The following is a 56022-nucleotide window of genomic DNA, read 5'->3' as shown; positions in this document are numbered from 1 at the left end:
TTTGCGATCCGCTGACGATGACCGACGCCGACTGGCGGCGCTGCTTCGCGGTCGATCTCGACGGCGTGTGGAATGGCTGTCGCGCGGTGCTGCCGGGGATGGTCGAGCGCGGCGCGGGCAGCATCGTGAACATCGCGTCGACCCACGCGTTCAAGATCATTCCGGGCTGCTTTCCGTACCCGGTCGCGAAGCATGGCGTGATCGGCCTCACGCGCGCGCTCGGCATCGAGTACGCGCCGTGCAACGTGCGCGTGAACGCGATCGCGCCGGGCTACATCGAGACGCAGCTGACGCACGACTGGTGGAACGAGCAGCCCGATCCGGCCGCCGCGCAGCAGGCGACGCTCGATCTGCAACCGATGAAGCGCATCGGCCGACCGGAGGAGGTGGCGATGACCGCGGTGTTCCTCGCGTCGGACGAGGCGCCGTTCATCAACGCGAGCTGCATCACCGTCGATGGTGGCCGCTCGGCGCTGTATCACGACTGAATTCGCATCGCGAAGAGACGCACAGAACACCGGACGACGCGCTGGCCGCGTGTGTCAGGACCGGTATAAGAAGACGCGGCCGATTACCTTCTCGTTATCAATTAGTCAGGAGACACGCATCATGAAACGTAGAATTTTCCTCACGCTGGCAGCGGCGGCGACGGGTGTGCTCTTCAATGCGCCGGTCGCACAGGCAGCCGATACGGTCAAGATCGGCTTCGTCGTGAAGCAGCCGGAAGAGCCGTGGTTCCAGGACGAATGGAAGTTCGCCGAGATCGCCGCCAAGGACAAGGGCTTCACGCTCGTGAAAATCGGCGCGCCGTCGGGCGAGAAGGTGATGAGCGCAATCGATAACCTCGCCGCGCAGAAGGCGCAGGGCTTCGTGATCTGCACGCCCGACGTCAAGCTCGGGCCAGGTATCGTCGCGAAGGCGAAGGCCGACGGCCTGAAGATGATGACGGTCGACGACCGCCTCGTCGACGGCGCGGGCAAGCCGATCGAAGCGGTGCCGCATATGGGCATCTCGGCGTATAACATCGGCAAGCAGGTCGGCGACGGCATCGCGGCTGAAATCAAGAAGCGCGGCTGGGACATGAAGGACGTCGGCGCGATCGACGTGACCTATGAGCAGCTGCCGACCGCGCATGACCGCACCACCGGCGCGACCGACGCCCTCGTCGCCGCGGGCTTCCCGAAAGCGAACGTGATCACCGCGCCGCAAGCGAAGACCGACACCGAAAACGCTTTCAACGCCGCCAACATCGCGCTGACGAAGAACCCGCAGTTCAAGCACTGGGTCGCTTACGCGCTGAACGACGAAGGCGTGCTCGGCGCGGTGCGCGCGGCGGAAGGCCGTGGCTTCAAGGCCGACAACATGATCGGTATCGGCATCGGCGGCTCGGACTCCGCGCTGAACGAGTTCAAGAAGCCGCAGCCGACGGGCTTCTTCGGCACCGTGATCATCAGCCCGAAGCGCCACGGCGAGGAAACCTCGGAACTGATGTACTCGTGGATCACCCAGGGCAAGGAGCCGCCGCTGCTGACGCTGACGACCGGCATGCTGGCGACGCGCGACAACGTCGGCGAAGTGCGCGAGAAGATGGGCCTCGCGTCGAAGTAATCGCGGGTCTTGCGGTGACATGAAGTACACCGCCGGCGCGCCGCTCTCTCTGCCTGTTGCGGAGGGCGGCGCGCGTACGGTCTACATGAGGGATGAGGAGGCGAAGTGTCAGCGACGCTACGTTTTGACAATATCGGCAAGGTTTTTCCAGGCGTGCGTGCGCTCGACGGTGTGTCCTTCGACGTCAACGTCGGCCAGGTGCACGGCCTGATGGGCGAAAACGGCGCGGGAAAATCGACGCTGCTGAAAATTCTCGGCGGCGAGTATCAGCCCGATTCGGGCCGCATGATGATCGACGGCAACGAGGTGCGCTTTCCGAGCGCGGCCGCGTCGATCGGTGCCGGCATCGCGGTGATTCACCAGGAACTGCAGTACGTGCCCGACCTCACGGTCGCGGAGAACCTGCTGCTCGGCCAACTGCCCAATTCTCTCGGCTGGGTCAACAAGCGCGAGGCGAAGCGCTTCGTGCGCGAGCGGCTCGAGGCGATGGGCGTCGCGCTCGATCCGAACGCGAAACTGCGCAAGCTGTCGATCGCGCAGCGGCAGATGGTCGAAATCTGCAAGGCGCTGATGCGCAACGCGCGTGTGATCGCGCTCGACGAGCCGACCAGCTCGCTGTCGCATCGCGAGACCGAGGTGCTGTTCAAGCTGGTGCGCGATCTGCGTGCCGACAATCGCGCGATGATCTACATCTCGCATCGGATGGACGAGATCTACGAGCTGTGCGACGCGTGCACGATCTTCCGCGACGGCCGCAAGGTCGCGTCGCATCCGACGCTCGAAGGCGTGTCGCGCGACACGATCGTCAGCGAGATGGTCGGGCGCGAAATTTCGGACATCTATAGCTATGCGGCGCGGCCGCTCGGCGAAGTGCGCTTCGCGGCGAAGGCGATCGAAGGCCATCCGCTCGCGCAGCCGGCGAGCTTCGAGGTGCGGCGCGGCGAGATCGTCGGCTTCTTCGGTCTGGTCGGCGCGGGCCGCAGCGAGCTGATGCATCTGGTGTATGGCGCCGAGCATCGCAAGGGCGGCGAGCTCGTGCTCGACGGCAAGCCGATCAAGGTGCGCAGCGCGGGCGAGGCGATCAAACACGGCATCGTGCTGTGCCCCGAGGATCGCAAGGAAGAGGGCATCGTCGCGATGGCGAGCGTCGCGGAGAACATCAACATCAGCTGCCGCCGTCACTATCTGCGTGCGGGCGTGTTTCTCGATCGCAAAAAAGAGGCGCAGACGGCGGACCGTTTCATCAAGCTGCTGAAGATCAAGACGCCGCATCGCCGGCAGAAGATCCGCTTCCTGTCGGGCGGTAATCAGCAGAAGGCGATTCTGTCGCGCTGGCTCGCCGAGCCTGATCTGAAAGTCGTGATTCTCGACGAACCGACGCGCGGCATCGACGTCGGCGCGAAGCACGAGATCTATAACGTGATCTATCAGCTCGCCGAGCGCGGCTGCGCGATCGTGATGATTTCGTCGGAATTGCCGGAAGTGCTCGGCGTATCCGACCGGATCGTCGTGATGCGCCAGGGCCGCATTTCCGGCGAACTCGCGCGCAAGGACGCGACCGAGCAGTCGGTGCTGAGCCTCGCATTGCCGCAGAGCTCGACCGCGCTACCTGGTGAGTCGAACACGAACGCGAACGCAGCCAACCAGAGCGGCTCGCGCGCGGCCTGAACCTTATCCGGACGAGAGTCCGCAACCCGTGGGGACGGGGAGGAGTATTGAACATGCAAGCCAGAGAAAATCTCGCGCAGCAGGCCGCCAAGAGCGCGGCCGACGCGCTGATTCCGCAGCCTACCGACAAGGCCAAGTGGTGGCAGCAGATCACCGAGTACAGCCTGATCGTGATCTTCATCGTGATGTTCGTCACGATGTCGCTGACCGTCGATCATTTCTTCTCGATCGAGAACATGCTCGGCCTCGCGCTGTCGATCTCGCAGATCGGCATGGTCGCGTGCACGATGATGTTCTGTCTCGCGTCGCGCGACTTCGACCTGTCGGTCGGCTCGACCGTCGCGTTCGCCGGCGTGCTGTGCGCGATGGTGCTCAACGCGACCGACAGCACGGTCATCGCGATCATCGCGGCGGTCGCGGCGGGCGCGGTGATCGGCTTCGTCAACGGCGCGGTGATCGCTTATCTGCGCATCAATGCGCTGATCACGACGCTCGCGACGATGGAAATCGTCCGCGGCCTCGGTTTCATCGTGTCGCATGGTCAGGCGGTCGGCGTATCGTCGGATACTTTCATCGCGCTCGGCGGCCTGACGTTCTTCGGCGTGTCGCTGCCGATCTGGGTCACCCTGATCTGCTTCATCGTGTTCGGCGTGATGCTGAACCAGACCGTGTACGGCCGCAATACGCTCGCAATCGGCGGTAATCCGGAAGCGTCGCGCCTCGCCGGTATCAATGTGGAGCGCACTCGCGTCTACATCTTCCTGATCCAGGGCGCCGTCACCGCGCTCGCCGGCGTGATTCTCGCGTCGCGTATCACGTCGGGTCAGCCGAACGCCGCCGAAGGCTTCGAGCTGAACGTGATCTCCGCGTGCGTGCTCGGCGGCGTGTCGCTGCTGGGCGGCCGCGCGACGATCTCGGGCGTCGTGATCGGCGTGCTGATCATGGGCACGGTCGAGAACGTGATGAACCTCTTGAACATCGACGCGTTCTACCAGTACCTGGTGCGCGGCGCGATCCTGCTCGCGGCCGTGTTGCTCGACCAGTTGAAGAACCGCGGCTCGCGCGACTGAGCCGCTTTCACCTCATCCCAAGCTCATTAAGGAATCGAACGATGTCGTCTCCGGCCAATGCAAACGCCAGCCTCTCTGACACCGCGTACGCGCGCTATCCGAGCCTCGTCGACCGTACGGTGCTGATCACGGGCGGCGCGACCGGCATCGGCGCATCGTTCGTCGAGCACTTCGCGGCGCAGGGCGCGCGCGTCGCGTTCTTCGATATCGACGCGAGCGCCGGCGAAGCCCTCGCCGACCAGCTCGGCGATTCGAAGCACAAGCCGCTCTTTCTCCCGTGCGATCTGACCGATGTCGACGCGCTGCAAAAAGCGATCGCCGACGTGAAGGCGGCGCTGGGTCCGATCCAGGTGCTGATCAACAATGCGGCGAACGACAAGCGCCATCAGATCGCCGACGTGACGCGCGAGTCGTTCGACGCCGGCATCGCCGTGAACATCCGCCACCAGTTCTTCGCGGCGCAGGCCGTGATGGAAGACATGAAGGCCGCGCGTAGCGGCTCGATCATCAATCTCGGCTCGATCAGCTGGATGCTGAAGAACGGCGGCTATCCGGTGTACGTGATGTCGAAGTCGGCGGTGCAGGGGCTCACGCGCGGGCTCGCGCGCGACCTCGGCCACTTCAATATCCGCGTCAACACGCTCGTGCCGGGCTGGGTGATGACCGAGAAGCAGCTGCGCCTGTGGCTCGACGACAACGGCCGCCGGCAGATCAAGGAAGGCCAGTGCATCGACGCCGAGCTGATGCCGGCCGACCTCGCGCGCATGGCGCTATTCCTCGCCGCCGACGACAGCCGCATGATCACCGCGCAGGACATCGTCGTCGACGGGGGCTGGGCGTGAGCCGCAGCCCGCGCGTGCAACGGGCCACGCTGCTGCTCGACGCGCAGTGCGAACTCGGCGAAGGCGCGACCTGGTGCGCCCGCAGTGGCCGTTTCTACTGGACCGACATCGAAGGCGCGCGGCTGTGGCGCTACGATCCGGCCGACGGCCGCAGCGATTCGTTCGACATGCCCGAGCGGCTCGCCACCTTCGCGCTGTGCGAAAACCCGCGCTACGTGCTGCTCGGGCTCGCTTCGCATCTGGCGTTTTTCGATCTGCAGACCGGCACTACGCAGCCGATCGTCGAAGTCGAACCCGGCATGAACACGCGCGTGAACGATGGCCGCTGCGATCGGCAAGGGCGCTTCGTGTTCGGCACGAAGGACGAAAGCGGGCAACGGCAGACGGTCGCCGGCTTCTATCGGTTGAATCACGATCTATCGCTCGAACGCTTACCGTTGCCAGCGCCGGCAATTTCGAACAGCATCGCATTCAGTCCCGACGGCGCGACGATGTACTACTGCGATTCGCCGACGCGTGAAATCCGCGCGTGCGACTATCGCGCCGATGGCAGCATCGCGAACGATCGCCTGTTCACGCGTCTAACCGATGCGAACGGCATCCCCGACGGCTCGACCGTCGACAGCGACGGCGGCCTGTGGAACGCGCAGTGGGGCGGCGCGCGCGTGGTGCGCTACGGTCCCGACGGTGTGGAAACCGAGCGCATCGACGTGCCGACCACGCAGCCGAGTTGCGTCGCGATCGGCGGTGCCGCGCTCGGCGAGGCCCCGGGCAGCGCCCGGGGCGAGACGGCGCTCGACACGCTGTACATCACGAGCGCCTACGCCGAACTCGATGCAACGGCGCGCGCGGCCGATACGCTCGCGGGCGACCTGTTCGTCGCGACGCTTTCACGGCGAGGTGTTGCGGAACCGCTGTTCCAGGGCGCGCCTATCTAGCGCAGAATGACGCAGCCCCGGCCGCGCGCCGGGGCCGCGATCCTGAAGGTGAAGCACAAGTCGATGTGGCAGTTTCGGTCCGCGAGCGATACGCCCGCGACCGGCCGGCAACGAATCGGCAGCATGCAGTTCGGACTCGAGGCGAATTGGTCATAAAAAATCGCCCGCAACTCCCGTCAACCCTGACGGCAACGTCCCCACGCCTCTCGATGGAGCCAGATATGACTGTTGCGAATCTCGTTTCAGCCTCATCCCCAACCTCTCAAACGCGACGCTCGCGACTTGCCGCGGCGGCCAATCCCGTGCTGGCGGGCCCGAGCACGTCGGCGGTGGCGCTCGGCGAAGGCAGTGCCGGCGATGTCGCGTGCATTACGCTCGCCAACTCGCAATTGCGTCTCGATGTCGCACCGACGCTCGGCGGCGGCGTGACCCGCTTTGACTGGCGCGACGACGGCGCACTGACGCCGATCTTCCGGCGCTGCAGTCAAGTCGGCGTCGATACGGAACCGAACCAGCTTGCCTGCTATCCGCTGTTGCCGTACTCGAACCGCATCGGCGGCGGTCATTTCAGCGTGGGCGGGCGGCGCGTCGAGGTGCCGCGCAACCGCGCCGAGGAACCCCTGCCGATTCACGGCGACGGCTGGCTCGCGCAATGGCAGGTGCTCGACGCGGGCCGCGAGCACGTGCGCCTCGCGCTCGACCGCAGCGAAGGCAAGCCGTACGCGTTCCGCGCGACGCAAACCTACACGCTCGACGGCCCGACGCTCGTCATCGCGCTCGAAATCGAAAACGCCGGCCGTGAGACGCTGCCGTTCGGGCTCGGCGTGCATCCATTCTTTGTGCGCGACGCGGACACCGAGCTGTCGGCGGCGGCTGGCGGCCTGTGGCTGTCGGGGGACGACTGGCTGCCGGTGCGCCACGTGCCGGCGCCGCCCGCGTGGCAGTTCGGCGTCGCGTATCCGCTGCCGGAGACGATCGTCAATCACGCGTTCACCGGCTGGAGCGGCCAGGCGGCGGTGGTGTGGCCGAAGCGCCGGCTGTCGCTGAACATCGCCGCCGATACCGACTACTACGTGCTGTACACGCCGCCCGGCGAAGACTTCTTCTGCTTCGAGCCGGTCGATCATCCGATCAATGCGATGAACCTGGCCGGCGGCGCGAGCGAAAACGGCATGACGCTGCTCAAGCGCGGCGAGCGGCTGACGCGCACTTTCCGCTTCACCGTCGAGCGGACTGGGCTGCGCTCGATGCCGGGCGGGCGTGGCGCGCGGCGCAGGCAGTAGTTGTCGGCGTAGCCGCCGGGCCGCCGGCAGGGCGGCTGGCGCTGCTACCGCCAATGAGGTGCGGGCCGCGCGCTGACCGCCATCGACGGATGGCGATCGTGGGACGGGTAAAATACGCGCCTCCCCCGAATACAGGCTCGCCGCGAGACTCACCATGTCCAACTTCATCCAGACACTCAACGACGCCTGGCAGCGCACGAACTCGCTGCTGTGCGTTGGGCTCGATCCCGAGCCCAGCAAATTTCCGGGCGCGCTCGCGGGCCGCGCCGATGCGATCTTCGAGTTCTGCCGCACGATCGTCGATGCAACCGCGCCGTACGCGTCGTCGTTCAAGCCGCAGATCGCCTACTTCGCCGCGCATCGCGCGGAAGACCAGCTCGAGCGGCTGATCGCCCACATTCATGCGAACCATCCGGGCCTGCCGGTGATTCTCGACGCCAAGCGCGGCGATATTGGCAGCACCGCCGAGCAGTACGCGCGCGAGGCGTTCGAGCGCTACCAGGCGGACGCGGTGACGGTCAATCCGTACATGGGTTTCGATTCGATCGAACCGTATCTCGAGCACGCGGGCAAGGGCGTGATCGTGTTGTGCCGCACGTCGAACGCGGGCGGCTCGGACTTGCAGTTTCTCGAGACGGGCGGCCGGCCGCTGTACCAGGTCGTCGCTCAACTGGCCGCGCAGAAGTGGAATGCGAGCGGCCAGCTGGGGCTCGTGGTCGGCGCGACGTTTCCGAAGGAAATCGAAGTGGTGCGCGGGATCGTCGGCGACATGCCGCTGTTGATTCCGGGCATCGGCGCGCAAGGCGGCGACGTGCAGGCCACCGTGAGCGCCGGACGCACCGCGAACGGCACCGGCATGCTGATCAACTCTTCGCGCGCGATCATCTACGCGGGCAAGGGCGACGACTTCGCGCAAGCGGCCGCGCAGGCCGCGAAGGACACCCGCGACCGGATCAACGCGTTTCGTTGATTCGGCGGGCGGTCCCGCGCCGGGCCGTGCGGCGCGTCAGCGCGCCGGTCCGAGCCGCTCGATCAACTCCGCATGGCGCGGATGCCGCGCCTTCAGCGCATCGACCTCCGCGAGTTCGAACTCGCTGAATTCGAAACCCGGCGCGACCGTGCAGCCGACCAGCGCGAACGACGCCGGATCGGCGCACTCAGCCGCGAACCACATGCCGGCCGGCACGACGGCCTGATACACCGTGTCGGGATGCGTGAGCGGATTGCCGAGCCGGTGCGTGACGAGTGCACCGCCGGCATCGCTTTCATCGAGCACGTGAACCAGCAGCGGCTCGCCGGCGTAGAAATGCCAGACCTCGTCGGATCGGATCCGATGCCACGCCGAATGCGCGCGATCGCACAGCATGTAATAGATCGCGGTCGACGCCGCACGGGTGTTCTCAGTCTCGCTCGCTTCGCCGGCGCGCAGCACGCGCGCGGCCGAGCGATAAGTCTCCGCGAAAAAGCCGCCTTCAGGATGTGGCTTCAGGTCGAAGCGACGGATCAGGTCATCAGCGATCGCGCGCGAATCCGGCATTGTCCGCCTCTCCAGTAATAGTCAGGCGCCGCTCAATGCTCGCGTTCGTCGAGTAGCGCCAGCAGACCGCGCAGCGCGTGCGCTGCCGCCTGCACGCGGATCTGCTCGCGATCGCCCTTGAAAATCTTCGTTTCCACCGACGTATGCAGCCGGTTGGTCCAGCCGAACGACACCATGCCGACCGGCTTGGTTTCGGTGCCGCCACCGGGCCCCGCGACGCCGGTTATCGACAGCGACACTTGCGCGCGGCTGTTGCGCAGCGCGCCTTCGGCCATCGCTCGCGCGACCGGTTCGCTGACCGCGCCGTGCTTTTCGATCAGGTCGGGCGGCACGCCGATCATTTCACTCTTCGCCTGGTTCGAATACGTGACGAAGCCGCGTTCGAACCAGCCACTGCTGCCGGAGATGTCGGTGATCGCGGTCGCGACCATGCCGCCCGTGCAGGACTCGGCGGTCACGAGCATCAGGCGCTCGTCGCGCAGACGGTTGCTCACGCGGATCGCAAGCTGGTGAACGACGGAATCGGTAGGCATGGCGTCAGTCAATCCGGAAAACGAAGCCGGCCGTGAGGCGCGGCGAACGGCAGGGGCCGGGTGGCGACCAAAAGAGTCGAACGGTGCTCAGATCGCGGTCGGGCAGCGCTCAAACCGACATCCGCCACAGCGCAATCACGAGCAACGTGAAGAACGCGGCGATCAGGTCATCGAACATGATGCCAAAGCCGCCTTTCAGCCGGCGGTCGAAGTAGCCGATCGGCGGCGGCTTCACCATGTCGAAGAAGCGGAAGATCACGAACGCCCACATCTGAGCGGCGAGCGTGGCGGGCGTGACCATCAGCAGCACGAGCCAGAACGCGACGATTTCGTCCCACACGACCGCCGACGGATCCTCGACGCCAAGCCGCTTCGCCGTAAAGCCGCACAGCGCGATGCCGGCGAGAAAGCCGACGCCGATCAGCACGCCCCATTCGATAACGGTCAGATAGCGGCTCAGTGCCGCGAAGGACGCCCAACCGAACAGCGTGCCGATCGTGCCCGGCGCGATGGGCGACAGCCCGCTGCCGAAGCCGAGCGACAGGATGTGGACTGGGTGCGACAGCATGAAGCGCGCGGTCGCGCGGCGTGGCTGAGCGGGCTTCGGCGCGCGCGGTCCTGGTACTTGCGGCGGCTCGCTGCCGAGGAGGTCGTCGGCGGGGCCGAGCGGGGGGTCATTCTGCATGAAAGTGATCGAAACCTTGCAAGGTCAGAGTGAGCGGCGCGCCGGTGGCGTTGCGCCACGCGATGGCCGGGCGGTCGGTGGCCGCCTCCAGTGCGCTTATTGTACCGATGCGAGTGACCGGCACAGCGGCCTTGTGCGCGGCGGCCTCGACCGCGGCGCGCGCGGCGCCGGGCGCGGTGAAGCACAGCTCGTAATCGTCGCCGCCGGCGAGCGTGCAGCGCTGCTGGACCTCGGGCGGCAGGCGGCGCAGCGCGGCCGAGCGCGGCACCGCGTCGACGTCGACGCTCGCACTTACCGACGAGCGCTCGAGGATATGCAGCAGATCGCCGGCGAGTCCGTCCGACAGGTCTAGCGCCGCGTGTGCGACGCCGCGCAGCGCGAGGCCGAGCGCGATGCGCGGCTCGGGGCGTTCGAGTGCCTGGCGGAACGCCGCGGCGTCGTTCCGATCGGCGGCCCATTCGCCGCGCTGCACGCCGAGGCCGGCGCGCGCGTCGCCGAGCGTGCCGGAAATCCAGATGTCGTCGCCGGGTTGCGCGGCATCGCGGCGCAATGCCGTTTGCGGCGGCACGCTGCCGAACACCGTGATGCACAGATTGAGCGGTCCGCCCGTCGTATCGCCGCCGATCAGCTCGCAACCGTAGCGCTCGGCCAGCGCGAACAGGCCTTCGCTGAACCCCGATAGCCAGGCTTCGTCGGCTTGCGGCAGCGAGAAGGCGAGCGTGAACGCCTGCGGCTGCGCGCCCATCGCGGCGAGGTCCGACAGGTTGACCGCGAGCGCCTTGTGACCGAGCGCTTCGGGATCGATATCTGCGAAGAAGTGACGGCCTTCGACCAGCATGTCCGTCGATATCGCGAGCATTTCGCCCGCAGGCGGTGCCAGCAACGCGCAGTCGTCGCCGATGCCGAGTGTGCCGCCTTCGGTAGTAGAGGGCCGCGCGTGGGCGGCGCGGCGGGCGAAGAAGCGGTCGATCAGCGAAAACTCGGAAAGCATGATGGCGTACGATGAGCGGAGAAGGATCGTAGAAATAGCGTAGGTGACCAGGTTTGAGCGTAATGCCCCTTCGCAAGCACCGGACCACCCATGCGACGGGCAACGCGCTTTCACGCTGTTTCAGTCGCGGCAGTTGTACCCGTATTGAAGGAATTGCGTAGGCAATTGGGGCTACAATGCCGTCGAACGTCTATTCTAATCTGCCCTCCGAAGCCCGCCTTATGTCGAATCCCGTCAATACCAAACTCCGCGAAGCAGCCCTCGATTACCACGAGTTTCCGACTCCCGGCAAAATCGCGATCGCCCCGACCAAGCAGATGATCAACCAGCGCGACCTCGCGCTGGCGTATTCGCCTGGCGTCGCATTTGCGTGCGAGGAAATCGTCGAGAGCCCGCTGAACGCCGCGCGCTTCACCGCGCGCAGCAACCTCGTCGGCGTCGTCACGAACGGTACGGCGGTACTGGGTCTGGGCAACATCGGCCCGCTCGCGTCCAAGCCGGTCATGGAAGGCAAGGCCGTCCTGTTCAAGAAGTTCGCCGGCATCGACGTGTTCGATATCGAGATCAACGAGACCGATCCGCACAAGCTGGTCGACGTGATCGCCGCGCTCGAACCGACCTTCGGCGGCATCAACCTCGAAGACATCAAGGCGCCGGACTGCTTCATCGTCGAACGCGAATGCCGCAAGCGCATGAAGATTCCGGTCTTCCATGACGACCAGCACGGCACCGCGATCGTCGTCGCGGCGGCAGTCACCAACGGTCTGAAGGTCGTTGGCAAGGACATCAAGGAAGTCAAGCTGGTTTCCTCGGGCGCGGGCGCGGCGGCGCTCGCCTGTCTGGACCTGCTGGTCGACCTCGGCCTGCCGCTCGAAAACATCACCGTGACCGACCTCGCGGGCGTCGTCTACAAGGGCCGTACCGAACTGATGGACCCGGACAAGGAGCGTTTCGCGCGTGAAACCAGCGCGCGCTCGCTCGCCGAGGTGATCGACGGCGCGGACGTGTTTCTCGGCCTGTCGGCTGGCGGCGTGCTCAAGCAGGACATGGTCAAGAAGATGGCCGCCAAGCCGCTGATCCTCGCGCTCGCGAACCCGACGCCGGAAATCCTGCCGGAACTCGCGCTCGAAGTGCGTCCGGACGCGGTGCTGTGCACGGGCCGCACCGACTACCCGAACCAGGTCAACAACGTGCTGGTGTTCCCGTTCCTGTTCCGCGGCGCGCTGGACGCCGGCGCGACGACGGTCACGCGCGAAATGGAAATCGCCGCCGTCAACGCGATCGCCGAACTGGCGCGCCAGGAGCAGAGCGACATCGTCGCGACCGCGTACGGCATCCAGGATCTGTCGTTCGGACCGGAGTATCTGATTCCGAAGCCGTTCGATCCGCGTCTGATCGTGAAGGTCGCGCCCGCGGTGGCGAAGGCCGCGATGGATTGCGGCGTCGCCGAGCGTCCGATCGAGGATATGGACGCGTACGCGCAGCATCTGCAGCAATTCGTCTACCACAGCGGCACGACCATGAAGCCGATCTTCCAGCTCGCCCGCAGCGTCGAGCCGGAGAAGAAGCGCATCGTGTTCGCGGAAGGCGAAGAGGAACGTGTACTTCGCGCGATCCAGATCGTCGTCGACGAAAAGCTCGCCAAGCCGATCCTGATCGGCCGGCCGGCCGTGATCGAACAGCGGATCGCGCGGTATGGCCTGCGGCTCGTCGCGGGGCAGGATTACACGGTCGTCAACACCGATCACGACGAACGTTACCGTGAGTTCTGGCAGGAATACGCGAAGATGATGTCGCGCAAGGGCATCACCACGCAGATGGCCAAGCTCGAGATGCGCCGCCGCACCACGCTGATCGGCTCGATGATGGTCAGGAAGGGCGAGGCGGACGGCATGATCTGCGGCACGGTCAGCACGACGCACCGCCATATCCATTTCATCGACCAGGTGATTGGCAAGAAGCCGGGCGCGAAGGTGTATGCGGCGATGAATGGGCTGGTGTTGCCGAATCGGCAGATTTTCCTCGTCGATACGCACGTGAATGTCGATCCGACGCCGGAGGAGCTGGCCGAGATCACGATCATGGCGGCCGAGGAAGTGCGTCGTTTCGGTATCGAGCCGAAAGTCGCGCTGGTGTCGCATTCGAACTTCGGTTCGAGCAACGCGCCGAGCGCACAGAAGATGCGCGATACGCTCGAGATCCTGCGTGAACGCGCGCCGGAGCTGCAAATTGACGGCGAAATGCACGGCGATGTCGCGCTCGACTCCAACCTGCGCCGCGAAGTGCTGCCCGATTCGACGCTCGAAGGCGACGCGAACCTGCTGGTGTTGCCGAACATCGATGCGGCCAATATCGCGTACAACCTGCTGAAGACGGCGGCCGGCAACAACATCGCGATTGGCCCGATTCTGCTCGGCGCGGCCAAGCCGGTGCACGTGCTGACGCCGTCGGCGACCGTACGCCGGATCGTCAACATGGCGGCGCTGCTGGTTGCGGACGTCAGCGCAACCCGCTAAGCAAGCATCGTGACCGGGCCGCGACAGGCCCGGCGCCGGTTCTCCAACCGGCGCGCCCTGAAAAAAAAAGGCGTGCCCGCAATGGGCACGCCCTCGGGGCAAGCTGGGGATCGCCACCCCGAAAAATGGCAATGACACAGCCTTTCGGCTGAGTGGTTCCAGGCTTTGACAACCGCGAGCGAGTGCCTCGGCCACCGCTCGCTTGCATCGCTTGCGCTGCGCTCGATCACGGTTGAGCTCAGTTTAGCCTGATCGAGCTAAACATTCTGTCAAAAGTCGTCAAAGCCCCGATTGGCCGGCTTTCCGCGCCGTGAGGCGGGGTGTCGTCCGGCCGTCGAACGTTGATTCCAAAGGCTATTAGCGATACCCTTACGACTTTCATGGTCGTCAAACTCGTGGTCTGACAGCGGGGAAACCTGATACATGGCACGCAACTGGTTGCGCATGAAACGCGTGCTGATCGGTGCTGCCGCGCTCTGCGCGTTGTCAAGCTCGGCGCCCGAGGCGCTGGCGCGAGACAACTCGGCGCCAGCTGCGGCGGAAGCGCAGGTAGGCACCATCGCGCTGGCGCAATTGCCGCGCGAAGCGGTCGATACGTTGAACCTCATTGCTACCGGCGGGCCTTACCCGTATCAGAAGGATGGCATCGTATTCGGCAACTACGAACGGGTGCTGCCCGCTCATCGGCGCGGCTATTACCACGAATACACCGTCCCCACGCCTCACGCGCGTAATCGCGGGGCGCGCCGCATCGTCTGCGGAGGTCCGCTACAGCGAACCGACAATTGTTATTACTCGGACGACCATTACACCAGTTTTAACCGTATTGTTGAATGACATTGGGATGAACGGCATGAGCGACAACATCTACGCGCACGATTCCGGAGTCGCGACGGATCTTTTCGCGGCCGGCGACGGCAATTTGTTCCAACGCGTCATGAAGATGCGCGCCGACGAGCAGGGTCGCGACAACCAAAGCGAGGCTGGCACGGTGGTTTCATCGAACGAAGAGCCCATGAGCCTTTTCAGGACGGTGCGGCCGAACATCGTGCAGTCGATCCGCGCGTTCCGCGTGCAGGATCTCGCCGACGAGGCCAACCACCTTGGCCAGCACTTTCTGTATGCATACTGCGCGAACGCCGCGTCGAAGCAGGAAGTGCTCGAGACGATCGCGACGTCGTTCCTGTTTCCCAAGCATTTCGGCAAGAACTACGACGCGCTCTACGACTGCCTGACCGACCTCGTGCACAAGGCCGGCGCTCAGCCCGGCTTCGTGATCGTGCTCGAACACCTGCCGATCGCGCAGAAATTCGACAAGGAAGGGCGCGAGACGCTGCTCGACGTGTTCCGTGAAGCGGCCGAATTCTGGGCCGAGCGCAAGGTCGCGTTCCGGGTGTTTTACTCGTTCGCCTGAGGCTCGTAGGATGCTCACCTGTTCAGGCGTACTTGATTGGCTCTGACGGCGAACGTCGCGCTACAGACTATAAAGGCCCGCTAATTGGCGGGCCTTTGCTTTTTTGGCGGTGTTTGGCGCAAGCTAGCTCCCGCTTACCAACCGCCCCAGCGCGCCGCAAGCGCAGCAAGCACCGCGATCCCTGCGGTCTCGGTGCGCAGCACACGCGGTCCCAAGCCCACCGCGGCAAAGCCCTGTTCAACGGCGGCGGCCTCCTCGTCGGCGGAAAGGCCGCCTTCGGGGCCGATCAGCAGCGTCACGCCGCCAGGCGGTGGCGCGTCCGGCAGCGCCGTGAAGCCGATGCTCGCGCGTGGCGACAGCAGCAGGCGCAACTCGTCGGGTGCCGGTTCGCGCGACAGGGTATCGAGCCAGGCGCCAATCTCACACACCGGCATGACGTCCGGCAGCCGATTACGCCCGCACTGTTCGCACGACGCCCGCACCACACCTTGCCAGTGCTGCTGCCGCCGTTGCGCGCGCTCGCCGGTCAGCCGCACGACGCTGCGTGCGGTCGCGAGCGGCACGAAGCCAGAGGCGCCGAGTTCGACCGCCTTCTCGATCAGCCAGTCCATCTTGTCGCCGCCGGCGATGCCTTGGGCGAGCGTCAGCCGATACGGCGGCTCGACCTCGACCGCGCGAAATTCGCCAATTTTCACGCGAGCCGAACGGCGCTCGACCTCGACGAGTTCGGCGCCGTATTCGCCGCCCTGACCGTTGAACAGCACGAGCGAATCGCCAGGCTGCAGACGCAGCACGGCCACGTGGCGGACGACCTCGTCGGGCAATGCGATCACGTCGTCGGGGTAAAGCAGCGCGTCAACAAAAAAACGGGGCATCGACGAAAGACTCCTGGATTCAGGAAAGGTGGCGGGCGAGCGCCCAGCGATAGCCGTCGATATCTTCGACCTGCGCGAAGCGGTCGCCCCAGAACTGGTCCTGCGGCTCGCTCAGCGACTTCGCGCCAGCCGCGAGCGCGCGAGCATACACGGCATCGACGTCCTCGACATAGACATAGAACGATTGCGGCGCGATGGTGCCCGCGCTTTTCGGCGTCTTCGCGGTCGAGCCGAACGCGCCTTCGGGTGCGAACATCACGATCAACTGGCCTTGGTAAGTCATCTCGACGTGCATGACGACGCCGTCGTCCTGCACGCTGTCGCGCACGTCGAAGCCGAACGCCGCCGAAAAAAACGCCGTCGACGCGCGCGCGTCGCGCACCGTCAGATAGGGGGTCAGCCAGGGCACACCGGCGGGGCGGGGGGCGGTCATGGAGTTCTCCGGATCTCGTGGGGCAGCGTGGCGACTGTTGCGGGTTTCGCTCGGGCGCGGCATGCCGGCTTCGCTCGAACCGGTTCGCTCCAGGTACCCACGCTTCAAATGGATGGTTTCGTCGTCGGACTCAGTTTATCGCGCGCCGTTCGCGCTGCCGAGAATAGCCCCGCGTGCAGGGCCGGTTCGTCATGACGCAGCGAATCGATGCCGCGCGCGGCGAGACGTTCGGCGAGCGTGCGAATCGGGCGGGTCGTCGCGGAGCTCGATAGGCATCCGCGCATCGAGCCGATCGAGGCGTGCATGAGGAAATCCGTAGACGACGTCGGCACAAGGCTGGAACAATAGCGGGGCGTTCACGGCGGACGGGCTCGATCGGCAGCGTGGGCAAATCAGCTGCTCGAATCGTGAATGCCGCCGCCGGGCGGAGTGCGTTGAACCGCGCGGCCGGGCGGCTTTCCGGCCGGCTAGGGGTTAACCTTCTGCTAGAATGTGACGCTTTCAGCCTTGTCCGCTTGCTCTGCCCGTTTCGCGTCTCCTGGCGCCGCATCGTGCGCCGTAGCGAACTGGCCGCCGAGCTTCCGGGCCTCAAGCGCGCCCCGCTTTCTGACTCTGTCTCCGGACTCGACATGACGACCCCGTCTCCCGCACCCACTTCCCTGATGGCCAACGCGATCCGCGCGTTGTCCATGGACGCCGTTCAAAAGGCGAACTCCGGCCACCCCGGCATGCCGATGGGCATGGCCGAAATCGGCGTTGCCCTGTGGTCGCGTCATCTGCGCCATAACCCGAAGAACCCGCAATGGGCCGATCGCGACCGCTTCGTGCTGTCGAACGGTCACGGCTCGATGCTGCTGTACTCGCTGCTGCATCTGACCGGCTACGACCTGCCGATGGAAGAGCTGAAGAACTTCCGCCAGCTCCATTCGAAGACGCCGGGTCACCCGGAATACGGCATCACGCCGGGCGTCGAGACGACCACCGGTCCGCTCGGCCAGGGTCTCGCGAATGCGGTCGGCATGGCGCTCGCCGAGTCGCTGCTCGCCACCGAATTCAACAAGCCCGACGCGAAGATCGTCGACCACCACACTTACGTGTTCGTCGGCGACGGCTGCCTGATGGAAGGCATCTCGCACGAAGCGTGCTCGCTCGCAGGCGTGCTGAAGCTGAACAAGCTGATCGCGTTCTACGACGACAACGGCATCTCGATCGACGGCGAAGTGGTGCACTGGTTCCACGACGACACGCCGAAGCGCTTCGAAGCGTACGGCTGGAACGTGATCCCGAACGTGGTCGGCCATGACGTCGACGCGGTCGACGCGGCGATCAAGCAGGCGAAGCAGTCGGACAAGCCGACGCTGATCTGCTGCAAGACCGTGATCGGTGAAGGCGCGCCGACCAAGGCGGGCTCGCACGACTCGCACGGCGCGCCGCTCGGCGACAAGGAAATTGCGGCAACACGGGAAGCGATCGGCTGGAAGTGGGAGCCGTTCGTGATTCCGCAGGAAGTCTACGCGGCATGGGATGCGAAGGATGCGGGCGGGCGCCTCGAATCCGAATGGGACAAGGCGTTCGCCGCCTACGCGGCCAAGTATCCGCAGGAAGCGGCCGAGTTCAAGCGCCGCAGCGCGAAGCAGCTGCCGGCCGACTGGAAGGACAAGGCAAAGGCGATCATCGCCGGCGCGAACGAACGCGCCGAGACCGTCGCGACGCGTAAGGCGTCGCAGCAGGCCATCGAAGGCCTGTCGGCCGTGCTGCCCGAACTGCTCGGCGGTTCCGCCGACCTGACCGGCTCGAACCTGACCAACTGGAAGGCCGCGAAGCCGGTGCGCGTGAACGCCGAAGGCCGTGCCGCCGGCAACTACGTGAACTACGGCGTGCGCGAATTCGGCATGAGCGCCGCGATCAACGGCGTCGCGCTGCATGGCGGCTACAAGGCATTCGGCGGCACGTTCCTGACGTTCTCGGACTACAGCCGCAACGCGCTGCGCGTCGCCGCGCTGATGAAGTCGCAGTCGATCTTCGTGTTCACGCACGACTCGATCGGTCTCGGCGAAGACGGCCCGACCCACCAGTCGATCGAACACGTCGCGAGCCTGCGCCTGATCCCGAATCTGCAAACATGGCGTCCGGCCGATACAGTCGAAACCGCGGTGGCCTGGACCCATGCGATCGAACATGAAGGTCCGTCGTGCCTGATCTTCAGCCGTCAGAACCTGCAGTTCAACGAGCGCACCGACGCGCAGATCGCCAACATCGAGAAGGGCGGCTACGTGCTGCGCGACTGGGACGAAGAGATCGTCGCGCGTAAGATCATCCTGATCGCGACGGGCTCGGAAGTCGAACTGGCGATGAACGCCGTCGAGCCGCTCGCGCGCGAAGGCATCGCCGCACGCGTCGTGTCGATTCCGTCGACGACCGTGTTCGACAAGCAGGACGCCGAGTACCGCGAACGCGTGCTGCCGCACGGCGTGCGCCGCGTCGCGATCGAAGCGGGCGTGTCGGATTTCTGGCGCAAGTACGTGGGTCTGGAAGGCGGCGTGGTCGGCATCGACACGTTCGGCGAATCGGCCCCGGCAGGTGTGCTGTTCAAGCATTTCGGTTTCACCGTCGAGCACGTGGTGGCGACGGTCAAGGCCGCTCTCGGCTGATGGTTGCGTCGCGTTGCCGTCGCGCCCCTCGTGGTTGCGCGGGGCAACGCACCGAACCGGATGTCCGACCAGGCGAATATAAACGGATTTTTTAGCCATCAGGAGATACATCATGACGATTCGCGTCGCAATCAACGGCTACGGCCGGATCGGCCGCAATACCCTGCGCGCCTTCTATGAAAACGGCAAGAAGCACGATATCGAAATCGTCGCCATCAACGATCTGGGCGATGCGAAGACCAACGCCCACCTGACGCAGTACGACACCGCGCACGGCAAGTTCCCGGGCCAGGTGTCGGTGGACGGCGACTACCTCGTCGTGAACGGCGACAAGATCCGCGTGCTGGCGAACCGCAACCCGGCCGAACTGCCGTGGGGCGAGCTGGGCGTCGACGTCGTGATGGAGTGCACGGGCTTTTTCACGACCAAGGAAAAGGCAAGCGCGCACATCAAGGGCGGCGCGAAGAAGGTCATCATCTCGGCGCCGGGCGGCAAGGATGTCGACGCGACCGTCGTCTACGGCGTGAACCACAACGTGCTGAAGGCTTCGGACACGGTCATCTCGAACGCGTCGTGCACGACCAACTGCCTTGCGCCGCTGGTCAAGCCGCTGAACGACAAGATCGGCCTCGTGAACGGCCTGATGACGACGATCCACGCGTACACGAACGACCAGGTTCTGACCGACGTGTATCACGAAGACCTGCGCCGCGCGCGTTCGGCCACGCATAGCCAGATCCCGACCAAGACCGGTGCGGCATCCGCGGTCGGCCTCGTGCTGCCGGAACTGAACGGCAAGCTGGACGGCTACGCAATCCGCGTCCCGACCATCAACGTGTCGGTCGTCGACCTGTCGTTCATCGCCGCGCGTGACACGACGGTCGAGGAAGTCAACGCGATCATGAAGGAAGCATCGGAAGGCGCATTGAAGGGCGTTCTCGGTTACAACGACGCACCGCTCGTTTCGATCGACTACAACCACAACCCGGCTTCGTCGACGTTCGACTCGACGCTGACCAAGGTGTCGGGCCGTCTCGTGAAGGTGTCGAGCTGGTACGACAACGAGTGGGGCTTCTCGAACCGCATGCTGGACACGGCTGTGGCGCTCGCGAACGCGAAGTAAGTTTCGGGTTTCACGCTGCATGAAAGCCGCTCCTCGGAGCGGCTTTTTTTCGTCTGCGGTATCGGCGCGACGGCTATGGCGTCGGGAAATAGACGCCCGCGCGCTGCGCGGCGTTCGCGATGTGCGTCTCGATCGCGTTGCCGGCCGCGAGCGAATCGCGGGCCTTCAGCGCGTCGAGAATCGCGCGATGCTCGGTGTAGGTGGACAGCACCCGCTCGCGCCGGTAGAACGGCATGCGCTGGCTTTCCTTCATGATCTCGGCGCTGCTGCGCAGGATCGACTCGATCGCGGCATTGCCCGCGATGCTGACGATGCGCATATGGAACGCGTAGTCGAGCCGCGCCGCTTCGTCGAGTTCCTCGCTGGCGAGCGCGCTTTGCATCGCGGTGACGTTTTCCTCGAGCCACGCGAGGTCGTCGTTGGTGACCGCGAGCACCGCCATGCGCGCAACGAAGCCTTCGAGCGCGTAGCGCATCTGATACGTGTCGGGCAGCGACGACTGCTCGGCGAAACGCCACGCCTGAGCGGCTTTCGCCTGCGCGCTTTCCACGTACACGCCCTTGCCCGGCCGGATTACCAGCAGGCCGAGCGCTTCAAGCGTGGAGAGTGCTTCGCGCAGTGACGCGCGGCTGATCGACAGTTCATCGGATAGCTGGCGCTGCGCCGGCAGCAGGCTGCCCACCGGATAGACGCCCGCTTCGATGCGTTCGCGGATGGTCGCGATGGCCGCGTCGGTGACGGTGTGCGGGACGCTTTTCATAAAAACTCACTTGGTGGCGTGGTCTGACCGCAATTCTAATCCTTGCGAGGAAGAAGGCGCGCTTCGGGCCGTCTGAAATCCCGAACCCGACCCGAAAACGCCGAAAAAACAACGGGTAAACACTGCTCGATCAATCCTTGACGGGACTATATCGGCTTCCTACTATTCGCCATAACAGTACTGGTCGGACCAGTCTGAACAGAAATGACCGAGACAACCATCCGCAGGAGGAAGCCGTGTTGAAATTCTTCAATTCGCTATTTGGCCGGGTCGTGATAGCGCTCGTGGTCGGCATCGTGCTCGGTGCCGTGTTTCCGCATTTTGCGCAGTCCTTGCGGCCGCTTGGCGACGGCTTTCTGAAGCTGATCAAGATGGTGATCGGACCGATCGTGTTCTGCGTGGTGGTGAGCGGTATGGCGCATGCGGGCGATCTGCGCAAGGTCGGCCGCGTCGGCTTGAAGTCGGTGATCTACTTCGAGGCGATGACGACGATCGCGCTCGTGATCGGCGCGGTGCTCGCTTACGCGACGCGTCCGGGCGCTGGCATGAACGTGAACCTGAGTTCGCTCGATGCGGCGTCGCTCACGACCTATACCGAGCACGCGAAGAGCCTGAAGGACACCGCCGGCTTCCTGCTGAAGATCATTCCCGACACGGCGATCAACGCGTTCGCGACCGGCGACATCCTGCAGATCCTCGTGTTCTCGGTGCTGTTCGGCTCGGCGCTGTCGCTGCTCGGCAAGCGCGCGCAACGCGTGAGCGGGTTGATCGATGAGCTGTCACAGGTGTTCTTCCGCTTGATGGGCTTCATCATCAAGCTCGCGCCGCTCGGCGTGCTCGGCGCGATCGCGTTTACGACCGGCACCTACGGCGTCGAGTCGCTGAAGCAACTCGGCATGCTCGTGCTGGTCTTCTACGCGAGCTGCGTGGTGTTCGTCGCGCTCGTGCTCGGCGCGGTGATGCGGCTCGCCGGCTTCAGCATCTTCAAGCTGATCCGCTATCTGCGCGAAGAACTGTCGATCGTGCTCGGCACCGCGTCGTCCGACGCCGTGCTGCCGCAGATCATGCGCAAGCTCGAGTGGATGGGCGTCCAGGATTCGACGGTCGGTCTCGTGATTCCGACCGGCTACTCGTTCAATCTCGACGGCTTCTCGATCTATCTGACGCTTGCGGTGCTGTTCATCGCGCAGGCGACCAACACCCCGCTGTCCGTCCACGACCTGATCGTCGTCGTGCTGGTGTCGCTGGTGACGTCGAAGGGCGCGCACGGCATTCCTGGCTCGGCGATCGTGATTCTCGCGGCGACGCTGTCCGCGATTCCCGCGATTCCGGTGCTCGGCCTCGTGCTGATTCTGCCGGTCGACTGGTTCGTCGGCATCGCCCGCGCGCTCACCAACCTGATCGGCAACTGCGTCGCGACGGTGGTGGTCGCCGTGTGGGAAAACGATATCGACAAGGCGCGCGCGCACCGCGTTTTAAATCGCGACGCGGCGCTGCGCTATGTGCCCGCTGTCGACGACACGCACGCCGAGCCGGGTGCGGGCGAACACGCGCCGGCAGTCTGACGGCGGCGCGTCGGCTCTGGTCTGACCGGACCAACCGACATCGTCTTTAGATAGAGTTTTTTCGCAAACCGGCGGCTGCCGTGGCGCCGCCGGCCGTTTCTGACTTCTTCGACACTGACCGACATCATGGCCAACCCGATCCTCGACCCGAACGCTCCCGCCTTCACCCGCCGCTACATGAACCTCGCCGATCCGCGCCTCGGCGCAAAGGCGCTGTTCGCGAGCGATGAATTCTTCGCGCCGAAAGAGCGCATGCTCGAGCCGCAGCCGGCGGTGTTCATCCCCGGCAAATACGACGACCACGGCAAGTGGATGGATCGCTGGGAGACGCGCCGCAAGCGTACGACCGGCCACGACCATTGCGTGATCCGTCTCGCGCGGCCGGGCGTCGTGCATGGCGTCGATCTCGATACGAGCCACTTCACCGGCAATTTCCCGCCGGCGGCGTCGATCGATGCCTGTCACAGCGCCGCTGACGTGCCGCCCGAGCACGCCGACTGGCAGCCGCTCGTGCCGGCGACGACGCTACAGGGCAACCAGCATCACTACGTTGAAGTGAAAGACGCTCGCCCGGTCACCCATCTGCGGGTGAATCTCTATCCGGACGGCGGGCTCGCCCGACTGCGCGTGTACGGCCAGCCGCAGCGGGACTGGAGCCGCGTCGAGCGCGGCACGCTGCTCGATCTCGCCGCGATCGAAAACGGCGCGTACCTCGTCGCCGCGAACAACCAGCATTTCGGGCCGGCCTCGCAGATGCTGATGCCAGGCCGCGGCGTGAACATGGGCGACGGCTGGGAAACCCGGCGGCGTCGCGAGCCGGGCAACGACTGGGCGATCGTCGCGCTCGCGCGGCCCGGCGTGATCCGCAAGATCGAAGTGGATACGGCGCACTTCAAGGGCAACTTCCCGGACCGCTGCTCGCTGCAGGCGGCATCGGTGACGGGCGGCACCGACGATTCCCTCGTCACCCAGGCGATGTTCTGGCCGGTGCTGCTCGGCGAACAGAAGCTGCAGATGGACCACGTGCACACGTTCACGGACGACCTCACCGCGCTCGGGCCGGTCACGCACGTGCGCTTCAACATCTTCCCGGACGGCGGCGTGTCGCGCCTGCGTCTGTGGGGCGAGATCGCTTAACGCACGCAACATCAGGGAGCGGCACGCATGAAGATCCTGCAGATGGAACGCCTGACGCGCGCGGCTTTCGCGCCGTTCGGCGACGTGATCGAACTCGACGGCGCGCGTCATTTTCCGATCAATGGCGGCACCACCGAGCGCTATCACGACCTCGCGCGCGTCGACGTCGCGGAGCAGGGCGGCCGGCCGCTCGTCAATCTGTTTCGCGCGCAGCCGCGCGCGCTGCCCGTCGAGATCACGATGATGGAGCGGCATCCGCTCGGCAGCCAGGCTTTCATTCCCTTACGCGCGGGCCGCTATCTGGTGGTAGTCGCGCCGGCCGGCAAGTTCGACGCCACGCGGATGCGCGCGTTCTGGACCGACGCGTGGCAGGGCGTCAATTACGCGAAAGGGGCCTGGCACCATCCGCTGCTCGCGCTGGATCAGGTCAGCGACTTCATCGTCGTCGATCGTGGCGGCGACGCGCCGAATTGCGACGAATTGCAGTTGGCCGAGCCGTGGCGGCTCGCCTTCGAGCCGGGCGTGGAACCGGTCGGATAGCCGTATTCGCCGTCCGTCGCCTGAACAAAAAAACCCGACCGATTCTCACCGGCCGGGTCCTTCTTCTGACTTGCCAGGCCGCGTATTCGCACGCGGCCAGCGATGCATCAGTGCTTACGATGCGGGCAATTTTCCTTCGTGCACGCCCCATACAGTGCCAGCGCATGCTCCTGCAGCTTGAAGCCGCGTGCCTTGGCGATGGACTGCTGACGACTTTCGATTTCGGGGTCGAAAAACTCTTCCACGAGCCCGCAATCGAGGCACACGAGGTGATCGTGGTGCGTCCCCTCGTTCAGCTCGAACACCGCCTTGCCCGACTCGAAATTGCTGCGCGAGAGCAGGCCGGCCTGCTCGAATTGCGTCAGCACGCGATACACGGTGGCGAGACCGATATCGAGTTCCTCGTGCAGGAGGTTGCGGTACACGTCTTCGGCGGTTAGATGACGTACCGGGCTGTGTTGGAAAATCTCAAGGATTTTGAGGCGCGGAAGGGTCGCCTTGAGCCCGATATTCTTGAGATCGGTTGGATTGGTCATGACAAGGGATCCCTAGAGTACAATGCTGGGCTCTCATAGTAATGTGTTTTGCCGTTCTGGTCATTTTCGATGGAATGAGCGCGGCCCGCAAGCGGGCCCGCACGGTGAGTGAAATGATTTCTAAATCTCAATTGATCTACCGGGGGAGCCGCATGCGGGGTACCTTGATCGCGGTTGCGACTGTCGCGGTTCTTGCCGGATGTTCCACGTACGACAGCCTGACCCAGCGCGTTGCCCAAAGCATTACGCCGTATCGGATTACGGTCGTGCAAGGTAACTTCGTGTCGCAGGAAATGGCCGGCCAGATGAAGGTCGGCATGACGCGCGCACAGGTGCGTCAGGTGCTCGGCACGCCGCTGTTGACCGACATGTTCCACGCGGATCGCTGGGACTACACGTTCTATTTCAAGCGTGGCAACACCTCGATCGTTCAGCAACGCGACTTCGTCGTGTTCTTCTCGGGCGACACCGTCACCCACTGGACGGGTGGCGAGGATCTGCCGACCAATCTCGAATTGCTGGCCGAAATCGACGGCGACCGCAGTGGCCGTCGCTCGAACGCTGCGCCGCCGAACGCGGCGAGCGCGGCCGAGGCCGCCAGCGCCGCAGCCGCCGCAAGCGGGGCTGCCGCCGCGGCGCCGGTCACGGTGGACACGACGCGCTCGCCGTCGGTCGAAGGCGCCCAGCAAGCCGCCACGCCGTCCATGGACGCCAACGCGGAAGCTGCCCAGGCGGCCAATCGCGCGACCAGCGCGGTGTCTACGCCGAGCGGCGCGCCGTCCGTGCGTTCGGCCGTGCCGAGAGCAGGCGCTGGCGGCATCCCGACGCAAGGCCCGACGGCCGGTGGTCAGCCGCAGTTCCAGTTCAAACGCCCGCCGCCGCCGGCGCCCGAAAACGAGAGCAACCCGGTCGGCCCGACGGGCTCGCAAGGCGGCGACAGTTCGACGCCGAACGCTTCGCCGTCAACGTCCGGAACGAGCAACTGATCCGCTGGTCGGTGTTGTGAGGCGGGCTGCGCGCAGCATGTGCGGCGCCCGCCAGATGTGTGTTCGTCCGGTGTCAGGCGAGGCCGGAAATGCGCCGCTTGGGCCGCATGAACCTGTTGCCGCAGTGCGCCGCGGCAGTGGCTCGCCGCAGCGGGCGGTATCAGTCAGTCACCTGAGCGAGCCGTCCCGGTTGGCACCGGGCGTTGGCTTCAGCAGCGAGCCGCCCGGCCTTGTCGCAAGATCGTGCCGCCTGTCGCCGCTTGTCCCTATATCGACCGGGCGCATTCCCCGGCACACTGGTCGGTGCATTCGCCGGGCCGCGTTTGCCGGGCTCCATCCCGGTTGACTCTTTTCGAATCCTCATCGTCATGAAAATTGCCATTGCAGGCGCATCGGGCCGTATGGGCCGCATGCTGATCGAAACCGTCCTCAACGACGCCGACACGACGCTGTCCGGCGCGCTCTGCCGCACGGGCGCGGCGCAGCTTGGCCAGGACGCCGGCGCGTTCCTCGGCAAAGAGACGGGCGTGCTGCTGTCCGACGATATCGAGCGCGTGTTTGCCGAATCCGACTACCTGATCGACTTCACACGCCCGGACGCGACGCTCGCGCATCTCGAAGCCGCGCAGCGCCATGGCGTGAAAATGGTGATCGGCACGACCGGCTTCGACAACGCGCAAAAAGCGCAGTTGCGCGCGGCGGCGCAGAAGATCGGCGTGGTGTTCGCGTCGAACATGAGCGTCGGCGTGAACGTTACGCTGAAACTGCTCGAATACGCGGCGCGGCACTTCTCGACCGGCTACGACATCGAGATCATCGAGGCGCATCATCGCCACAAGGTCGATGCGCCGTCCGGCACCGCGCTGACGATGGGCGAAGTGATCGCAGGCGCGCTCGGCCGCAACCTCGACGACTGCGCGGTCTACGGCCGCGAAGGCGTGACCGGCGAGCGCGATCCGTCGACGATCGGCTTCTCGGCGATTCGCGGCGGCGATATCGTCGGCGATCATACGGTGCTGTTCGCGGGCATCGGCGAGCGCATCGAGATCACGCACAAATCGGCGAGCCGCCTGTCATATGCACAAGGCGCGCTTCGTGCTGTACGCTTCCTCGAAGGCCACGACAACGGCTTCTTCGACATGCAGGACGTGCTCGGCCTGCGTTGAGCGAAGTTCGTTGCGCATAGGCGGGGCAGCGCATCCCGAGCGCGCCCTCCCGAAGTCACTTTCCTAAGGCGAGGTCAGATGGCAGGCAGCAGCGGCATCATCCATTACCTGCAAACGAGCGACGCAATCACGCATGCCGTCGCCTACGTGCTGTTGGCCATGTCGATTGCGAGCTGGTGTTTTCTGATCGTCAAGAGCTGGATTCTGGCGCGCGCGAAACGCCAGTCCTCGCGGGCGATCGCGCGCTTCTGGCAAGCGCCGACGCTCGCCGAGGGCGTCGCCATCCTGCGTCGCGCCGACCGCGAGCGCGTGTTCGCGCCACTCGCCGAAGCGGCGCTCCATGCGGCCGAGGTCGACATTCCGGGCGCGCTGCTCGCGCGCGTCGAGCGCAGCGAACGGGTGCTGCGCGCGCTGCGCCAGGCGCTCGCCGCGTCGCAGCGGCGGCTCGAGTTCGGTCAGGTGCTGCTGGCGTCGGTGGGCAGCACCGCGCCGTTCGTCGGTCTGCTCGGCACCGTATGGGGCATCTATCACGCGCTCGGCAGCATCGCGGCGAGCGGGCAGGCGCAGATCGAGAACGTCGCGGGACCGGTCGGCGAGGCGCTGATCATGACCGCGTTCGGTCTGGTGGTCGCGATTCCGGCGGTGCTCGGCTACAACGTGCTGGGCCGCCTCGTGCGGCAATTGACCGAGGAGCTGGACGGTTTCGCGCACGATTTGCACGCGTACGTGTGCTCCCCCGAGCATGCGCCGACGCCGCCCCGCGCGCAGCAGGCGGCGCACGAGGCGCACCGCTGACGCTTGGCGTGCGGCGGGCAGGGCCAAGCTCAGACGCAAGGAGGCGACATGGCATTCGGCGGACTCGAGAAGAAGCAGACGGCCGCGCCGATGGCCGAGATCAACATGACGCCGCTGATCGACGTGATGCTGGTGCTGCTGGTGATTTTCATCATTACCGCGCCGCTGTTCTCGCACGCGATCCGGCTCGATCTGCCGAAGGTCGCGGCGGCGCCCGCGCGCCAGACCCCGCAGACCATCTCCCTGTCGATCGACGGCGCCGGCATGCTCTACTGGAACGGCAAGCCGATCACGCTCGCGCAGATGCGCGTGCAGTTCGCCGAGGCCGGCAAGCAGGCGGACCAGCCGGACATCCAACTGCGCGCGGAGCGTTCGACGCGCTACGAAGTAATTGCGCAGGTGATGGGCGCCGCGCAGCAGGCGGGGCTCGAGCGGATCGGCTTCGTGACGGACCCGCCGCCGCCCGCCGCGCAGCACTGAGCATCACCGGGCGCTGGCGGGTGCGCACCGCGTCGGCGAATCCGGCACACCCCGCCCGCACCATGCCGCGCGTAGCGGCGCACCCGTCCGCGAACGGTATAATCAGCCCTTTCCCCGCCGAAGGGGAAACGACGCAACGACATTCTGCAGAGCACCGGGCCGGTGCGAAAGCACCGAACCTAGCGATCCCATCACACCATGCACGAAAAATACGTTCCCTCCGACGTCGAAGCCGCCGCGCAAGGGCAATGGCGCGCCATCGACGCCTACAAGACGACGGAAACCACCGACAAGCCCAAGTTCTACTGCGTCTCGATGCTGCCGTATCCGTCGGGCAAGCTGCACATGGGACACGTGCGCAACTACACGATCAACGACGTGATGTACCGCTATCTGCGGATGAACGGCTACAACGTGCTGATGCCGATGGGTTGGGACGCGTTCGGCATGCCGGCGGAAAACGCCGCGATGGCCAACAACGTGCCGCCCGCGCAGTGGACCTACGACAACATCGCTTACATGAAGAAGCAGATGCAGTCGATGGGTCTCGCGATCGACTGGTCGCGCGAAGTCGCGACCTGCAGCCCCGACTACTACAAGTGGAACCAGTGGCTGTTTCTGAAGATGCTCGAAAAGGGCATCGCGTACAAGAAAACCGGCACCGTGAACTGGGACCCGGTCGACCAGACCGTGCTCGCGAACGAGCAGGTGATCGACGGGCGCGGCTGGCGCTCGGGTGCGCTCGTCGAAAAGCGCGAAATCCCGATGTACTACATGCGCATCACGCAGTACGCGGATGAACTGCTGAACGATCTCGACGGCCTCGGCTGGCCCGAGCGCGTGAAGATCATGCAGCAGAACTGGATCGGCAAGAGCTTCGGCGTGAACTTCGGCTTCCCGTATGAAATCGACGGTGAGCAGAAGCTGCTACGCGTGTTCACGACGCGCGCCGACACGATCATGGGCGTCACGTTCTGCGCGATCGCCGCCGAGCATCCGCTCGCCACGCGTCTCGCGCAAGACAAGCCGGAACTGCAGGCGTTCATCGACGAATGCAAGCGCGGCGGCGTCGCCGAAGCCGACGTCGCGACGATGGAAAAGAAGGGCATGGCCACCGGCTTCTATGTCACGCATCCGCTGACTCACGAGCAGGTCGAGGTGTGGATCGGCAACTACGTGCTGATGACTTACGGCGAAGGTGCGGTGATGGGCGTGCCGGCGCACGACGAGCGCGACTTCGCGTTCGTGAAGAAGTACGGTCTGCCGGTGAAGCAGGTGGTCGCGGTCGAGGGCAAGGAGTTTTCGACTGAAGCCTGGGCGGAGTGGTACGGCGAGAAGGCCGGCACGCTGGTCAACAGCGGCAAGTACGACGGCCTCGCGTACGACGAAGCGGTGGACCGCATCGCCGCCGATCTTAAGGAACTCGGCCTCGGCGACAAGCAGATCACGTGGCGTCTGCGTGACTGGGGTGTGTCGCGCCAGCGTTACTGGGGCACGCCGATTCCGATCATCCACTGCCCGAAATGCGGCGACGTGCCGGTGCCGGAAAAAGACCTGCCGGTCGTGCTGCCGGAAGACCTCGTGCCGGACGGCACGGGCAATCCGCTCGCGAAGTCCGAAGCGTTCCTGAACTGCACGTGCCCGACCTGCGGCGGCGCGGCGAAGCGCGAAACCGACACGATGGACACTTTCGTCGATTCGTCGTGGTACTTCTATCGCTACGCGTCGCCGGATGCGAAGACGATGGTCGACGAGCGCACCGATTACTGGGCGCCGATGGATCAGTACATCGGCGGTATCGAACACGCGATCCTGCACCTGTTGTACTCGCGTTTCTGGGCGAAGGTGATGCGCGACCTCGGCCTCGTGAAGTTCGGCGAACCGGCCAAGAACCTGCTCACGCAGGGCATGGTGCTCAACGAAACCTACTACCGCGAAAACGAAGCGGGCAAGAAGACCTGGTACAACCCGGCGGACGTCACCGTCTCGTTCGACGACAAGGGCCGCCCGGTCGGCGCGGTGCTGAACGCCGACGGCGAGCCGGTCGTGCTCGGCGGCGTCGAGAAAATGTCGAAGTCGAAGAACAACGGCGTCGACCCGCAGATGCTGATCGATCAGCACGGCGCGGACACCGCGCGTCTGTTCGTGATGTTCGCGGCTCCGCCCGAGCAGCAGCTCGAGTGGTCGGGTTCGGGCGTCGAAGGCGCGAGCCGCTTTCTGCGTCGCGTGTGGAACTTCGGCTACACGAACGAAGCCGCGCTGCGCACGGGCGGCCAGTTGGACGCCGCACAATTCAACGACGCGGACAAGGCGCTGCGTCGTGAGATCTATAGCGTGCTGAAGCAGGCCGATTTCGACTATCAGCGTCTGCAGTACAACACGGTGGTATCGGCCGCGATGAAGATGCTCAACGCGCTCGATGGCGCGAAGGGCGCGCAGACGGCTGTGCTGCGTGAAACTTACGGCGTGATGCTGCGCGTACTGTATCCGGTCGTGCCGCACCTGACGTTCCAGCTGTGGCAGGAGCTCGGCTATCCCGAGGAATTCGGCCCGCTGCTCGACGCGCCGTGGCCGAAGGTCGACGAGAAGGCGCTCGAACAGGCCGAGATCGAACTCGTGCTGCAGGTGAACGGCAAGGTACGCGGCGCGATCACGGTCGCGAAGGACGCATCGCGCGACGCGATCGAGCAGCAAGCGGCCGCGCACGAAATGGTCGCGAAGTTCAGCGAAGGCAAGGCGCCGAAGAAGATCATCGTGGTGCCGGGCCGTCTCGTGAACGTGGTCGTTTGACGTTCCGAGCCCTCATCCGGCAGATGGAGCGCCGCCCGTCCGGCGGCGTTCCTCGGCATTGCGAATCCACTGCGAACCGGGAGCGAATGTGACTCGCAGATCGTTTTTGACGCTCGCTTGCAGCGTAATGATGTTGTCGGCCTGCGGCTTCCAGTTGCGCGGCCAACAGGACTACGCGTTCAAGCGCCTCTATGTGTCGGGCGGCTCGCCCGCGGCCGTCGCGCGCTTCACGCGCATCGTGCAGGGCGGCAGCGACACCGTGGTGGTCAACTCGGTCGCCAATGCCGACGCGATCCTGCAAATCACGCAGAACCGCAACCTCAGCACGCTGACGCTGAATTCGCTGGGCGTCGTCGCCGAGTATCAGCTGAATCTGCAGATGACCTACACGCTGACCGGCAAGGACGGCACCGTGCTGATTCCGGGCAGCGTGATCGCGCTGAACCGCGCGATGACCTATAGCGACCAGTTCTCGCAGGCGAAGGCCGCCGAGTCCGACATCCTGTTCGCCGACATGGAAAACGACGCTGTCGATCAGCTGATCCGCCGTCTCGGCGTGGTGCGCTCGCTGCATCCGACGCCGGCCGAGGCCGTGCCGGGCATCGTGCCGCGCGCGCCGCTGCCGCCGCCGCCGCTGTGAGCATCGCGCCGTTCGTGAGTCGTCGAATCTCATCCATCCCCTCAACCGCCAGCCATGCAACTGCGACCTGACGCGCTCGAAGCGCATCTCGCCAAAGGCCTCGCCGGACTGTACGTCGTGTACGGCGACGAGCACCTGCTCGCGCAGGAAGCGTGCGACCGCATCCGCGCGGCGGCGCGCGCGGCAGGCTTCACCGACCGCTCGGTGTTCACGGCCGAGCGCTATTTCGACTGGAGTTCGCTGCTCGGCGCGAGTCAGTCGATGTCGCTGTTCGGCGACCGTCAACTGGTCGAATTGCGCATTCCATCGGGCAAGCCGGGCAAGGAAGGCGCCGACGCGCTGAAGGCCTTGGCATCCACCGTCAACGACGACGTGCTAACGATGATCACGCTGCCGCGTCTCGATGCGGCCACGCAGAAGTCGGCATGGTTCACCGCGCTCGCCGATGCGGGCGTCGCGCTGAAGATCGATCCGGTCGAGCGCGCGCAGCTGCCGAACTGGGTCGGACAGCGGCTCGCGGCCCAGGGTCAGCGCGTTGCAGCCGGCGAGGAAGGGCGGCGCGCGCTCGCGTTCATCGCCGAGCGCGTCGAGGGCAATCTGCTCGCTGCGCATCAGGAAATCCAGAAGCTGGGGCTGCTGTATCCGAGCGGCTCGCTGAGCTTCGATCAGGTGCAGGACGCGGTGCTCAACGTCGCGCGTTACGACGTGTTCAAGCTCAATGAGGCGATGCTCGCGGGCGACGTCGGCCGTCTCGCGCGCATGCTCGACGGCCTGCGCGGGGAAGGCGAGGCTGCGGTGCTCGTGCTGTGGGCCGTTGTCGAGGAAGTGCGCACGCTGTTGCGGATCAAGCGCGGCGTCGCGGCCGGTAAGCCGCTCGCGATGCTCACCCGCGAGAACCGCGTGTGGGGTCCGCGCGAACGGCTGATCGGACCGGCGCTGTCGCGTGTCAGCGAAGCGGCGCTCGAGAAGGCGCTCGCGCTGGCGGCGCGGCTCGACCGGCAGGTCAAGGGCTTGTCGGGCGGCACACCGGGCAATCATCGCAACGATCCGCCGCCCGATCCGTGGGACGGCCTGTTCGAACTCGCAATGACGGTGGCCGCGCCAAAACCGTCGGCGGCGTCGCCAGTGCCGCCGCGACCTCGGGCGCCGACTGCGGCGCCAGCGCGGCGGCCAATCTAAACAGCCGGGCGCGGGCGAGTTCCGGCGGCGATTGCAATCGCACAGCAACCGTCGATCGCGTCACATGCAGACACACCGTGTTTCCCATGCCACGGGCTCAACACAACGCAACGGCAAACCCCGCGACAGCACAGCGCGCCCGCTGCCCACTCGCGAGCAAAGCCCCGGTACCCGACTTACAATCGTTTGATCTTTCACTAATCTTGCCCGCCCACCGTACGCCAACGTGCGGGGCATCACGAGAATGACCATGGATATCAACCAGTACATGACCGACCTCGGCCAACGCGCTCGCCAGGCTTCGCGCGCGATGGCGCGGGCGTCGACCGCCGCGAAGAATGCCGCGCTTGCAGCCGTTGCCGAGGCGATCCAACGTGATGCCGATCTGCTGAAGGCCGCCAACGCACGCGACCTCGAACGCGCCCGCGGCAAGGGCCACGACGCCGCATTCATCGACCGTCTGACGCTGTCCGACAAGGCGCTCAAGACGATGGTCGAAGGCCTGCGCCAGGTTGCGGCGCTGGCCGATCCGATCGGTGAAATCAGCAATCTGAAGTATCGACCGAGCGGCATCCAGGTCGGCCAGATGCGTGTGCCGCTCGGCGTGATCGGCATTATCTACGAATCGCGCCCGAACGTGACGATCGACGCGGCCGCGCTGTGCCTGAAGTCGGGCAACGCGACCATTCTGCGCGGCGGCTCGGAAGCGCTCGAATGCAATACCGCGCTCGCCAGGCTGATCGGCGAAGGGCTCGAAGCAGCCGGTCTGCCGCAGGACACGGTGCAGGTGGTCGCGACGCCGGACCGCGCGGCGGTCGGCAAGCTGATCACGATGACCGAATACGTCGACGTGATCGTGCCGCGCGGCGGCAAGAGTTTGATCGAGCGTCTGATGAACGAAGCGCGCGTGCCGATGATCAAGCACCTCGACGGCATCTGCCACGTCTATGTCGACGATCGCGCGGACCTGGCGAAGGCGCTCAACGTCTGCGACAACGCGAAGACGCACCGCTACGGCACCTGCAACACGATGGAAACGCTGCTGGTCGCGCGCGGCATCGCGGCCGAAGTACTGCCGCCGCTTGGGCGATTGTATCGAGGCAAGGACGTCGAGCTGCGCGTCGATGCGGCGGCGCGCGCGGTGCTGGCCGATGCGGGCGTCGGCCCGCTCGTCGACGCGACCGAGGAAGACTGGCGCACCGAATATCTGGCGCCGGTGCTCGCGATCAAGGTGGTCGACGGCATCGACGCGGCGATCGAGCACATCAACACTTATAGCTCGCAGCACACCGATGCGATCGTTACCGAAGACCACGACCGCGCGATGCGCTTCCTGCGCGAAGTCGATTCGGCGAGCGTGATGGTCAACGCGTCGACGCGTTTCGCGGACGGCTTCGAGTTCGGTCTCGGCGCCGAGATCGGCATCTCGAACGACAAGCTGCACGCGCGCGGCCCGGTCGGACTGGAAGGGCTGACTTCGCTGAAGTACATCGTGCTCGGGCACGGCGAAGGTCGTCAATAAGCGCGCAGCGAAGCACCGCCACAACGAACACAACAACAAGAACCACAAGGACCCCCGCCGATGCTTTGGGTAAAGACGTTTCACATCGTGTTGATTGCCTCCTGGTTTGCCGGCCTGTTCTATCTGCCGCGCATCTTCGTCAATCTGGCGATGGAAACGGAACCCGCGGCGACGGCGCGTCTTCTGCTGATGGCGCGCAAGCTGTTCCGCTTCATGAGCTTCATCGCGGTGCCCGCGATCGCGTGCGGCTTGTGGTTGTGGCTCGTGATCGGCATCGGCAGCGGGCAGGGCTGGATCCACGCGAAGATCGGCGTGGTCGTGCTGCTCGTCATCTATCACGCGTATTGCGGCGTGCTGCTGCGCAGGTTCGAGCGCGGCCAGAATCGCCGCTCGGACAAGTGGTATCGGATGTTCAACGAGCTGCCGGTGCTCGGTATGCTCGCGGCGGTCGCGCTGGTGGTAATCAAGCCGTTCTGAGCGGCTGACGGCGTTAAGCTGGGCGCTGGAAAAGACAAAAGGGCGGTGTGCCGGTTGAATGGCACACCGCCCTTTTTCGTTATGCCCGTCGTTCCGCTCTTATCGGAGCGGATTACCCCTGTGAGTCCACCCGCCGCCGGTGTATTACTTCCTTCGTCTGCGCGAGCTTCTCCACCAGTTCGGGCCCGCGGCTCAGCGCGACGCCGACCGCCAGAATGTCGCCGATCGCCAGATGCGACACGCGCGAGGTCATCGGTGAAAAGATGTCGGTGTCTTCGTCGACGTTCGCGAAGAGTCCCACGGTCGCGAGCCGGGCGAGCGGCGAGTTGCCGTGCGTGATCGCGATCACCTTCGCGCCCGCGTTCAGCGCGGCCCTCGCGGCATCGATGATGTCGCGCGTGCGGCCGGTGTTGGAAATCGCGACGACCACGTCCCCCGGTCCGAGCAGCGCAGCCGACATCAGAAACGTGTGTGGGTCCGAATACGCGACGCTCGGCATGCCGAGCCGGAAGAACTTGTGCTGCACGTCGAGCGCGGCGATTCCCGAGCCGCCTGCGCCATAGAACTCGATGCGCTTCGCCTGCGCGAGTATGTCGATCGCCGCCGCGACGCTATCCGACGACAGATTGTTGCGCACCTGAATCAGCGCGCCGATGGTCCGGTCGAGCACCTTCGCGGCGACGCCCGGCGTCGGCTCGTCGGGCCGCACGTCGCGATAGACGGCGGGCACTTCGCTGGCGATGCCCTGCGCAAGCCGGATCTTGAATTCGCGAAAGCCGGAAAAACCGAGCGCGTGACAGAAGCGCGCGATCGTCGGCTGACTCACGCCGGCGCGCGCGGCGACCTCGGTCATCGACAGATCGAGCACCTCGCGCGGTGCCTCGATCACATAATCGGCCAGCTTGCGCTCGGACGGGCGCAGCTGATCACGCATCTCTTCCACCTGGGACAGCATCATCGGAAAACTCGCACTATGCTGAAGAACGTGTGGACTATATCCGATTGGTCGTTGCCGCACAAAAGCTAGGTACAAAAACTACATATCGGCGCGTAAGTGTATTCCCTGGGTTTCGGCTGCAAAGCGCCGAGACGCCGCCAATTGGGCGGCTCGGCGATTCGCGCGATGCGGCACCGCAACAGCGGTCGTAATTGCGGCCATGTAGTTTTTCTACTAATATGGCGTGGTTCGATATCACAACCCCGCGATACCGCCTGGTGTCATGCGTGCGCCTGCCGCCAGCGACGAAGGAGCTCCGATGGTTTCCCCGCATTCGCAATTGTTGAAGGTCACGCAACGCGTGATCGAGCGCAGCAAGCCCACGCGTGAAGGGTATCTGGCCCGCATCCAGCATGCGCAGGGGCGCTTTCCGGCACGCGGCGCGTTGTCGTGCGCGAACCTCGCCCACGGTTTCGCCGGTCTCGAAGGCAACGACAAGCTCGTGATCAAGCAGATCCGCGAGCCGAACATCGGCATCGTGTCGTCCTACAACGAGATGCTGTCGGCGCACGCGCCGTACAAAAACTACCCGGACATCATCAAACAGGCCGCGCGCGAAAACGGCGGCGTCGCGCAATTCGCGGGCGGCGTGCCGGCGATGTGCGACGGCATCACGCAGGGCAACGCGGGCATGGAGCTGTCTCTGTTCTCGCGCGAAGTGATCGCGATGAGCACGGCCGTCGCGCTCACCCACAACATGTTCGACGCCGCGCTGTGCCTCGGCATTTGCGACAAGATCGTGCCGGGCCTGCTGATCGGCGCGCTCCAATTCGGCCATCTGCCGACCATCTTCGTGCCGGCCGGTCCGATGACGAGCGGCCTGTCCAACGACGACAAAGCCAAGACGCGCCAGCAGTTCGCGACCGGCCAGTGCGGCCGCGACGCGCTGCTCGAAGCGGAAGCGGCCGCGTATCACAGCCACGGCACCTGCACGTTCTACGGCACCGCGAACAGCAACCAGATGCTGATGGAAGTGATGGGCCTGCATCTGCCGGGCTCGGCCTTCGTGCATCCGCACACGCCGCTGCGCGACGCGCTGACCGCCCAGGCCGCGCGCCGCGTGCTCGACCTGACGGCCGAGCGCGGCCATTACATGCCGATCGGCCATGTGATCGACGAGAAGGCGATCGTCAACGGCATCGTCGCGCTGCTGGCAACCGGCGGCTCGACCAATCACACGCTGCACCTCGTCGCGATCGCGCGCGCGGCCGGGATCGTGATCGACTGGGACGACTTCGACACGCTGTCGCAGGCGGTGCCGCTGCTCGCGAAGATCTATCCGAACGGCAAGGCCGACGTGAACCACTTCCACGCGGCGGGCGGCGTCGCGTTCCTCGTGCGCAATCTGCTCGAAGGCGGTCTGCTGCATGAAGACGTCAACACCGTCGCGGGCAAGGGCCTGAAGCGCTACACCGAGGAGCCCAAGCTGCTGGACGGCAAACTGCAATGGGTCGCGGGCGTCGAGGCGAGCGCGGATACCGCGGTGCTGCGCGGCATCCAGGAGCCGTTCCAGCCGGACGGCGGCCTGCGTCTGATGCAGGGCAAGCTCGGCCGCGGCGTGATCAAGATCTCGGCGGTCGCGGCGCAGCATCGCAAGGTGAAGGCGCCGGCGATCGTGTTCGATTCGCAGGAGGCGGTGCAGGAAGCATTCGACAAGGGCGAGCTCAAGCGCGACTTCATCGCGGTGGTGCGCTTCCAGGGCGCCCGTGCAAACGGCATGCCCGAGTTGCATCGTTTGACGCCGCTGCTCGGTGTGTTGCAGGATCAGGGTTTCCATGTCGCTCTGGTGACCGACGGCCGTATGTCGGGCGCGTCGGGCAAAGTGCCGGCGGTCATTCATGTTTCGCCGGAAGCGTTGCTGCAAGGCCCGCTCGGCAAGGTCCGCACGGGCGACACGCTGGTCATCGACGCCGAAGCGGGCGTGCTCGACATCGAGATCGACGCAGCCGAATGGGCCGCGCGTCCGAACGCCGAGCCGCTGCATCAGGCGGACAACGAAGCCGGCTTCGGCCGCGAGCTGTTCGGCGTGTTCCGTGCGGCGGCGGCGCCAGCGGAGCAGGGCGCGTCGGTGTTCGGCAAGCTGATCGGCGAGGGCGGCGCGCTCGACGGCCAGCACGGCCACGGCAGCCACCACAAGCACGGCGACAAGCACGCCCATCAATCGAGCAGCCATCACACGAGCACCGCGCAAGCCGGCGCGGCGCTGCAGAAACAAGGAGTCTGACTATGACGTCGAAAACAGTAAGCGATATCGTGCGCCTCGGCCCGGTGATTCCGGTGCTCGCGTTCGACACGGTCGAACAGGGCGAACACGTGTCGCGCGCGTTGCATGCGGGCGGAGTGAAGGTGCTCGAAATCACGCTGCGCACGCCGGCGGGCCTCGGCGCGATCGAGCGTGCGTGCGAGCTCGCCGACGACATCGTGGTCGGTGTCGGCACGATCACGAAGCCCGAACATTGCGCGCAAGCGAAGAAGGCGGGCGCACAGTTCGGCGTGTCGCCGGGTTTGACCAAGGACATGCACCAGGCCGCGCAGGATGTGGGTCTGCCGCTGCTGCCCGGCGTGATGACGCCGTCGGACATCATCCTCGCGCTCGAGCTTGGCTACGAGATCGTCAAGTTCTTCCCCGCGCAGCAGGCCGGCGGCGTGCCGATGCTGCAGGCATTCCACGGTCCGTTCCCGGCGCTGAAGTTCTGCCCGACCGGCGGCATCACGCCAGAAAGCGCACCGCACTTCCTGTCGCTGCCGAACGTGGTCTGCGTCGGCGGCTCGTGGCTCACGCCGAAGGCCGCGCTCGCCGCGCAGAACTGGGATGAGGTGACGCGCCTCGCGCGCGCCGCGAGCCAGCTGGCGGCGCCCGCGCACTAAGCCCCACGACACAACAGCGCATCGGTTTACTGAACCGGGCCCAGGAGTCTCGTCGATGCAGCCACACCAGGCTGTCGCGCCGAGACTCTTTTTTTGCTTGATATGCGTGCTGGATTGGCGCGCGCTTTCTGCAAACAAACAGTAAAATTCAGCGTCCGCGCGGCTAGCCGGGTTTTCAGGCATCGCGCAGGTTGCCGTGAGACGAAGTGCCAGCCGCATCCGCACTCTGAAATCAATAAACCAAAGGAGGGGATTCATGGAATCTGCCCACGGCAGCATGCTGCTCGTCTACGCGTTGATCGCGATCGCGTTGCTGATCTTCATGATCACGCGCTTGAAGGTCTATCCGTTTCTCGTTCTGATCATCGTGTCGTTGCTGCTGGGCCTCGTGGCCGGTATGCCGATGCAGACCATCGTCAAATCGTTCGAAACGGGTAACGGCAACACGCTAGGCCACATAGCCATCGTCGTCGGTCTCGGCACGATGCTCGGCAAGATGATGGCCGAATCGGGCGGCGCCGAGCGCGTCGCGACCACGCTGATCAACTGGTTCGGTGAAAAACACATTCACTGGGCGATGATGGTCGTCGCGATCATCGTCGGTTTGCCGGTGTTCTTCGAAGTCGGTTTCGTGCTGCTGATTCCGATCGCGTTCAACGTCGCCAAGCGCACCAACAAATCGCTGCTGCTGGTCGGCCTGCCGATGGTCGCGGGTCTGTCCGTCGTGCATGGGCTGATTCCGCCGCACCCGGCCGCGCTGCTCGCCGTGCAGGCGTATCACGCGGACATCGGCAAGACGATCGCCTATGGTCTGATCGTCGGCATCCCCTGCGCGATTGTCGCCGGTCCGCTGTTCGCGCTGCTGGTGAGCCGCCATATCCAGTTGCCGAAGGAAAATCCGCTTGCCGCGCAATTTCTCAGTCACGACTCGAATAACGGCAACGGCGTGAAAACCAACGCGCCCAAGCGCGAACTGCCGGGCTTCGGCATCACGCTGGCCACGATCCTGTTGCCGGTGGTCCTGATGCTGGTCGGCAGCTGGGCCGACCTGGTATTCGAACCGAAGACGCTGCCGAACGATCTGCTGCGCTTCTTCGGCAACACCGACGTCGCGCTGCTGACGGCCGTGCTGGTCAGCTTCTGGACCTTCGGCGCGAGCCGCGGCTTTAACCGCGAGCAGATCCAGAAGTTCTGCGGCGAGTGTTTGGCGCCGATCGCGGGTATTACACTGATCGTCGGTGCGGGCGGTGGTTTTGGCCGCGTGCTGTTGGATAGCGGCATTTCGAAGGAAATCACCAACGTTGCGACCGCGGTGCATCTGTCGCCGCTGCTGTTCGGCTGGATCGTCGCGGCGATGATCCGTCTCGCGACCGGTTCGGCCACCGTTGCGATGACGACCGCCTGCGGCATCGTCGCGCCGATCGCGGCGGCGGGCGCGGTGCAAGTGAAGCCGGAACTGATGGTGCTCGCGACCGGCTCGGGCTCGCTGATCTTCTCGCACGTGAACGACGGCGGCTTCTGGCTGATCAAGGAATATTTCGGCATGACGGTGGTGCAGACCTTCAAGACCTGGTCGCTCCTCGAAACCATCATTTCGATAATGGGGCTGGCCCTGACCTTCGCACTCGCGGCGGTCCTGTAAGGAGTTTCAAATGATTCTGATCGCAATGGGCGTGTCGGGCGCGGGCAAGTCTCTGATTGGCGAAATGCTGGCGGCGCGTCTGCATTGCACGTTCACCGACGGCGACGCGTTCCATAGCGCGGCGAACAAGGAGAAGATGCACCACGGCATTCCGCTCACCGACGAAGACCGCTGGCCGTGGCTGAAGACGATCCGCGCAGCGATCGAGGAAAAGCAGAAGGCGGGCGAGACGGCGGTGTTCACGTGTTCGTCGCTGAAGCGCTCGTATCGCGACATTCTGCGTGCCGGCGACAAGGACGTGTGCTTCGTCTACCTGAAGGGTTCGCGCGAGGTGCTCTCGGAGCGTCTCGGGCATCGCACCGGGCACTTCTTCGATCCGTCGCTGCTGCAAAGCCAGCTCGATACGCTCGAAGAGCCGGGTGACGACGAAGCGATCACGGTCAGCATCGATCTGACGCCGGAGCAGATCGTCGACGAGGCGCTCAGGCAGCTCGAAGCGCGCTGAGTCTTTGATCCCCCGCGTTCCAGTTTCGAACGCGGGACGAAAAAAAAGCCGCTCCTCGGAGCGGCTTTTTCTATGAGCCGAAGCTGGACCAGCCGATCAGCCGATCCGCTTCGCCAGGTCGACGGCCTTGCCGATGTACGAGCCGGGCGTCATTTCGAGCAGACGGTCCTTCGCGTCCTGCGGAATCGCCAGGCCGCCGATGAAGCTCTGCAGCGCCTCGCGCGTGATGCCCTTGCCGCGCGTGAGTTCCTTCAGCTGCTCGTACGGATTCTCGATGCCGTAACGGCGCATCACCGTTTGCACCGGCTCGGCCAGCACTTCCCAGCAGTTGTCGAGGTCTTCGTTCAGACGCTGTGCGTTCACTTCGAGCTTGTCGAGGCCGCGGATCAGCGAGTCGTACGCGAGCAGCGAGTAGCCGAACGCGACGCCGATGTTGCGCAGCACCGTCGAGTCGGTCAGGTCGCGCTGCCAGCGCGACACCGGCAGCTTGTCGGCGAGATGGCGCAGCGTCGCGTTCGCGAGGCCGAGGTTGCCTTCGGAGTTTTCGAAGTCGATCGGGTTGACCTTGTGCGGCATCGTCGACGAGCCGATTTCGCCGGCCTTGGTGCGCTGCTTGAAGTAGCCGAGCGAGATGTAGCCCCACACGTCACGGTCGAGATCCAGCAGGATCGTGTTTGCGCGCGAGATCGCATCGAACAGCTCGGCCATGTAGTCGTGCGGCTCGATCTGGATCGTGTACGGATTGAAGGTGAGCTTCAGGCGATTCTCGACGACGTCCTTCGAGAACGCTTCCCAGTCGAACTCCGGATACGCGGACAGGTGCGCGTTGAAGTTGCCGACCGCGCCGTTCATCTTGCCGAGCAGCTCGACCTTCGCGATACGCTCGATCGCGCGTGCGAGACGCGCGGCGACGTTGGCGATTTCCTTGCCGAGCGTGGTCGGGCTGGCCGGCTGGCCGTGCGTGCGCGACAGCATCGGCTGGGCGGCTTGCGCATGCGCGAGCGCGACGAGGCGTTGATGCACCGAGCGCAGCGCCGGCAGGATCACGTGTTCGCGCGCGCCGGCGAGCATCAGGCCGTGCGACGTGTTGTTGATGTCTTCCGACGTGCACGCGAAGTGAATGAACTCGCTCGCGCGCTCCAGTTCTTCCTGACCCTTCACCGACTCCTTCAGCCAGTATTCGACGGCCTTCACGTCGTGGTTCGTCACGCGCTCGATTTCCTTGATGCGCGCGGCGTCGTGCGCGGTGAAGCGCTCGGCCAATTGCAGCAGGAATTGCTCGGATGCGTCGGAGAAGCGCGGCACTTCGGCGAAGCCGGCGCGCGACAGCGCGATCAGCCAGTGGATTTCGACTGTCACGCGATTGCGCATGAAGGCGGCTTCCGAGAGCCAGTCGCGCAGGGCTTCGGTTTTGGCGGCATAGCGGCCGTCGAGCGGGGAGAGCGCGTTCAGCGCGAACAAGGTGTCGGGGCGGGTGTCGGACATGATGAGGACCGGGTTGAGGCGCAGGTTGAGGCGCGGGTTAAGGCACTGAGCGCTCAGCGAGCGGATCGGAAACGGAGGGAACCGTGGATTTTACCACTGTGATGCGATGCGCCCGTCCGGATGCGTCGGTCACACTTCGCGCCGCTAGAATGCAGACTTCTTCCCTCTCGCCGGCAAACGCACTCGCATGGAACTGAAATGGCTCGAAGACTTCATTTCGCTCGCGGAAACACGTAGCTTCAGCCGCTCGGCCGAACTGCGCCACGTCACCCAGCCGGCTTTCTCGCGCCGCATCCAGGCGCTCGAAGCGTGGCTCGGCACGGAACTGATCGACCGTTCTGTTTATCCGACGCGGCTCACGGCGGCCGGGCAGGTGTTCAACGAGCAGGCGCTCGCGATGCTGTCGCAATTCCACGAGGCGCGCGCGCTGCTGCGCGGCCACACGGCGACGCCGCAGGCGACGATCGAATTCGCGGTCCCGCACACGCTGTCGCTGACTTACTTTCCGCGCTGGCTGCAGCGCATCGAGGCGCAGATGGGCCCGATCCACACGCGGCTGCGCGCGCTGAACGTGCACGATGCGGCGCTGTCGCTGGTCGAAGGCGGCTGCGATCTGATGATGGGCTACCACCATCCGAGCCACCCGGTCGCGCTCGATCCGGCGCGCTACGACATGCTGACGCTCGGCCACGAGCCGATCAGCCCCTTCTCGGTGCCGGCCCGCGCGGGCCGTCCGCGTCACACGCTGCCTGGCTCGGCCGACGCGCCCGCGCCGTATCTGTCGTACACGCCGAACGCGTACCTCGGGCGCATGACCGAGGTGATTCTCGCGAACGCGCCGGAGCGCCTGTACCTCGACCGGCTCTACGAAACCGACATGGCCGAGGGGCTGAAGGCGATGGCGCTCGCCGGCCACGGCATCGCGTTTCTGCCGCATAGCGCAGTCGAAGATGCGGTGGCCGAAGGCCGGCTGATCCGCCTCGATCGCGCGACGCGCGGCACACCCGAAGGGCAGCTGACGCTCAGCATGGAGATTCGCCTGTACCGCGACAAGCTCGCCGCGAAAAGCGACGACGCGCGCCAGATCCTCGTGCGGCAGTTGTGGGACGTGGTGTCGGAGGAACTCCGGCAAAGCGCCGCCTGAAACGCGGCATAAAACTGAAGCTCGAACCTGCGTCGCGGCGACGCGAATTTGCGGCTTTCCGAACGTTATGCAAGAAAAACATAACCGGATGAGGAAACGGCATTGGATTTCAATACGGCGTTTTTCCACAATGCCCGTACTCGATCAAACGCCGGAGCGTTCATGTCATCCCAGCAACAAGCCGCAGAATCGGCACAAGCCGCCTCAACGTTGCAGTCCGTTCCCTCCTACCTCAACAAAGAAGATCTCGGCCCCTGGGGCAACTACTTGCGCCAGGTCGACCGCGTCGCGCCCTACCTCGGCTCGCTGTCCCGCTGGCTCGAAACCCTGAAGCGCCCGAAGCGCATTCTCGTCGTCGACGTGCCCATCGAACTCGATAACGGCACGGTCGCGCACTTCGAGGGCTATCGCGTGCAGCACAACGTGTCGCGCGGTCCGGGCAAGGGCGGCGTACGTTATCACCAGGACGTTACGCTCTCCGAAGTGATGGCGCTGTCCGCGTGGATGTCGGTGAAGAACGCGGCGGTGAACGTGCCGTACGGCGGCGCGAAAGGCGGCATCCGCGTCGATCCGCGCACGCTGTCGCGCGGCGAGCTCGAGCGTGTGACGCGCCGCTACACGAGCGAGATCGGCATCATCATCGGACCGAATACCGACATCCCCGCGCCGGACGTGAACACGAACGAGCAGATCATGGCGTGGATGATGGACACGTACTCGATGAATCAGGGGCAGACGGCCACCGGCGTCGTGACCGGCAAGCCGATCACGCTCGGCGGCTCGCTCGGCCGCCGCGAGGCGACCGGCCGCGGCGTGTTCGTGGTGGGCTGCGAAGCGGCTCGCCGCATCGGTTTCGATATCGAAGGCGCGCGTATTGCGGTGCAGGGCTTCGGCAACGTCGGCGGCATCGCCGCGCGTCTGTTCCAGGAAGCGGGCGCGAAGGTCGTCGCGGTGCAGGACCACACCGGCTCGGTGTACAAGTCCACCGGCATCGACGCGGTCGCGCTGCTCGACTACGTCGCGAAGAAGGGCGGCGTCGGCGGTTTCCCTGAAGCCGACGCGATCACCGGTGATGAGTTCTGGACCGTCGAGTCGGACATCCTGATTCCGGCGGCGCTGGAAAACCAGATCACCGAAAAGAACGCAGGCAAGATCAAGACCAGGATCATCGTCGAGGGCGCGAACGGCCCGACCACCACGGCGGCCGACGACATCCTGCACGATCGCGGCATCCTCGTGATTCCGGACGTGGTCGCGAATGCGGGCGGTGTGACAGTGTCATATTTCGAATGGGTACAGGACTTTTCGAGCTTCTTCTGGACCGAGGACGAAATCAACGAGCGCCTCGAGCGCGTGATGCGCGAAGCGTTCGCGGCGGTGTGGCAGGTGTCGAGCGAGCAGAACGTGTCGGTGCGCACGGCGGCGTTCATCGTCGCGTGTAAGCGGATTTTGCAAGCGCGCGAGATGCGCGGCTTGTATCCCTGATGGACCCTGTCCTATCTTGTTGGAAGCGGCGGTGACGCGGCCCGTATCCGGGCCGGGAGGCGAAACCGTCGAAATTTTGTGCATCAGCGCGGTCCACAAGACGGCGTGTTTGACCGGCGGGCGGCATCCTATCGATGCCGCCCGCCTTCTCGTATCTGCGAAACGGCGGTGCGACCGTGCCGCGGGCCCATCGCGGCGTGCGCGCAACAGCATGGTTAATAGGAATACTTTCAGAAAAATTACTTTGTTACACTGGCGCCGGTTCTTGCCAAGGAGATCAAGATGAAGGTTAAAAAAGCTGCACTGTTGCTCGCCACTCTCGGATTGTTTACGGTTGGCGCGCATGCGCAAGACTCGGGGACGCTGAAAAAGATCAAGGATACCGGCGTCATTTCGCTGGGCCATCGGGAGTCGTCGATCCCGTTCTCGTATTACGACGACAAGCAGAACGTGATCGGCTACTCGCAGGATTACGCGATGAAGATCGTCGAGGCCGTCAAGCAGAAGCTGAACATGCCGAACCTGAAGGTGAAGCTCGTGCCGGTCACGTCGCAGAACCGTATTCCGCTCGTGCAGAACGGCACGGTCGACATCGAGTGCGGCTCCACCACGAACAACCTCGAGCGCCAGCAACAGGCTGCCTTCACGAACACGATCTTCGTGATCGGCACGCGGTTGATGACCAAGAAAGATTCCGGTATCAAGGACTTCCCTGACCTGAAGGGCAAGACGGTCGTGACGACCGCCGGCACCACGTCCGAGCGCCTGCTTCGCAAGATGAACCAGGACAAGAGCATGGGCATGAACATCATCAGCGCAAAGGATCACGGCGAGTCGTTCCTGACGCTGTCGACGGGCCGCGCCGCGGCGTTCATGATGGACGACGCGCTGCTCGCCGGCGAGCGCGCCAAGTCGAGCAACCCGAACGATTTCGTGATCGTCGGCACGCCGCAATCGCGTGAGGCTTATGGCTGCATGCTGCGCAAGAACGACGCCGACTTCAAGAAGGTCGCCGACGACGCGATCGCGAAGGTTCAATTGTCGAGCGAAGGCGAAACGATCTACAAGCGCTGGTTCGAATCGCCGATCCCGCCGAAGGGCCTGAACCTGAACTTCCCGATGAGCGACGACATGCGTGCGCTGTTCAAGAATCCGAACGACAAGGCAATCGACTAAACCCTAGCTGCTTTTTCGACACTTTCGAAACGCTGAACGGAACGGAAGGGGCCACGCGCTTCTTCCGTTTCTTTTTGCCGGAGTCTTGGTCATGTCATATCACTGGAACTGGGGCATTCTGCTGAGTCCCGTCTCCACGGGCGAGCCGACCACCTACCTGGGCTGGCTGCTCTCGGGGCTGTGGGTGACGGTCACCGTGTCGCTGTCGGCATGGGTGATCGCGCTGATCGTCGGCTCGCTGTTCGGTGTGCTGCGCACGGTGCCGAACAAATGGGCGTCGGGCGTCGGCACCGTCTACGTCGCGATTTTCCGTAACATTCCGCTGATCGTGCAGTTCTTCATCTGGTATCTGGTGATACCGGAGCTGCTGCCCGTGTCGATCGGCACCTGGTTCAAGCAATTGCCGCCGAGCGCGCAGTTCTTCTCGGCGTCGATCGTGTGTCTGGGCCTCTTCACCGCCGCGCGGGTGTGCGAGCAGGTGCGCTCGGGCATCAACGCGTTGCCGCGCGGCCAGCGCGCGGCCGGTCTCGCGGTGGGCTTCACGCAATGGCAGACGTATCGCTACGTGCTGCTGCCGGTCGCGTACCGGATCATCGTGCCGCCGCTCACATCCGAGTTTCTGAACATCTTCAAGAACTCAGCGGTTGCCTCGACGATCGGTCTGCTCGATCTGTCCGCGCAGGCGCGTCAGCTGGTCGACTACACGTCGCAAACTTATGAGTCGTTCATCGCGGTCACGGTCGCATACATGCTGATCAACGTGATCGTGATGCTACTGATGCGCTGGTTCGAAGCGAAGTCCCGGCTGCCCGGCTATATCGGAGGCAAGTGATGCATCATTTCGACTGGAGCGGTATTCCGGGTGCACTGCCTACGCTGTGGACCGGCGCGATCATCACGTTCAAGATCACGCTCGTCGCGATCGTGTTCGGCATCATCTGGGGCACCATTCTCGCGATGTTTCGACTTTCGTCGGTCAAACCGCTCGCATGGTTCGCGCAGGGCTACGTGACGCTGTTCCGTTCGATCCCGCTCGTGATGGTGCTCCTGTGGTTCTTCCTGATCGTGCCGCAGGTGCTGCAAAGCGTGCTCGGTCTGTCGGCCGACATCGACATCCGGCTCGCCTCGGCGATGGTCGCGTTCTCGCTGTTCGAGGCTGCGTACTATTCGGAAATCATCCGCGCCGGCATTCAGGCGGTGCCGCGCGGCCAGGTCAACGCGGCGTTCGCGCTCGGCATGACCTATGGGCAGGCAATGCGTCTGATCGTGCTGCCGCAGGCGTTTCGCGCGATGGTGCCGCTGCTGCTCACGCAAGGGATCGTGCTGTTTCAGGATACATCGCTCGTGTACGTGATCAGCCTCGCCGACTTCTTCCGCACGGCCACGAATATTGGCGATCGTGACGGCACGAATGTCGAGATGGTACTGTTCGCGGGTGCGGTTTATTTCGTGATCTGCGTTATCGCGTCGAGCCTCGTCAAAAGTCTTCAGAAAAAGGTCGCAAGATGATCTCTATCAAGAATGTTTCGAAGTGGTACGGCCATTTCCAGGTGCTGACCGACTGCACGACGGAAGTCAAAAAGGGCGAAGTGGTCGTGGTGTGCGGGCCGTCCGGCTCGGGCAAGTCCACGCTGATCAAGACCGTCAACGGCCTCGAGCCGTTCCAGAAGGGCGAGATCGTCATCAACGGTCAGTCGCTGACCGACAAGAAAACCAATCTGTCGAAGCTGCGCTCGAAGGTCGGCATGGTGTTCCAGCACTTCGAACTGTTCCCGCATCTGTCTATCGTGCAGAACCTGACGCTCGCGCAGGTCAAGGTGCTCGGCCGCTCGAACGACGAGGCGACCGCGAAGGGCCTCAAGCTGCTCGATCGCGTCGGTCTGCGCGCGCATGCGGACAAGTATCCGGGGCAGCTGTCCGGTGGTCAGCAGCAGCGCGTGGCGATTGCGCGAGCGCTGTCCATGGACCCGATCGCGATGCTGTTTGACGAGCCGACTTCGGCGCTCGACCCGGAGATGATCAACGAAGTGCTCGACGTGATGGTCGAACTCGCGCAGGAAGGCATGACGATGATGTGCGTGACGCACGAAATGGGCTTTGCGAAGAAGGTCGCGCATCGCGTGATTTTCATGGACAAGGGCTTGATCGTCGAAGACGACCGCAAGGAAGACTTTTTCGCGAATCCGAAGTCGGATCGCGCGAAGGACTTTCTCGCGAAGATCCTGCACTGAGCTTCGCTGCGCGGGCCTCGTTGCCGAGGCTTGCATGGGGATGAGAAAAAGCCGCTCCATGGAGCGGCTTTTTGTTGCCTGGCTGAGGGCGACGTCAGCGGTTCATGACTCGAACGCCGCCGCATCATCCGCGGCTTCGAGATCGGTTTCGCTGTCGGGCGAAAGCGTGGTTCCGCGCGTGCTCACCGGCTGCGCGCCGTTCGACGCCGCGATCGTCGTCGCCGATGCAGATGCATCGAGGGCCGGATTGCGCAGCTTTTCGAGCACCGAGTCCGGCACCGGGATATTGACCTGGCCGATCACTTCGCCATGCCGGAACATCAGCAGATCGCCAGGCTTGAACGCGGTCCACACTTCGTTGTCGGTCAGCGGCTTGGTCGCGATGACTGCGACGCGGTCTTCGGGCGTCGTGTATTTGGCGAAGTCGATCGATACGTCTGCGTCGACCAGATGCGCGGTCGAAAACGGCCAGTGACGCACGAGGTAATGCAGATGCGTCGAGCAATGCGCAAACAGCGCCTGGCCGTTCGACATCAGGAAATTGAACACGCCGTATTGCGTGATTTCACGCGTGAGCGCCTCGAGCGCGCCGAACAGCTCGTCAAGCGGCGGCTGCTGCGTGCCCGGAAAAGCCTTGCGCAAACCTTGCAGCAACGCGCAGAACGAGAGTTCGCTGTCGGTCGTGCCGACCGGTTGATACACGCCGTTCAACTCCGGCGCGTACCCCTGCAGATCGCCGTTATGCGCGAAGATCCAGTGACGTCCCCACAGTTCGCGCATGAACGGGTGGCAGTTTTCGAGCAGGATGTGCCCTTGCGTCGCCTTGCGGATGTGCGCGATCGTGTTTTTCGATTTGATCGGGTAGCGCTTGACCATCTCGGCGATCGGCGAGGTGGCCGACGATTGATGATCGATGAACAGGCGGCAGGCCTTGTCTTCAAAGAAGGCGATGCCCCAGCCGTCGGCGTGGTGATCGGTGACGCCGCCGCGCGCCGCAAAGCCGGTAAAGGAAAACGTGACGTCCGTCGGCGCGGCGCAGTTCATTCCGAGAAGTTGGCACATGTTGCGGGTGAGCCTGTGAACGGAGCGAGCCGTTACAATGATGATTTTCCAAGCATATCACCGAGCCGAAGACGCCAAATAGCAAAATTGACGTGTGTTTGGGCCGCTACAACGCGGTTTGACCGGTCGATCAGCGGGGCGCGCGAAGTCTCGTATTCCTGCCATGACTGCTTCCAACGTTTCCCCCGATTCCGTCACGCTGGTCCGCCCGGACGACTGGCACCTGCACGTGCGCGACGGCGCGATGCTCGCGGCCGTGCTGCCTGACACCGCGCGCCAGTTCGGCCGCGCGATCATCATGCCGAACCTGAAGCCGCCGGTCACGACGACCGGGATGGCGAAGGCGTATCGCGAGCGCATCATCGCCGCGATTCCCGAGGGCGCGAAATTTGAGCCGCTGATGACGCTGTACCTGACCGACAATACGCCGCCCGACGAAATCCGCCGCGCGCGCGAGAGCGGCTTCGTGCACGGCGTGAAGCTCTATCCGGCGGGCGCGACGACGAACTCCGACGCGGGCGTCACCGATCTGATGAAGTGCGCGAATACGCTGGAAGTGATGCAGGAAGTCGGCATGCCGCTGCTCGTGCACGGCGAGGTGACGGATTCGGACATCGATCTGTTCGACCGCGAGAAGGTCTTCATCGACCGCGTGATGATGCCGCTGCGCCGCGCCTTTCCGGCGCTGAAGGTCGTGTTCGAGCACATCACGACGAAGGACGCGGCCGACTACGTCCGCGAAGCGGGCGTCGCGCCGGAACTGCTAGGAGCTACGATTACCGCGCACCATCTGCTATACAACCGCAATGCGATTTTCCAGGGCGGCATCCGTCCGCATTACTACTGCCTGCCGGTGCTCAAGCGCGAGACGCATCGCGTCGCGCTGGTCGAGGCCGCGACCTCGGGCGATCCGCGTTTCTTCCTCGGCACCGACAGCGCGCCGCATCCGAAGGGACTGAAGGAGCACGCGTGCGGCTGCGCGGGTTGCTACACCGCGCTGCACGCGCTCGAGCTCTACACCGAGGCATTCGACAAGGCCGGCGCGCTCGACAAGCTCGAAGGCTTCGCGAGCTTTCACGGGCCGGACTTCTATCGTCTGCCGCGCAATGCGGAGAAGATCACGCTGCGTCGTGAGGAATGGACGCTACCGGCGGAGCTGCCGGCTGGTGATACGCCGGTCGTGCCGCTGCGCGGCGGCGAATCGATTGGCTGGCGTCTCGTTTGAGGCTACGGCAGATGCCCGAGCGTGAGGCGGGGCAGCGCACTGCCAATATTGATGTGGCGGCGAACGCGGGCTTCGCGCTAGCGCTTGAAGCCGCGGCCAAAGCTGCGCGAGGCATTTCACCCGAGCCTGTGCCAGCAGGCTTCGCCGCAATCGACTGGTCGGCGCCGTGGTTCGCGCAATTCGCCGCACGCGGTCAGCGTTGGCAGCAAGCCGCGCTGACCGGCTACGCTGACCTGCTCGCCGCGATGAATGCCGACGCGGCCCAGATGCAACAGAGCACCGGCCGCGGCCAGCGTCTCACGTTTATCGCGCAGGACGATCTGCCACCGGGCGCCGCGTACGAGGGGCATATCGCGTCGACCGGTTGCGTGCCGACGCGCCACAATCTGCACGACTTCTTCAACGGTTCGATGTGGTTCGCCTTTCCGCGCATCAAGGCGGCGTTGAACGCGCGCCAGTCGGCGGAACTCGACGTGCGCGGCGTCGGCCCGACGCGTGGCGGCGTGCGCGACATGCTGACTCTGTTCGACGAAAATGCGCTGCTGTTCGCTTGCGCCGATCCTGCGCTGAGCGCCGCGCTACGTGGTTTCGACTGGCAAACGCTGTTCGTCGCACGGCGCGATGCATGGGGGCGCGCCTGCGAAGTACGTTGCTTCGGTCATGCGCTGCTGGAAAAGCTGATCGCGCCATTCAAGGGCTGCACCGGCCATGCGTGGATCGTCGACGTTCCGGCCGAATATTTCGATTGGGACACCCCGGCGCGCGACGCTTGGCTCGATGAAGTGGTCAGCACGGCGGTGCTCGGCACCGACGCTTTGACGAGCCGCCTGTTCGCACCGCTGCCGGTGCTCGGCATTCCGGGCTGGTGGCCCGAGAACGAATCACCCGCGTTCTACGACGACACGACCGTGTTCCGAGCGGGGCGGCGCAAGCGCTAGGCGCTTTTGCGTTCGGTGTTAAAATCCGCGCCAGCAAAGCAGGCCAGGCAGTCGCGGCCTCGACGGCTTCGGCCAACGAGGGCGAGGAAAGTCCGGACTCCACAGGGCAGGGTGATGGCTAACGGCCATCCGTGGCGACACGCGGAACAGGGCAACAGAAAGCAAACCGCCGATGGCCCGGCGCAAGCCGGGATCAGGTAAGGGTGAAACGGTGCGGTAAGAGCGCACCGCGGCTGTCGCAAGGCAGACCGGCACGGTAACCTCCACCCGGAGCAATTCCAAGTAGGCAGGCGCGCATCTTCGCGATGCAGGACGGGGCCCCCGTCTCGTCTGCGGGTAGGAAGCTTGAGCGCGTCAGTAATGGCGCGCCTAGAGGAATGGCTGCCACGCGCGTCGCGTCTCCGGACGCGGCGTGTGCACAGAATCCGGCTTATCGGCCTGCTTTGCCGCTGAATAAGAAAAGCCGGCGTCCGTTGGGACGCCGGCTCTTTCATTTTGGGGCGCGGATGGCGGCCGTGGCCGCTATCGCTATCTTGCTCAGAGCGCGACGATGTCGAACGAATGCGTGAGCTCGGCGGTCTTCGCGATCATGATCGACGCCGAACAGTATTTGTCATGCGACAGATTGATTGCGCGCTCGACAGTCGCCGGATTCAGATTCTTGCCCGTCACCGTGAAGTGGAAGTGGATCTTCGTGAACACTTTCGGATCTTCGCTTGCGCGCTCGGCCTTCAGCGTCACCGAGCAGCCGGCAATCTCCTGGCGGCTCTTCTTCAGGATCATCACGACGTCGTAGGCGGTGCAGCCGCCGGTGCCAAGCAGCACCATTTCCATCGGACGCGGCGCGAGGTTGCGTCCGCCACCCTCGGGTGCGCCGTCCATCGCGACCAGATGACCGCTGCCCGTCTCGGCCGCGAACGCCATCCCGTCTTGTCCCATCCAGCTTACTTTGCATTCCATGCTGTCACTCCCACCGCGCATCGCTTTGTCGAGACGGCATTGTAGCCCGGTGTCTGACAATTAGCTCAGGCCGACCGCAGTCGGTGTCCATGCACACTGCTTGCTTTCTTGCTGCGGTGCGAAATGGGCCGGCGATTTCCTAGTCCCCCACCCGGTCTAGGGGTTTTAGTCCAGAGGAGATCTGATGCTGTCGGAATTATTTCACCCTTAGTGCTTGATCCAAAAGGAGTTTTGCCAAACCGTAGTGGCACACCGAATCTGCCACATTATGAAAACGCATTTCGCAATGCAAATATTCTTGCGTTGCACAAGGGCGACTCTTATAATCCACCCATCGTTGCAGCAGTTCTGCAACCTCCGCTGTCTCCTCCACCTCCTCCTTTGGTGGATTAAACCCGGACCACTTGTTCGGGTTTTTTTTCGCCTGGCTTCGTCCGCCGTTTTGCCCCGATTTCGGACCGCTTATGGAGAGCGCATCGCACGTTTTGACTTGCGAGTACAAATTCCTTTATAATTCAGGGCTTTTCCGCATCCGCGCCCGCGGAAGAAGAACCAGGGAGAGCCTGCACGCGCCTCGATGCGCAAACTACAAGCAGGAAAGAACACATTGGGCGCAGCAATTTTTTTGGATCGATCATGAAGACGTTTTCCGCAAAAGCCCATGAGGTGACGCGCGAATGGTACGTGATTGACGCGACGGATAAGGTTCTCGGGCGTGTCGCCAGCGAAGTGGCACACCGTCTTCGCGGCAAGCACAAGCCTGAATTCACTCCCCACGTCGACACCGGTGATTTCATCATCGTTATCAACGCTGGCAAGCTGAAGGTCACGGGCAACAAGGTTACCGACAAGAAGTACTACCGTCACTCGGGCTACCCGGGCGGTATCTATGAAACGACGTTCGGCAAGATGCAGGAACGCTTCCCGGGCCGCGCGCTCGAGAAGGCGGTCAAGGGCATGCTGCCGAAGGGCCCGCTCGGCTACGCGATGATCAAGAAGCTGAAGGTCTACGCTGACGCAACGCATCCGCATTCGGCACAACAGCCGAAGGCGCTCGAGATCTAAGGGGAGCCCACATGATCGGTAACTGGAATTACGGCACGGGCCGCCGCAAGAGCGCCGTCGCTCGCGTGTTCATCAAGGCAGGCAAGGGCGACATCGTTGTGAACGGCAAGCCCATCGCCGACTACTTCTCGCGCGAAACGTCGCTGATGATCGTGCGTCAGCCGCTGGAACTCACGAACCACGGCACCACGTTCGACATCAAGGTCAACGTGACCGGTGGCGGTGAAACGGGTCAAGCCGGTGCGGTTCGCCACGGCATCACCCGCGCTCTGATGGACTACGACGCAACGCTGAAGCCGCAACTGTCGAACGCTGGCTTCGTTACGCGTGACGCTCGTGAAGTCGAACGTAAGAAGGTCGGCTTCCACAAGGCACGTCGCCGCAAGCAGTTCTCGAAGCGTTAATCGTTTCGGGCGCAATCCGGGGCTTCACGCCGGTTTGCAGCAAAAGCCGCCAACGCCACGAGCGAAGGCGGCTTTTTTTATGCTTCGCTGGCGTTCGCGGCCTGGTCTCGTTCGCTCAGCGGCAACGGCTCGCCTTGCATCGACCTTGCAACAAGAACCCATTGATTTTGTGGGCATCAGCACGATATCCGGAACAGCCCTACAATATCGGCTAAAGCTTTTTGGAGAGTTCGAATGAACGCAGTCACCGACACCCCCGTGACCGAGATGCCGGCCCCCTTCGTCTTCACCGACGCAGCGGCGGACAAGGTCAAGCAACTGATCGATGAGGAAGGCAACCCGGAGCTCAAACTGCGCGTGTTCGTGCAGGGCGGCGGCTGCTCGGGTTTCCAGTACGGCTTCACGTTTGACGAAGCGATCAACGAAGACGACACCGTGATGAACAAGAGCGGCGTGCAACTTCTGATCGACTCGATGAGCTACCAGTACCTGGTCGGCGCAGAGATCGACTACAAGGATGACATCAACGGCGCGCAGTTCGTCATCAAGAACCCGAACGCAACCACGACCTGCGGTTGCGGTTCGTCGTTTTCGGTCTGAGCGGTAAGGCTCATTAAACCACAGCGAAAACGGGGCCTCGGCCCCGTTTTTTTATTGCTTCCGCGCCACGGAAGCAGCGCGCGACGGCGAAAGGCGTCGGTTTCTTCGCCTTGACCTCTCATCAGCGCGGATAAATCGCCCCCAGAACCCGCTCCGCGGACGCCCCCGTCACGCTTGGCAGACTGCCCGGCAGACGCGCGATGCAGCGCATCGCGAGCCATGCGAACGCGAGCGGTTCAACCTGGCTCGGCGGCACGCCCAGCGCGTCGGTCGTCAACACGGGCACGCCGCTTACGCCGCTGTCTTCGAGCGCCTGCTGCAACGCCTTCATGATCTCCGGATTGCGCGCGCCGCCGCCACACACGTACACGGCCCGCGCGTCGGATGCATGCCGCCCGATCTCGCGCGCAACCGTCACCGCGGTCAGCGCGACGAGCGTCGCCTGTACGTCGGCCGGTGCGAGCGCGGCGAACGGCTCGAGTTTCGCATCGAGCCATGCGGTGTTGAACAGATCGCGGCCGGTGCTCTTGGGCGGCTGTTCGGCGAAGAACGGCTCGTCGAGCAGCGCGTTCAGCAGCTTGCGATCGATCTGGCCGCTCGCCGCGAAATGACCGTTTTCGTCGAATGGCTTGCCAAGATGGCGCTCGGCCCAAGCGTCGAGCAGCGCGTTCGCCGGGCCGCAGTCGAAGCCGCGCACCCCGCCGGTCGCGTTCAGGATCGTGATGTTGCTGATGCCGCCAAGATTGCAGACGACACGCGTTTCGTTCTTCGCCCCGAAGATCGTCGCGTGAAACGCGGGCACGAGCGGCGCGCCCTGGCCGCCCGCCGCGACGTCGCGGCTGCGGAAATCGGCGACCACGTCGATATGCAACATCTCCGCGAGCAGCGCCGGGTTGTTGATCTGCCGCGTATAGCCCTTTTCCGGCCGATGCCGCACGGTCTGCCCGTGCACGCCAATGGCACGGACCTCGTCGGCCGATACGCGGCTATCGCGCAGCAGATCGTGGCAGCACACCGTGTAGCGCGTCGCTAGCGCGTTGGCGGCGAGCGCTTCGCGCTCGATCTCGTTGTCCCCCGGCTGTTGCAGCGCGAACAGCGCCTCGCGGATGCCGGCCGAAAAGCCGACGAACGCCTCGGCCAGCACTTCGGGCGGTTTCCCCGTGGCAAACCGGACGGCGACGCCGTCCACACCGTCCATGCTGGTTCCCGACATCAGTCCGAAATAGATGCCGTCTGCGGGATCTTGCGCCACGTCGCTGCTCCTGTCGATGTTCATTGCGATTCGTTGTAGCAGATTATCGGCGCAAACGCCGTAGGTGACGCGAGCGGCAACGAAATCGCCCGTCGCGCAGCCGCACAGGGCGTGTCAGTGGGCGCGGCGGCGCGCATCTATGGGACAATCCTGTTTTTTCGCGACTTCACGTTTCCAGCATGAGCACCGAGTCCACCCAGCCCAATCCCGCTTCCGCCTTCCCGATCACCGACGAAGTCCGTC

55 protein-coding genes and 1 other RNA gene (2 of these 56 running past the window's edge) are annotated in these 56022 nt (G+C 64.5%); 42 read left to right on the top strand and 14 right to left on the bottom strand.

The features are described 5' to 3' along the window. The 8 genes from AB3X96_RS29175 to pyrF form a co-directional block, all read left to right on the top strand. Positions 1–488, top strand: the 3' portion of a protein-coding gene (locus AB3X96_RS29175) for an SDR family oxidoreductase (protein ID WP_368592436.1). 295 nt of this gene lie to the left of the window's left edge; only the last 488 of its 783 coding nucleotides appear in the window; the start codon falls outside the window, past its left edge; the stop codon is at positions 486–488. Between the two features lie 121 nt (positions 489–609). Further along, positions 610–1608 carry an arabinose ABC transporter substrate-binding protein gene (locus AB3X96_RS29170; RefSeq protein ID WP_368592435.1) on the top strand — a complete coding sequence of 333 codons (999 nt, stop codon included), beginning with the start codon at positions 610–612 and terminating at the stop codon, positions 1606–1608. A 105-nt stretch (positions 1609–1713) separates the two neighbouring features. Continuing rightward, positions 1714–3276, top strand: a complete 1563-nt coding sequence (araG, locus tag AB3X96_RS29165; RefSeq protein WP_368592434.1) for an L-arabinose ABC transporter ATP-binding protein AraG — start codon at positions 1714–1716, stop codon at positions 3274–3276. A 53-nt stretch (positions 3277–3329) separates the two neighbouring features. Next, on the top strand, positions 3330–4346 hold the full coding sequence (araH, locus tag AB3X96_RS29160) for an L-arabinose ABC transporter permease AraH (RefSeq protein WP_176105037.1): 1017 nt from the start codon (positions 3330–3332) through the stop codon (positions 4344–4346). 41 nt (positions 4347–4387) lie between these two features. After that, positions 4388–5188 (top strand): SDR family NAD(P)-dependent oxidoreductase, encoded by an 801-nt coding sequence (locus AB3X96_RS29155; RefSeq protein ID WP_176380919.1) that lies wholly within the window; start codon positions 4388–4390, stop codon positions 5186–5188. Next, positions 5185–6126, top strand: a complete 942-nt coding sequence (locus tag AB3X96_RS29150) for an SMP-30/gluconolactonase/LRE family protein (RefSeq protein WP_368592433.1) — start codon at positions 5185–5187, stop codon at positions 6124–6126. The genes AB3X96_RS29155 and AB3X96_RS29150 overlap by 4 nt, the downstream gene beginning before the upstream one ends. Positions 6127–6347: 221 nt before the next feature. Beyond that, positions 6348–7409, top strand: coding sequence for an aldose 1-epimerase (locus AB3X96_RS29145; protein WP_176121857.1), 1062 nt, complete (start codon positions 6348–6350; stop codon positions 7407–7409). 154 nt (positions 7410–7563) lie between these two features. Next, entirely contained in the window at positions 7564–8379 is an 816-nt protein-coding gene (pyrF, locus tag AB3X96_RS29140; RefSeq protein ID WP_368592432.1) for an orotidine-5'-phosphate decarboxylase, read from the top strand. A 36-nt stretch (positions 8380–8415) separates the two neighbouring features. Here the strand turns inward: pyrF and AB3X96_RS29135 are convergent, their stop codons facing one another. The 4 genes from AB3X96_RS29135 to thiL all read right to left on the bottom strand — a co-directional run bounded on the left by AB3X96_RS29135 (position 8416) and on the right by thiL (position 11155). After that, complete coding sequence (locus AB3X96_RS29135) at positions 8416–8946, bottom strand: cupin domain-containing protein (RefSeq protein WP_368592431.1); 531 nt, start codon at positions 8944–8946, stop codon at positions 8416–8418. A 32-nt stretch (positions 8947–8978) separates the two neighbouring features. Further along, a complete protein-coding gene (locus AB3X96_RS29130; RefSeq protein WP_368592430.1) occupies positions 8979–9479 on the bottom strand; it encodes a CinA family protein in 501 nt (166 codons plus the stop codon). A 109-nt stretch (positions 9480–9588) separates the two neighbouring features. Next, the gene (locus AB3X96_RS29125; RefSeq protein ID WP_368592429.1) at positions 9589–10164 is read right to left on the bottom strand and encodes a phosphatidylglycerophosphatase A; all 576 of its coding nucleotides are present in this window, start codon (positions 10162–10164) and stop codon (positions 9589–9591) included. After that, positions 10154–11155: a thiamine-phosphate kinase gene (gene thiL, locus AB3X96_RS29120; RefSeq protein ID WP_368592428.1), complete on the bottom strand. Its 1002-nt coding sequence runs from the start codon at positions 11153–11155 to the stop codon at positions 10154–10156. Before thiL ends, AB3X96_RS29125 begins: the two co-directional genes overlap by 11 nt. Positions 11156–11331: 176 nt before the next feature. Here thiL and AB3X96_RS29115 point away from each other — a divergent pair, with 176 nt between their 5' ends. The 3 genes from AB3X96_RS29115 (at position 11332) to AB3X96_RS29105 (ending at position 15085) form a co-directional block, all read left to right on the top strand. Beyond that, the gene (locus tag AB3X96_RS29115) at positions 11332–13671 is read left to right on the top strand and encodes an NADP-dependent malic enzyme (RefSeq protein WP_368592427.1); all 2340 of its coding nucleotides are present in this window, start codon (positions 11332–11334) and stop codon (positions 13669–13671) included. Positions 13672–14094: 423 nt separating this feature from the next. Beyond that, positions 14095–14508, top strand: coding sequence for a ribonuclease (locus AB3X96_RS29110; protein ID WP_368592426.1), 414 nt, complete (start codon positions 14095–14097; stop codon positions 14506–14508). A 16-nt stretch (positions 14509–14524) separates the two neighbouring features. After that, on the top strand, positions 14525–15085 hold the full coding sequence (locus AB3X96_RS29105; RefSeq protein ID WP_013090542.1) for a barstar family protein: 561 nt from the start codon (positions 14525–14527) through the stop codon (positions 15083–15085). A gap of 134 nt (positions 15086–15219) precedes the next feature. Here AB3X96_RS29105 and AB3X96_RS29100 read toward each other — a convergent pair whose 3' ends face one another. From AB3X96_RS29100 to AB3X96_RS29090, 3 genes are all read right to left on the bottom strand, one after another. Further along, positions 15220–15960: a 16S rRNA (uracil(1498)-N(3))-methyltransferase gene (locus tag AB3X96_RS29100; RefSeq protein WP_368592425.1), complete on the bottom strand. Its 741-nt coding sequence runs from the start codon at positions 15958–15960 to the stop codon at positions 15220–15222. A gap of 19 nt (positions 15961–15979) precedes the next feature. Beyond that, on the bottom strand, positions 15980–16393 hold the full coding sequence (locus tag AB3X96_RS29095; RefSeq protein WP_008923880.1) for a glyoxalase/bleomycin resistance/extradiol dioxygenase family protein: 414 nt from the start codon (positions 16391–16393) through the stop codon (positions 15980–15982). A gap of 104 nt (positions 16394–16497) precedes the next feature. Beyond that, positions 16498–16698 carry a hypothetical protein gene (locus AB3X96_RS29090; protein WP_368592424.1) on the bottom strand — a complete coding sequence of 67 codons (201 nt, stop codon included), beginning with the start codon at positions 16696–16698 and terminating at the stop codon, positions 16498–16500. 324 nt (positions 16699–17022) lie between these two features. On the opposite strand from AB3X96_RS29090, the gene tkt reads away from it, so the two are divergent. Both tkt and gap read left to right on the top strand, forming a co-directional pair. After that, entirely contained in the window at positions 17023–19044 is a 2022-nt protein-coding gene (gene tkt, locus AB3X96_RS29085) for a transketolase (RefSeq protein WP_368592423.1), read from the top strand. Positions 19045–19156: 112 nt separating this feature from the next. After that, complete coding sequence (gene gap, locus AB3X96_RS29080; RefSeq protein ID WP_176121843.1) at positions 19157–20167, top strand: type I glyceraldehyde-3-phosphate dehydrogenase; 1011 nt, start codon at positions 19157–19159, stop codon at positions 20165–20167. Positions 20168–20240: 73 nt separating this feature from the next. Here gap and AB3X96_RS29075 read toward each other — a convergent pair whose 3' ends face one another. Beyond that, positions 20241–20927, bottom strand: coding sequence for a FadR/GntR family transcriptional regulator (locus tag AB3X96_RS29075; RefSeq protein WP_368592422.1), 687 nt, complete (start codon positions 20925–20927; stop codon positions 20241–20243). A 236-nt stretch (positions 20928–21163) separates the two neighbouring features. On the opposite strand from AB3X96_RS29075, the gene AB3X96_RS29070 reads away from it, so the two are divergent. The 3 genes from AB3X96_RS29070 to AB3X96_RS29060 all read left to right on the top strand — a co-directional run bounded on the left by AB3X96_RS29070 (position 21164) and on the right by AB3X96_RS29060 (position 24169). After that, the gene (locus AB3X96_RS29070; RefSeq protein ID WP_368592421.1) at positions 21164–22492 is read left to right on the top strand and encodes a C4-dicarboxylate transporter DctA; all 1329 of its coding nucleotides are present in this window, start codon (positions 21164–21166) and stop codon (positions 22490–22492) included. Positions 22493–22618: 126 nt separating this feature from the next. Beyond that, positions 22619–23629, top strand: coding sequence for an allantoicase (gene alc / locus AB3X96_RS29065; protein ID WP_368592420.1), 1011 nt, complete (start codon positions 22619–22621; stop codon positions 23627–23629). Positions 23630–23656: 27 nt separating this feature from the next. After that, a complete protein-coding gene (locus tag AB3X96_RS29060) occupies positions 23657–24169 on the top strand; it encodes an ureidoglycolate lyase (RefSeq protein ID WP_368592419.1) in 513 nt (170 codons plus the stop codon). 107 nt (positions 24170–24276) lie between these two features. On the opposite strand, the gene fur is transcribed toward AB3X96_RS29060, so the two are convergent. Next, positions 24277–24705: a ferric iron uptake transcriptional regulator gene (gene fur / locus AB3X96_RS29055; protein WP_027198845.1), complete on the bottom strand. Its 429-nt coding sequence runs from the start codon at positions 24703–24705 to the stop codon at positions 24277–24279. A 152-nt stretch (positions 24706–24857) separates the two neighbouring features. On the opposite strand from fur, the gene AB3X96_RS29050 reads away from it, so the two are divergent. The 9 genes from AB3X96_RS29050 (at position 24858) to AB3X96_RS29010 (ending at position 34740) form a co-directional block, all read left to right on the top strand. Continuing rightward, positions 24858–25691 (top strand): outer membrane protein assembly factor BamE, encoded by an 834-nt coding sequence (locus AB3X96_RS29050; RefSeq protein WP_368592418.1) that lies wholly within the window; start codon positions 24858–24860, stop codon positions 25689–25691. 368 nt (positions 25692–26059) lie between these two features. After that, positions 26060–26857 carry a 4-hydroxy-tetrahydrodipicolinate reductase gene (gene dapB, locus AB3X96_RS29045; protein ID WP_176121836.1) on the top strand — a complete coding sequence of 266 codons (798 nt, stop codon included), beginning with the start codon at positions 26060–26062 and terminating at the stop codon, positions 26855–26857. Between the two features lie 78 nt (positions 26858–26935). After that, a complete protein-coding gene (locus AB3X96_RS29040) occupies positions 26936–27652 on the top strand; it encodes a MotA/TolQ/ExbB proton channel family protein (RefSeq protein WP_368592417.1) in 717 nt (238 codons plus the stop codon). Between the two features lie 48 nt (positions 27653–27700). Further along, positions 27701–28132 (top strand): ExbD/TolR family protein, encoded by a 432-nt coding sequence (locus AB3X96_RS29035; RefSeq protein WP_368592416.1) that lies wholly within the window; start codon positions 27701–27703, stop codon positions 28130–28132. Positions 28133–28330: 198 nt separating this feature from the next. Continuing rightward, entirely contained in the window at positions 28331–30922 is a 2592-nt protein-coding gene (gene leuS, locus AB3X96_RS29030) for a leucine--tRNA ligase (protein WP_368592415.1), read from the top strand. Positions 30923–31010: 88 nt separating this feature from the next. After that, positions 31011–31562: an LPS assembly lipoprotein LptE gene (lptE, locus tag AB3X96_RS29025; protein WP_368592414.1), complete on the top strand. Its 552-nt coding sequence runs from the start codon at positions 31011–31013 to the stop codon at positions 31560–31562. Between the two features lie 54 nt (positions 31563–31616). Further along, positions 31617–32741: a DNA polymerase III subunit delta gene (holA, locus tag AB3X96_RS29020; protein ID WP_368592413.1), complete on the top strand. Its 1125-nt coding sequence runs from the start codon at positions 31617–31619 to the stop codon at positions 32739–32741. Positions 32742–32991: 250 nt separating this feature from the next. Further along, positions 32992–34263 carry a glutamate-5-semialdehyde dehydrogenase gene (locus AB3X96_RS29015; protein WP_368592412.1) on the top strand — a complete coding sequence of 424 codons (1272 nt, stop codon included), beginning with the start codon at positions 32992–32994 and terminating at the stop codon, positions 34261–34263. 60 nt (positions 34264–34323) lie between these two features. Then, on the top strand, positions 34324–34740 hold the full coding sequence (locus tag AB3X96_RS29010) for a CopD family protein (protein ID WP_368592411.1): 417 nt from the start codon (positions 34324–34326) through the stop codon (positions 34738–34740). Positions 34741–34852: 112 nt separating this feature from the next. On the opposite strand, the gene AB3X96_RS29005 is transcribed toward AB3X96_RS29010, so the two are convergent. After that, positions 34853–35698, bottom strand: a complete 846-nt coding sequence (locus tag AB3X96_RS29005) for a MurR/RpiR family transcriptional regulator (RefSeq protein ID WP_368592410.1) — start codon at positions 35696–35698, stop codon at positions 34853–34855. A gap of 298 nt (positions 35699–35996) precedes the next feature. On the opposite strand from AB3X96_RS29005, the gene edd reads away from it, so the two are divergent. The 4 genes from edd to AB3X96_RS28985 all read left to right on the top strand — a co-directional run bounded on the left by edd (position 35997) and on the right by AB3X96_RS28985 (position 40752). After that, positions 35997–37961: a phosphogluconate dehydratase gene (gene edd / locus AB3X96_RS29000; RefSeq protein WP_368592409.1), complete on the top strand. Its 1965-nt coding sequence runs from the start codon at positions 35997–35999 to the stop codon at positions 37959–37961. Between the two features lie 2 nt (positions 37962–37963). After that, positions 37964–38605, top strand: a complete 642-nt coding sequence (eda, locus tag AB3X96_RS28995; RefSeq protein ID WP_013090522.1) for a bifunctional 4-hydroxy-2-oxoglutarate aldolase/2-dehydro-3-deoxy-phosphogluconate aldolase — start codon at positions 37964–37966, stop codon at positions 38603–38605. Between the two features lie 256 nt (positions 38606–38861). Next, positions 38862–40247 (top strand): GntP family permease, encoded by a 1386-nt coding sequence (locus AB3X96_RS28990; protein ID WP_368592408.1) that lies wholly within the window; start codon positions 38862–38864, stop codon positions 40245–40247. A gap of 10 nt (positions 40248–40257) precedes the next feature. Continuing rightward, complete coding sequence (locus tag AB3X96_RS28985) at positions 40258–40752, top strand: gluconokinase (RefSeq protein WP_176121826.1); 495 nt, start codon at positions 40258–40260, stop codon at positions 40750–40752. Between the two features lie 96 nt (positions 40753–40848). Here the strand turns inward: AB3X96_RS28985 and purB are convergent, their stop codons facing one another. Further along, on the bottom strand, positions 40849–42237 hold the full coding sequence (gene purB / locus AB3X96_RS28980) for an adenylosuccinate lyase (protein WP_368592407.1): 1389 nt from the start codon (positions 42235–42237) through the stop codon (positions 40849–40851). 187 nt (positions 42238–42424) lie between these two features. Here purB and AB3X96_RS28975 point away from each other — a divergent pair, with 187 nt between their 5' ends. The 6 genes from AB3X96_RS28975 (at position 42425) to AB3X96_RS28950 (ending at position 48273) form a co-directional block, all read left to right on the top strand. After that, positions 42425–43381 carry a LysR family transcriptional regulator gene (locus AB3X96_RS28975; RefSeq protein WP_184226466.1) on the top strand — a complete coding sequence of 319 codons (957 nt, stop codon included), beginning with the start codon at positions 42425–42427 and terminating at the stop codon, positions 43379–43381. Positions 43382–43543: 162 nt separating this feature from the next. Continuing rightward, positions 43544–44866, top strand: a complete 1323-nt coding sequence (locus tag AB3X96_RS28970) for a Glu/Leu/Phe/Val dehydrogenase (protein WP_368592406.1) — start codon at positions 43544–43546, stop codon at positions 44864–44866. Between the two features lie 282 nt (positions 44867–45148). Next, complete coding sequence (locus AB3X96_RS28965) at positions 45149–46042, top strand: glutamate/aspartate ABC transporter substrate-binding protein (RefSeq protein ID WP_176105074.1); 894 nt, start codon at positions 45149–45151, stop codon at positions 46040–46042. Between the two features lie 91 nt (positions 46043–46133). Continuing rightward, positions 46134–46874, top strand: a complete 741-nt coding sequence (locus AB3X96_RS28960; protein ID WP_368592405.1) for an amino acid ABC transporter permease — start codon at positions 46134–46136, stop codon at positions 46872–46874. Next, entirely contained in the window at positions 46874–47551 is a 678-nt protein-coding gene (gene gltK, locus AB3X96_RS28955; protein WP_176380894.1) for a glutamate/aspartate ABC transporter permease GltK, read from the top strand. The genes AB3X96_RS28960 and gltK overlap by 1 nt, the downstream gene beginning before the upstream one ends. Then, on the top strand, positions 47548–48273 hold the full coding sequence (locus tag AB3X96_RS28950) for an amino acid ABC transporter ATP-binding protein (protein WP_176105077.1): 726 nt from the start codon (positions 47548–47550) through the stop codon (positions 48271–48273). The genes gltK and AB3X96_RS28950 overlap by 4 nt, the downstream gene beginning before the upstream one ends. 102 nt (positions 48274–48375) lie before the next feature. Here the strand turns inward: AB3X96_RS28950 and AB3X96_RS28945 are convergent, their stop codons facing one another. Continuing rightward, positions 48376–49335, bottom strand: coding sequence for a class II glutamine amidotransferase (locus AB3X96_RS28945; protein WP_368592404.1), 960 nt, complete (start codon positions 49333–49335; stop codon positions 48376–48378). 163 nt (positions 49336–49498) lie between these two features. Between AB3X96_RS28945 and pyrC the strand changes: the two genes are divergently transcribed. From pyrC to rnpB, 3 genes are all read left to right on the top strand, one after another. Beyond that, positions 49499–50560, top strand: a complete 1062-nt coding sequence (gene pyrC / locus AB3X96_RS28940; protein WP_368592403.1) for a dihydroorotase — start codon at positions 49499–49501, stop codon at positions 50558–50560. Positions 50561–50571: 11 nt separating this feature from the next. Next, positions 50572–51498 carry a DUF3025 domain-containing protein gene (locus AB3X96_RS28935; RefSeq protein ID WP_368592402.1) on the top strand — a complete coding sequence of 309 codons (927 nt, stop codon included), beginning with the start codon at positions 50572–50574 and terminating at the stop codon, positions 51496–51498. Between the two features lie 35 nt (positions 51499–51533). Next, positions 51534–51947: RNase P RNA component class A (rnpB, locus tag AB3X96_RS28930), an RNA gene on the top strand. An 88-nt stretch (positions 51948–52035) separates the two neighbouring features. Here the strand turns inward: rnpB and AB3X96_RS28925 are convergent. Continuing rightward, a complete protein-coding gene (locus tag AB3X96_RS28925; protein ID WP_026226035.1) occupies positions 52036–52458 on the bottom strand; it encodes an OsmC family protein in 423 nt (140 codons plus the stop codon). Positions 52459–53094: 636 nt separating this feature from the next. On the opposite strand from AB3X96_RS28925, the gene rplM reads away from it, so the two are divergent. The 3 genes from rplM (at position 53095) to erpA (ending at position 54527) form a co-directional block, all read left to right on the top strand. Then, positions 53095–53523 (top strand): 50S ribosomal protein L13, encoded by a 429-nt coding sequence (gene rplM, locus AB3X96_RS28920; RefSeq protein ID WP_013090508.1) that lies wholly within the window; start codon positions 53095–53097, stop codon positions 53521–53523. 11 nt (positions 53524–53534) lie between these two features. Beyond that, positions 53535–53927, top strand: a complete 393-nt coding sequence (rpsI, locus tag AB3X96_RS28915; RefSeq protein WP_013090507.1) for a 30S ribosomal protein S9 — start codon at positions 53535–53537, stop codon at positions 53925–53927. Between the two features lie 234 nt (positions 53928–54161). Further along, positions 54162–54527, top strand: coding sequence for an iron-sulfur cluster insertion protein ErpA (gene erpA, locus AB3X96_RS28910; protein WP_013090506.1), 366 nt, complete (start codon positions 54162–54164; stop codon positions 54525–54527). A 121-nt stretch (positions 54528–54648) separates the two neighbouring features. Here the strand turns inward: erpA and AB3X96_RS28905 are convergent, their stop codons facing one another. Then, positions 54649–55779 (bottom strand): anhydro-N-acetylmuramic acid kinase, encoded by a 1131-nt coding sequence (locus tag AB3X96_RS28905; protein WP_368592471.1) that lies wholly within the window; start codon positions 55777–55779, stop codon positions 54649–54651. Positions 55780–55958: 179 nt separating this feature from the next. Between AB3X96_RS28905 and tyrS the strand changes: the two genes are divergently transcribed. Then, positions 55959–56022, top strand: the 5' end (the start) of a protein-coding gene (gene tyrS, locus AB3X96_RS28900; protein ID WP_368592401.1) for a tyrosine--tRNA ligase. It continues 1187 nt past the right edge of the window; only the first 64 of its 1251 coding nucleotides appear in the window; its start codon is at positions 55959–55961; its stop codon lies beyond the right edge, outside the window.

It is taken from the genome of Paraburkholderia sp. BR13439 (genome assembly GCF_040948805.1).
Lineage (GTDB): Bacteria > Pseudomonadota > Gammaproteobacteria > Burkholderiales > Burkholderiaceae > Paraburkholderia > Paraburkholderia youngii.
The sequence above is the reverse complement of the archived record's forward strand: the minus strand, read 5'-3'. Positions and strand labels throughout refer to the sequence as shown.

Coding starts and splice junctions, on each gene's coding strand:
- AB3X96_RS29100 (WP_368592425.1), bottom strand. CDS start 15,960: ATGCCCCGTTTTTTTGTTGACGCGCTGCTTTACCCCGACGACGTGATC.
- AB3X96_RS29130 (WP_368592430.1), bottom strand. CDS start 9,479: ATGCCTACCGATTCCGTCGTTCACCAGCTTGCGATCCGCGTGAGCAAC.
- AB3X96_RS28985 (WP_176121826.1), top strand. CDS start 40,258: ATGATTCTGATCGCAATGGGCGTGTCGGGCGCGGGCAAGTCTCTGATT.
- pyrF (WP_368592432.1), top strand. CDS start 7,564: ATGTCCAACTTCATCCAGACACTCAACGACGCCTGGCAGCGCACGAAC.
- AB3X96_RS29155 (WP_176380919.1), top strand. CDS start 4,388: ATGTCGTCTCCGGCCAATGCAAACGCCAGCCTCTCTGACACCGCGTAC.
- AB3X96_RS29060 (WP_368592419.1), top strand. CDS start 23,657: ATGAAGATCCTGCAGATGGAACGCCTGACGCGCGCGGCTTTCGCGCCG.
- fur (WP_027198845.1), bottom strand. CDS start 24,705: ATGACCAATCCAACCGATCTCAAGAATATCGGGCTCAAGGCGACCCTT.
- AB3X96_RS28990 (WP_368592408.1), top strand. CDS start 38,862: ATGGAATCTGCCCACGGCAGCATGCTGCTCGTCTACGCGTTGATCGCG.
- pyrC (WP_368592403.1), top strand. CDS start 49,499: ATGACTGCTTCCAACGTTTCCCCCGATTCCGTCACGCTGGTCCGCCCG.
- erpA (WP_013090506.1), top strand. CDS start 54,162: ATGAACGCAGTCACCGACACCCCCGTGACCGAGATGCCGGCCCCCTTC.
- AB3X96_RS29135 (WP_368592431.1), bottom strand. CDS start 8,946: ATGCCGGATTCGCGCGCGATCGCTGATGACCTGATCCGTCGCTTCGAC.
- AB3X96_RS29115 (WP_368592427.1), top strand. CDS start 11,332: ATGCCGTCGAACGTCTATTCTAATCTGCCCTCCGAAGCCCGCCTTATG.
- gltK (WP_176380894.1), top strand. CDS start 46,874: ATGCATCATTTCGACTGGAGCGGTATTCCGGGTGCACTGCCTACGCTG.
- rplM (WP_013090508.1), top strand. CDS start 53,095: ATGAAGACGTTTTCCGCAAAAGCCCATGAGGTGACGCGCGAATGGTAC.
- AB3X96_RS29040 (WP_368592417.1), top strand. CDS start 26,936: ATGGCAGGCAGCAGCGGCATCATCCATTACCTGCAAACGAGCGACGCA.
- rpsI (WP_013090507.1), top strand. CDS start 53,535: ATGATCGGTAACTGGAATTACGGCACGGGCCGCCGCAAGAGCGCCGTC.
- AB3X96_RS28960 (WP_368592405.1), top strand. CDS start 46,134: ATGTCATATCACTGGAACTGGGGCATTCTGCTGAGTCCCGTCTCCACG.
- AB3X96_RS29110 (WP_368592426.1), top strand. CDS start 14,095: ATGGCACGCAACTGGTTGCGCATGAAACGCGTGCTGATCGGTGCTGCC.
- AB3X96_RS29090 (WP_368592424.1), bottom strand. CDS start 16,698: ATGCACGCCTCGATCGGCTCGATGCGCGGATGCCTATCGAGCTCCGCG.
- AB3X96_RS29095 (WP_008923880.1), bottom strand. CDS start 16,393: ATGACCGCCCCCCGCCCCGCCGGTGTGCCCTGGCTGACCCCCTATCTG.
- dapB (WP_176121836.1), top strand. CDS start 26,060: ATGAAAATTGCCATTGCAGGCGCATCGGGCCGTATGGGCCGCATGCTG.
- AB3X96_RS29015 (WP_368592412.1), top strand. CDS start 32,992: ATGGATATCAACCAGTACATGACCGACCTCGGCCAACGCGCTCGCCAG.
- AB3X96_RS29145 (WP_176121857.1), top strand. CDS start 6,348: ATGACTGTTGCGAATCTCGTTTCAGCCTCATCCCCAACCTCTCAAACG.
- AB3X96_RS28925 (WP_026226035.1), bottom strand. CDS start 52,458: ATGGAATGCAAAGTAAGCTGGATGGGACAAGACGGGATGGCGTTCGCG.
- AB3X96_RS28975 (WP_184226466.1), top strand. CDS start 42,425: ATGGAACTGAAATGGCTCGAAGACTTCATTTCGCTCGCGGAAACACGT.
- AB3X96_RS28945 (WP_368592404.1), bottom strand. CDS start 49,335: ATGTGCCAACTTCTCGGAATGAACTGCGCCGCGCCGACGGACGTCACG.
- AB3X96_RS29075 (WP_368592422.1), bottom strand. CDS start 20,927: ATGAAAAGCGTCCCGCACACCGTCACCGACGCGGCCATCGCGACCATC.
- AB3X96_RS29050 (WP_368592418.1), top strand. CDS start 24,858: ATGCGGGGTACCTTGATCGCGGTTGCGACTGTCGCGGTTCTTGCCGGA.
- edd (WP_368592409.1), top strand. CDS start 35,997: ATGGTTTCCCCGCATTCGCAATTGTTGAAGGTCACGCAACGCGTGATC.
- thiL (WP_368592428.1), bottom strand. CDS start 11,155: ATGCTTTCCGAGTTTTCGCTGATCGACCGCTTCTTCGCCCGCCGCGCC.
- leuS (WP_368592415.1), top strand. CDS start 28,331: ATGCACGAAAAATACGTTCCCTCCGACGTCGAAGCCGCCGCGCAAGGG.
- AB3X96_RS29005 (WP_368592410.1), bottom strand. CDS start 35,698: ATGATGCTGTCCCAGGTGGAAGAGATGCGTGATCAGCTGCGCCCGTCC.
- AB3X96_RS29125 (WP_368592429.1), bottom strand. CDS start 10,164: ATGCAGAATGACCCCCCGCTCGGCCCCGCCGACGACCTCCTCGGCAGC.
- AB3X96_RS29170 (WP_368592435.1), top strand. CDS start 610: ATGAAACGTAGAATTTTCCTCACGCTGGCAGCGGCGGCGACGGGTGTG.
- AB3X96_RS28950 (WP_176105077.1), top strand. CDS start 47,548: ATGATCTCTATCAAGAATGTTTCGAAGTGGTACGGCCATTTCCAGGTG.
- eda (WP_013090522.1), top strand. CDS start 37,964: ATGACGTCGAAAACAGTAAGCGATATCGTGCGCCTCGGCCCGGTGATT.
- holA (WP_368592413.1), top strand. CDS start 31,617: ATGCAACTGCGACCTGACGCGCTCGAAGCGCATCTCGCCAAAGGCCTC.
- gap (WP_176121843.1), top strand. CDS start 19,157: ATGACGATTCGCGTCGCAATCAACGGCTACGGCCGGATCGGCCGCAAT.
- AB3X96_RS28970 (WP_368592406.1), top strand. CDS start 43,544: ATGTCATCCCAGCAACAAGCCGCAGAATCGGCACAAGCCGCCTCAACG.
- AB3X96_RS29010 (WP_368592411.1), top strand. CDS start 34,324: ATGCTTTGGGTAAAGACGTTTCACATCGTGTTGATTGCCTCCTGGTTT.
- alc (WP_368592420.1), top strand. CDS start 22,619: ATGGCCAACCCGATCCTCGACCCGAACGCTCCCGCCTTCACCCGCCGC.
- AB3X96_RS28935 (WP_368592402.1), top strand. CDS start 50,572: ATGCCCGAGCGTGAGGCGGGGCAGCGCACTGCCAATATTGATGTGGCG.
- AB3X96_RS29035 (WP_368592416.1), top strand. CDS start 27,701: ATGGCATTCGGCGGACTCGAGAAGAAGCAGACGGCCGCGCCGATGGCC.
- AB3X96_RS28965 (WP_176105074.1), top strand. CDS start 45,149: ATGAAGGTTAAAAAAGCTGCACTGTTGCTCGCCACTCTCGGATTGTTT.
- tkt (WP_368592423.1), top strand. CDS start 17,023: ATGACGACCCCGTCTCCCGCACCCACTTCCCTGATGGCCAACGCGATC.
- AB3X96_RS29105 (WP_013090542.1), top strand. CDS start 14,525: ATGAGCGACAACATCTACGCGCACGATTCCGGAGTCGCGACGGATCTT.
- araH (WP_176105037.1), top strand. CDS start 3,330: ATGCAAGCCAGAGAAAATCTCGCGCAGCAGGCCGCCAAGAGCGCGGCC.
- purB (WP_368592407.1), bottom strand. CDS start 42,237: ATGTCCGACACCCGCCCCGACACCTTGTTCGCGCTGAACGCGCTCTCC.